The sequence below is a fragment of the Achromobacter piechaudii NBRC 102461 genome, assembly GCF_001571245.1.
GTDB lineage: Bacteria > Pseudomonadota > Gammaproteobacteria > Burkholderiales > Burkholderiaceae_B > Achromobacter > Achromobacter piechaudii.
In genome coordinates this window covers 1,416,443-1,474,113 of record NZ_BCTK01000001.1, presented here as the reverse complement: position 1 = coordinate 1,474,113, position 57,671 = coordinate 1,416,443, and the positions used below count along the sequence as shown (strand labels likewise).

The window sequence follows — 57,671 nt, the reverse complement described above, 5'->3', positions numbered from 1 at the left end:
TGGGGGCGTAAGGCGCAGGCGGCCGATAGAGGGCCGTCAGATTCGGATGCGGTTCAGCCGGCCAACAGCTTGCCGTTCAAGAGGATGCGCAAGGTCTTCAGGAACAGCACCGCAATGGACAGGGTAAGCAGCGATAGCAGCGCCAGAGCAATGGCCGTCACGGGCCATGCCTGGGCGAACGCGGCGTACTTCAACGCTGCGCTGGTCAGCGCCGCCATCGGAAAGCTGATCGCCCACCAACCGGACGCAAACGGAGTGCCGCGTCGAAAGACCTTGGGCGCCAGCGCCAGGAAGATGAACAGCCCAAAGTAGAACAGCAGCCCGGCAAAGGCGTCCATCCGCTGTGTGTAGCTGGTGTAGGCAAGAAAGCCGACGGCGAACGGCGCCATCAGGATCAGCATCGACGGAACCATGGCAGCGGGCAGCGGCTCGTGATGGATCATGCGCGACATGATCATCGTGAAGAACAGCAACGCGATCATCGTGCCCACGGCCAGCGCGAACAGGCTCAACTCGTGCGCCCAGGCCATGGGCATCGGCCCGCCCGTGACTGTGATGTCCAGCGTGGCGACACCCGGTATGAACCAGGCGGGCACGGCATGGGCAATGTCGATCTTGCCTTGAAGCAGGCGGCCGGCGATGGCAAAGCACAGCGCGATGGTCAGCGCGGCGCCCACGCTCCACATGATGGCGGCGGTAGCAAGGTCGAGCGGCGCGACGACGGCCGCCAGCAACAAGATGGCAATGGTGATGGTGCCAAAGAAATTGCCCGCCACGGGATGGCGGTATTCGGCCACCACGGCGCGGGGATGCTTGATCGCTTTGGCCAGGTACGCCGCGCCCAGCAGCACGAACACGATCAGCGCAACGATGCCGACGCCTTCGGCAATGCGCGGCGTCACGCCATATTCCGCGCTGGCCTGCCGCCAGGCGATGGACAGCCCGGCAATGCCCATGACGGACGCGAACAGATTGACCGGCAGGTTGCCAAGAGAGGCGCGTGCAGGCGTCGCCCGGGGCAGGGAGTTCAACAGCGTCGACATGGCAGGGTCTCCGAAAGCTTGACGCCCGGTGGCGACGCGTCGAACGTGTAGTCGACAGGGCAAGTCGGGACCGGAACGCGCATGTTATTGCCTTCCGGATATTTGGATAATCCAATAACATCGGGAACCATCTTTTCAAAATTCAAGAATATGAGTGACCGATTGGAAGCGATGGCGCTATTGCTGGCGGTGGTTGAAGCCGGAAGTTTTTCGCAGGCCGCGCGGCAGGCGAAGATGCCGCTGGCCACGGTCAGCCGCAAGGTCGCCGACCTTGAAGCCCACCTGGGTGTACGGCTGCTGCATCGGTCCACCCGGCAACTTTCGCTGACCGAAGCCGGGCAGGCCTACGTCGCGGCATGCCGGCAGATCCTGGACGCGGTGGGCGAAGCCGAGCGCGCCGCGACGGGCGAATACGTGGAACCCAAAGGCGAACTGGTCATGACCGCGCCCATCGTGTTCGGCCGCCTGCACCTGTTGCCCGTCATCGCCGAGTTCCTGAAAACCTATCCCGACATCGACGTGCGGATGGTGTTGACGGATCGGGTGGTGCCGCTGTTGGAAGAGCACATCGACCTTGCCGTGCGCATCGCCGACCTGCCCGATAGCTCCCTCGTGGCGATACCCGTCGGTTCCGTGCGGCGGGTCGTGTGCGCCAGTCCGGCCTATCTTGCCCGCCACGGCACGCCACTGCATCCGCGCGATCTGAGTCATCACGCCTGCGTCACGTTCGAGAAAATGGCGTCACGGCAAGTCTGGAATTTTCAGTCGGGCAAGTCGAGCATCGCCATCCCCGTGCGCTCGCGGCTTGCGGTAAGCACGGCCGAAGCCGCCGTGGATGCGGCGGTGGCGGGCATCGGACTGACGCGCGTGATTTCGTATCAGATGGCCAGCGCCTTGCAGGCCGGCGAGCTTGACATCGTGCTGGCCGACTTCGAGCCGTCGCCCTGGCCGATCAGCCTGGTCCACACGGGGCAAGGAACCTTGCCGCTGAAGGTGAGGGCGTTTCTGGATTTTGCGGCGCCCCGCCTGAAGGCTCGCACCTACGAGGCGTGGTGATGGGCTCTGCTAGTGTCGAAGTCCATTGAACCTGGCAGTTTCGGCGGAAAAATTCATTGAACTTGGGTGGCGCCTTTTTCCCCACTGCCTCGGGATCCACAGGGTCGCCTTACCTCCGCACGGTATCGGGCCGACAGGCGAATGGCCATCGACCGTTCTCGGCCAGGAGCAGTCGCCCGGCACCTAGTCGCTAATGACAGGTCCAGGCTGATCTGAGTCATTCGGAGATGGTGGTGTCGAATCGTTTCCAAGGTCATCAGCGATCATTCGGCCAGTGACCGCATCACCCTCAGCACCGGACGCACGCCGCTGGACGGAGAAAAGCCCTGAGTGAAGGACCGGTTTCCGCATGGGCGGAGTGACACTGCCGACCCTTCTAAGCCTTTCGATGCCTAGATGTGAAGTGCCGCTTCTGGCCGACAGTGAAATTTGAGCCGGCGTCCAAACAACACTCAGACCTCAGATTCCTAGCTCGGCGTTGACTGCTGCCCCGACCATCGCGAGAAATGGTGCGCTGTCGACCAGATATTTCTCCTTAATCGTTTTTAGCTCAGTGCTGATGATCTTCTTCGCGAATTCGTTGTCCGGGTCGAATTTGAGAGCAGCGCGTGCCTCTTTGATGTTGGCAATCGAGTTCTGAAGCAATACCAAGACGCGATGGCGCTTTCTGACGAGAGGGTCGCGCTGCAGACCGAGTACTTTGATGGTCGCAACGCCTCTCTCGGTGTGGCCGAAGACGTTGGCCTCATCGTCGAAATGAAGGTGCAGAGAAGGATCGTCGTTACATGGGTTGAGCAGCAACGGCTGTTCTTTGCGAAGAGCCACGTGCTGCGTGTGCTTCCGTGCTCGAGTCGAACCAATAGCCAAGGGGAAGTAGTTTCCTTTGCCGGTGACTTCCTTGCCGACCTTGCGGTACTCATGGGTGCGGCGTCGGTTGCAGTCGATGCAGGATGGCAGCAAGTTTTCCCAATGTGCAGCCAACCAGTAGTACCCCGGCTTGAGTGCCGGCACCTTTTTTGACTTCTTGTACGGCTTGTAGGTAACCGGATCGAGTTCGATGATCGCCGCCTTGGGGCGGTAGTGCTCGATATCTAGTGGCGCGCCACCGTAGTCCATCTCGCAATAAGCGCACTTGTAATCAAAGAGAACGTTGAGGTGCTCTTTGACATCTTCTTCGTTGTAGGCGACATACCCCTCAAAGCTCTTCCCTTGGTTGGTCGACAGTGCGTAGAAGGCGATAACCTCCTTCGTCTCCGTCTTGCCCATGCTCGTTCGACCGGATAGCGTTGTGGGAATTTCTACTCGCGAACGGTCAATGTAGATCACCGTTTTCCTCCTGCTCGCGACGGGCTAAGCTTTGTGGCCAGCTCTAGCACTTCGGCGAGTTCGTCTCTCAATTCTTTTGGAAGGTCACTTGGGTCGAGTGGCTTGCCGATGCTGTTTGCGCGAGCGACCCGTTCGTCGATTGTCCGCAGAAGAATCTGCTCGCTTGGCGTGTTTCCAATCAAGCGAATTCGATTGAGCTCGTCTTGAAGTGACTCCAGCCGCCCCACTTCCTTTGGACTGAGCTGCCCTTTGGCCAGTAGCCCGTAGTAGGTCTCGAACTTCTCTGCAGTCTCTGGATCGATCGTGCTACCGAGTCCGAAGTGCGGCGACGAAAGAATCTGATCGACCAAGAGTCCTCGAACGGGTGGCAGCTCGTCGATGAGCATTGACCGCTGAGACGTATTTCGCCGAAGTACAGCGATCTCGCCGTCTTCGAGCCCACGTAGGCATAGGGGCTCATGGGTGGTCGCGATGAACTGCACACGTGGAAAGGCTGCCTTCAGACCGCGTACGATCCGCATTCGCCAAGTCGGATGAAGGTGGTTGCCAATCTCATCGATGAGAACGATGCCTTCAGCAGTTTCGACCGGCTGATCCGATTCGACCAGCGTGGACATGATGGAGCACGCGACTCCGATGATTGTCTGGTAGCCATCGGAGAGAGTCTGTAGGTCACTGCGATGCGCTCCCTGCCGAAGTGCGACCTGCTTTCCAGCCCGCTCAAATTTTGCCGAATTTGGAACCCCTAGAAGTGCTTTTAGGGCGCCGCCTGCGCGTCCGAACTCAGAGTCAGATATGCGCGCAAGCCAGCTCACCGAATCTTCTAGAGGGCAGAACGGATCGAACAGGTTCATGACCTTCGCGTAAGAAGGCTGTCTGGGCGGCCGCCGCTTGGAAGTGGGTGGCAGACGTGTCGCCCCAAGCGCTAGAAGCCTGAATCGAGGCTCGACAAATTTTGTCTTTACGCGTCCAGTGGAGGAATCGATCGTCGCACGGATGACTTCACCATCTGTATAGTGAATCACAATCGATCCGATCTTGCCGTCTCGCGGCAGCACGCTGAGCGAGTGCTCGACGAGCTTCTCCCGTTGCTGGGGCACAGCCAACGCGAGGACGATTGCCTTCAAAAGAGTGGTTTTGCCAACTCCGTTCTCGCCGAGAAGCATCATCCAGGGTGCGCTGGAAGTATCGGTGCGCGCTGTTCGCAGATCGAGACTTCCGTGTATGCCGACGTTTTTTAGTACTACGCGCTCGATGTATCGAGTGCGTGATCGCTCAACAGCCCTGTCGTGCGCGGTTGCATCAGGACCAACGGTGTATTGAGTGCTCTCAAGATCTCGTCGGTGCTGCTCTTGCAGGCCCAGCCGATCTCCTCTGATGATCGCGTCGCCTTGGCCGACCAGGCTGACGAGATTGCGTCGCATCGCCGCAAACGGCATCGTATCGCTCGTAATTCGACTGATCCGGCCTTCGCTGACGCCGCCTTCGTTGAGTTCCTGAATGATCTTTTTTGCGTCCAACTTTCGGAGTTGAACTAGCTGAGGACGATTCAGGGCTAGCGTTTCGATAGTCAGATGACCGCGCTCAGATTTCGCGATGACCCTTCCGGTGTTATCGAATTGAAGGTGGTCTTCTGGTTGATCGGCGCAAGGGTCGAGAAGCATTGGCATCTCATCCACAAGGTCGTCGCCTCGACGGCCTATGCGAGACCGCTTTCCAGAAACCGGAAACCGATTTGCCTTGGCGCGGCTGCAACCATTGCAGGCGAAATACAGATTGCTCCAGTCATACGCCAGCCACCAGTAGTGATTGGGATCAGTCTTTCCGTCGATGCCGAGACTGTTGGATGACGGACGGAAACGATCGAGTCCGGTTTCGATCGCCTGCTCACAATATGCGCATTTCCCGTGGAAAAGCTCACTAAGGGCCAGCCCCAACTCTTTGCTGCGAACCCGAGGCTGAAATCGAAGCGCTTCTGGTCGCGCATACGTTCCGCACTGCTGAAGAAGCGCTTGGCGGCAGCCATCCGAATCTCTGCCTGTCGCCCAGACAGGACCTCTGGCGGCGGCACACGCAGTCGATCGATGAAAATCAAAAATACCTCCCTATGGACGAAAGGCGCCCCGACATGTCGAGTTGCGATCGGCCCTTACCCTTACGATGATCTGCTGTAATTGAATAAGTCGGCCCGAAAGGCGGCTTTAGGTCAGCAGCGCCAGTTCAATCCGAATTACAGTAGGCTGTCGTGTGGAATTTACCAGCACCGAACATCCAGTGTCTGGTTTTCACCCCACAACGATCGTATGACAGACACAGCACCAGGGTTGCGAAATACTGCTTTGAGCATTTTTCATGTCAGTCCGGCTTTGATTTGAACGACCGCATGCGCCGCAAAGCAGTCATTGACGAGGCCCTGCGAACGTCAGCAACGGGTCGAGGCTGTGTGGAAACGCTTTTCGTCCTGCCAGCTACAGCGCAATAGCCTGGTCCGCATCACCTTGGGCGGTCTTCACTTCGATTTGTCGAAGCGGGGCTCACTCAAGGCCGTTTGGGCGGCCCGGATAGGGCCTGAGGTGCGTTATGGGTCACATGAAGGGCTCAGCCGCCCATCGCCAGCACCGCTTTCATGGTCTGCTGGTAGCCCAGGATTTGCATAACCCGCTTGAGGTTATAGGCCAGTACATTCAAGCTCATTTCCGTGCTCACATTGCCCAAGCGACGAGTTAGGAAGTGCGTATAGCCCATCCAATGCTTGAACGTGCCGAACACATGTTCCACCGTGCGCCGCCGCACCTTCATCGCATCTGGCATTCGGTCTAGACGGCGCTGCGCCGCCTCAAGCACGGCCTCATGCTCCCATCGACTGATGCGCCGATACGCGCTAGGTGTGCATCGCTCCTTCATCGCGCATTGTGGGCAGGCACTACTCCAGTAGCGCCGCAATTGAAGACCATTCTCCTCCCGGGTAAACCGGTGGATGGCGCGCTGGCCCGCAGGGCACTGGTACTCATCGTCCTTCGCGATGTAAATGAAGTCCGAACGGTCGAAGCGGCCTTCGGCCTTGGCATTGGAAGTCGTGGGTTTGGGCAAGATCGCATCAATACCTGTCTCTGCACATGCCTTGATCTTAGGCGCGCCGTAGTAGCCGCGATCGGCAATCGCACGCAGCCGCTTCTTGCCCATCGCCTCCCGCGCGGCTTGTGTCATCGATGCCAATGAGTCCCTGTCGTGTCCTCGGTTCGTCACTTCGTGCGCGACGATCAGATGGTGCTTGGCTTCGACAACCATCTGCACGTTGTAGCCGACCATCCCCGAGCCCCGGCCGCTGGTGGCCATCGAGCGTGCATCCGGGTCGGTCACCGACAGTTGACCGTCTGGACTGTCTTTGAGCCTCTTCTTGACGTCATCCAGCGTGCGCATTTGTTTGCGCAGACGTTCGATCTTGTCATTGAGCCGATTGGTCCTGGCCTCGATCTCGACAGGTTGCGTTCGGTCCGCTGTGTCGAGCGCCGCCAGATAGAGGTGGATGCTCTCCTCAATCTGCTGCTGACGTTTGTCTATCTTGGCAGCCGTGAAGTTCTTGTCGCGCGTGTTGACTGCCTTGAACTTGCTTCCATCAACGGCAACCAGGGCTTGGCTGAATAGCTTGAGATCTCGGCATACGGCAACAAACCGCCGGCAAACGTTGCGAATGCCCGAGCCATTGTCACGGCGAAAATCTGCGATGGTCTTGAAGTCTGGCGCCAGAGGGCCGACGAACCACATCAGTTCGACGTTGCGTTGGCACTCTCGCTCGAGTCGACGTCTGAACTGGACCCGATTTAAGTAGCCGTAGATGTAGATCTTCAGCAGTACGGCCGGGTGATACGACGGGCGGCCGGCCGCTGCTGGCGCCGCCTTCTCAAATCCGAGCAATGCCAGGTTGAGCTCGTCGACGAATGCGTCGATTATGCGCAGCAGGTTGTCGTCGCCGATGAAGTCATCCAGGCATTCCGGGATCAACGCTACCTGCTGCCGGTCCTGACCTTCGATGAATCGGGGCATATCGACTCCCGGGATCGAGATACCAAACTCTATCTAGATCACCGTAGCGGCGTCAAAGGGTTTTCACACAACCTCGGTCGGAAGCGGCCCGTCATCCAATAGCAGATCGGGTAGAGGGCGACCGTGGTTTGGCAGCTGGCGTACGCGGCCAAAGCAGGATCTGGCTGGCGTCGTGTGACACGTCGCACGGCCAGCTTTCGCGACCTGCTCAGCATGTTGACGCACGCGGGCGGCATATCCCGACTTCTATGGTCACCGCCAGGATTGCCGAAGCTGACCCGGCCTTTCAAGCTACGCACGCGGCGCCCCGTGGCCACTGCCGTGGCCAGAAGCCGCTCTAAAGCGCTGCCAGGCGTGTTGGGCACCACAACCCGGTGGCGCTGCGGGGATTCCGCGCCGGCGGCGTGCGGTACGGGCGACGGCAATATGGCAGGCCCTCGCAGAATGCCCGCCAGGGCCGACAGACGGGCGTTGCGAACTAGTCAGCTGCCTCGGGTTGCCAGCCACACGGATGCTTCATTCCGGGGATGACAGGCGGCATCATCAAGAATGGCATACGCGAATCGGACCTCCAAGGGCTAAATCTGGCTGAAGGCCGCACCAGTGCTTGTATATCGAAAAATTTCGATTCCCAAACTGGATGACGTAAATCCCAAGTTAGATGAATTTCGACATCTACCATCGCGAATTGGCCTGCTGCTGCGCACCCGGCAGGGCGCCCGAGCCTCGAATCCGCCGTTTTAATGTGTTTTTTTTTGGGGGCGGTCGCGCAGTGCATTGAAACTTGCCATACTGCATTGATATGTCTGCGTTGATATGTCTGCGTTGAAGGATCATTGCGTGGGCGTCTGAGCCATCAACTTTCGCGACGCTATGGCACGTACACTACGCACCGCGCATAGGCGAAGTTCCGAAATCGAACGCAGCGAGGAGGTCACGAGCTTGAGTGAAGATAAAGCGTCCACAACACCCGATGAATCTACTGTCAGGGTGTCGCCGATCAAGCGATGGCTTCATCGCGTGGGCTACCAGATCAGGTGGCACGCACACTGGCTTTTCCCTAATACGATTCGCGGGCCGGGCAGGCGTCCACGACTCTTCGGTTCCTTTGATGACCGAGACAACGAAAACACCCGCGTCCCTGAAGACGAGGAGCTTCGCCTTCGCGCCATTTGGGCCGTGGAGCTTTTCGGGCCAGCAGAAATAGAGTCCCTTCTAATTAGCCTCACGCGCCTGGGTTGGCGAGCCGGCTTCGGGCGAGAGAGAGGCGAAGCGGTCGAATGGGTGCGTAGACAACGGAGCTATGGTGTAGGCGGCTGGTACAACATAGGTCTGGTAACGCGGCGAGCGGAGCAGTCACGGTTCGTACTGGCCGGCAATCATGCCGCGCTGCCAGACGAGGTGGATTATCTGATGGTGCAAATGTTCCACCCAACGCCATCGTTGACCTGCGTCGTGATCGGCTTTGCATTTCGAGAGGATTTTCAAAGGATTTACGAGAGGCAACTCAATCAAGCCCGAAAGACGGTGTACGAACGCTTGACAGAACCTCGACGCATCGCGATCGTGGATCCGTGGGCACTCAAAGAGCGCGCGATAGCCGAGGCCAGAGTGGCGGCCCAGTTACTGGCCAAGAGTTGGATTGCAAAAAACTTGCCCGGTTTTTATTCCGGGATTTCGCCCTCGCCGATGCCCACCGCCGAACTCGTTACGACGGTAAAAGACCATCTTTTCCTGCCGCGCACGAGGACCAGCAGTGCCCAAAGCGACGAAGCAGAAAAATGGCGGCGCATTGTATTAAATTCGTCACCAGTCGACGCGTGGAAGGCAGGGGATTGCGAGGGTTTTCGCTTCCAGATTCAACGGGATCTAGTTGACGACGGAGGATCACACCTCGTTGTCCAACTATGCACGTCTCAAGTTGCCGAGACGGCTCTCAGTACTTTGGGCGGCCATACGAACTGTGCTTACATTCAATATTGCAATGACCGAATTGGCGGATTATTGACCAACTGGTCTACCGTAGCGTTTCTAATGGAGATCTCCAAAGGCATAAAAAGCTATCGTTCTGCACTTGCGATTGAGAGCATTAGCCGACGCGAAGCTGTGCGCACAATCGAACAGATTCAGTCGTTCTTTGACCGATCCTTGGGTACACCAGCGGTGGTCGGAGAACTTCGGGACCGCGCAGCTTGCGTTGCCGACTTTCGACACTGGAGTGGGGACTACTTTTCAATGAGTGATTTCGATGCCGGGAAGCAGGCATCTTTCGCCAATGTGATTTGCACAGAGTCGCAATCCCGCGCCACGCGCGTTGTCGCTCAGGAACAGGCCCTGAGGGAGCATTTCGTGCAACTCTCATCCATTCTCAGTATCCGAGAAAGCGTTCAAGCTCAAAAACGGATGGAGCGCCTAACAGTCATCACGCTCGCCGTAGCCCTCTTGTCTCTATTCGTGGCTGTATCACCCACGAAGGAGTGGCGTTTGCCTGTCGTCTTCGAGAAGTGGCAGACTCACTTTCAGGGTGCCGACGCTTCTAAATGAAGGCTTGACAGCGGCAGCCCAGTCAGCAACGACGTGCCCATCACACGGATACTTCGTCCGGTGTTGGCTGCTAGTCATCTTCGACAAGCATTGTCAGCACGCTGCGGCAGAATAGACTTCCAATCAGCCCTTCCACCGTCCATCGTCGAGTTCCAGCCTCGAAATAATTCTGAACGACGCCCTGGCGGCGAAACAGTTCGAGATTCAACGGGTGCTTTGCAAAGGGATTGTGATAAATCTGCAGCCCATCTTCGATTCTTTCGCCAATTTCATCCGGACGGCCTCGCCTGATTTCAGGGCGTCCATCTGGCTTCGATCCCCATACTGAGCTAACGAGGGTTTGCCGGTCTTCTGTTTGTTGAGACATCGCGTCCACCTTTCCCCACGTAGCCGTACACGAAAACAGCACTGCGGAAATGTGGCTCAATCGATCATCAGTAAATAACCCGAGCTCAATATCAGCGCCGTTTTCTTTAGTGACAAAGCCCAGCTGGCGGATAGGAGGGCCTTTGGGATAAGCCTCGCGGTCCTTTTGATATGCAGCTTCGTCCACGTAGTGGTCATAGAGCACCGCCTTAATGGGCCGATCGTACTGGAGGTTGAAAGCCGGTTGTTCGAAGGGCGCGACAGCGATGACGAACGGCTTGCCGGACACGTGAGGCTTATTAGAATAAGACGCCAGGTACTTTCTGTGCTTTCCATTGATCGCGTTGGCTAGCCTGACCATGGCTTCTCGGTTCAGAGCATCCAAGTCTGTGGGCACATAACTTTCCAGGTCTAGCGGTCGCTCCCACTCTTTAGGCTTCCCAACCGCAGCGTTCGCAGTAACAGCCTCAACGCAAAAGCCCTGTCCTTTGTGCTCGAGAGAAAAATCTGGGGCTGCATGCGTCCAATCGAAGCTAAAGCCGTACTCACAAAAGACGGCATACAGATAAATCTCCCAGAAAGACGAATTAAAGGTAGTTTGAAACTCCTTAACGAATTTTCCGTCCCGGTCGGGGAATCCTTTGGCCCAAGCGGAAACGACGTTCCGGCTTGGCGCATGCGCGGGTAACATGGCCGTCCTGATATGGGGGTGTTGGTCAGTTGCCGCCACAATTGCGCTGAAGAGGTCCATTTTTTTGATGTGAGCCGAGCGTTATCTCATAGTACGTCACATGTCCCTCGGTACGGTACCCACATTAGTCATCACAGGCATCTAGCTTCAAGTCATTTCGCGCGCCTGGGCTGCGACGTTTGCATGGCGCCGCGCCCCTTGATTTACCGCTTTGCGAACGCATCGCTGATGTTGCGGTCATCCCCGAGCTCCAACAGGTCGGCGGCATCAGCGGCCAATCGGCTGACCGTCTACAGTACGATACGATCTGAAAAGGAAGGCGAGGTTCGGCACGCCCAAGGGGCCGCCAGCGGAAGCGATGAAGCGAGCCAGTGCGCTGCCGCGGTTGCCGCGATGCATCCTCAGGCCCGGTGGCAACTCAGTCTTAAGCTGGTGATCCTCTTGCCACTGTCAGCACTACTGCGATCAACAACGTGTTTGGCGCCATGATGTGAAACCCAACCAGATCACTGCGTGGCTAGATAATTGAGACGCCGTGCCATCGTCGAATTATTCAGGATACTGTAATGGTGTTTAGAAAATAGGCGCTAATCCCTAACTTGCGTGCAACGCCGATCAGTCTGTGGCTGATCGGCGTTGTTTTTTCTAGGTGATGCTGCACGCTCCCTGCTTGGCGAGGGGGCCATCTGCAAGCTTGCTAAATGGCTGCTAACGTCCATTCCTGATCGCGCATCAATAAACTCCTGGATGCGGCCCACCAGCGCAATAAAGTCAGCCTTTTCCAGAATTGTCTCGGCACGCACTGGCAGTTCGGCCAGGATGATTGGCTCCGTCGGCTGCTCCAGTTCAAGTGCCAGATGTGCTTTGGGCTGACACCTCGCGATGCAACTGAAAAAGCAACCTTCACGCGGTAGACGAGGTCACGGGATGCGGTTCTTGATCCCATTCGGTGCCGGCAAGCTCGCGCGACAGCACCATGCCCAATTTGTGCCATTGCTGTCCCCACTGCGCCATTCAGACGATCGCTTCGCTCGGAAAAGCGCCGTCGGAAAAGCGGCATGCTCGCGCGACTGCAGTCGCGCAGGAACAGCTTTAGTAGCTTCGTCGAACACGTAACTTTACGGACTCCAAGTAGGGGCCGGCGGCGAACTCAATGTGGATACCACGCGTCCGGGCAGGCCTGCGCTTGGTCGGCGGCGTCCGAAGCATCGGTGCCCTTCGCAGGCCGGCGAGATCGGACCCTAGCGCTCTCAGCTTTCCCCGGCCCGGCATTTCTCGACACCGTTTGTGAGAAAGCTTCGCCACCTAGCTTTGCACATCATCCCGCCGTACCGAAATCTTCTCGTCAAGGATCCGCGCCAGTGGCGTGCCCGTTTGGATCAGCGTATCCACGATGGACGTCAGTTCCGCGCTATCCAGAACCTCCCGAGGTACCGGAGCGCTTAGGATGGCCTTCTCGACCCAGTCGCACACCCGACGCGCAATGCCGTAGCCGTTCCAGAATTCCGTGCTGGCGCCCTGTGCCCCCCACCAGGCGATGACCACTTGCGCCACGAACGTTAGTCGATGCACTTGCGGCTGCACCTCAAGCAGGCCAAGTATGGCGAGGGCGACGAAGGTGGACGGCGCGGCTTCCACGGCCATTCGCGTGAGCATCGGCAGCAGGACGTCCGCTCGGTCGGCTCCAGGGGGCATGACATAGCAGCGCGGTCCCTTCCCGATCCCGTATTCGCCCATGAACAGCGCGGCAAGTGCGCCCGTGAGATGCACTTCCGCACTAGTGGAGCGTTTAGAGGTGAGTCGCTTCCACGCCCAGAATTCCCTAATGCGCAACGCCAGTGCCTGCCTTGCCATTAACACTGTGGAATCCAGCACGATCTCATCGTTCAGCCAACGTCTGTCGAGCTCATGCAAGACTGCGGTGGTAGCGTCGAGGAAGCGATCTTGCGGCAACTGGGCGACGCGCTGGAGGAGTTCGCTCACGAGGGAACCGTCAAGCGTGGCAGCCGCAGCGGTCGCTGCGGCGAAATACGCGTCGTTCCATCCATGCGCTCGCTCGCCAGGCTCTTCATCCTTTTGGCATCCGACACCGTTCGCTCTTGCCGTCCAAGCCCAGCAGTGATTCACTAGGCCGCGCAACCGCTCGGGCGCCTCCCGATACCAAAGGTCTTTCGCGAGCGACACCCAATGTGCCGCCGCGCTCGAGTCTAGTGCGTACTCGCGTGGCGGGTGTGGTTTTGCTCGCCGTTGTCGCGGCACGCCTAACGAGATCCCGGCGCGTACTTTCGGGGACAGCGGCTCCGGAAGATTCGGCCAGACAGTCTCATCCCCCTTGCCTGTCAGCCATCGCAGTTCCGCCAAGACCGCAGCTTGCAGCCGGTCACGTTCTGCATCCTGTCGGGCATGTTCCTGCGTCTCGCGAAGGGCACGATAGTCCTCGACGCTCTCCCAATCCACTTCATCATGGTTTGGCAAGGCGTAGATCGTCGAGTTCAGGCCCAAGCGCATCAGCGACCGTAGCAATGCCGGCGCCAAGGATCGCTGCGCCGCCACCTCGGCGCTTAGTACCGCACACATGCCCGTATCGTGCTCGGCAGCCACGTGAAGCAGGCGCTCCAGAGTCGTCGGCTGAGGATCGGCACGGTAGGCTGCCAACAGCCCGACAGCCGCGATCGCTCGCCGGTTGTACTGCAACTGCTGGACCATCCCTCGGGCGTCCGTTTGACCTTGCGTCGCCTCCGCCAGCAGCGCCTGTGCCCACTCGCCGTGCCGAGTTCTCAATGCCGACGTACCATCACGCAAAACCAGGGCGGCGACGATGCGCCGCGTCTGAGCGTTCCATTTCTGATCATCGTCATCCCCAGCGACTGTATCAACCTGTTGGCGCATGGCCCATTCCACGCCCTCCCCGAGGAGTTCGGAGGAACAGGGTGGCTCAGTGAACGCGCGCATCATTCTTCCGCGCAGCGCCAGGTCGGCGTTGCCACGGTCGGCTCTCTCCTGCAAACCGGCGCGTAGCTGCGCTTCTTGCGCGGGGAGGTGATAGGTGATTCTCGTGCCGTTCTCACCTTCGGTGCGGGAATAGTTGGCGGGGTCCAGTAGATTCAGCGCACTCATGGCGGCGAATGCGGGGTCAGTCGGGTCGCTCCCGCTCTCCGGCGGACCAAGCCGTTCCGCCGCTTCACGCAGGCGCTGGCGCATGCTTTCTCGTGTCTCCGCAGGGCCGTTGACGCCAAAATCCGTCAGCATGTTGTCAAGCGCCATTTGGCGCGAGCGCCTGGCGCGCAGATCCTGCAACCTCACCGGGCCCGCCGGTTCCGGTCGTACCCACGCGTTAAGCCCCATGTCGCCCATGAGGTCGTGCGCGTACCGCTCTCTATCAAGCGCCAGCAACTCGGCCGATGCGGCGAACGGCGCCAGGCAGTCACGCGTCGTGGGCCAGTGCGACAGCATCACGTCGACCGCGACGAGAAGATTTGCTGCCGGGGAGCCTTCCGGTCCGAGTATGTCGTCAATGACGGCTTGTGGATCCTCTCCAGCTTCGATTCGCCGGTGCGCCCAAGCCTCCAGCGCCATCAGAGCCGACGCCACAATTTGGCTATCGTGCCCGCGGGACCACGCGTAAGACCGCTGCCATGGAGACGAACGTGGACCGGCGGCCAGCACGACGTCAATGCGATTGTCGGCAGGCGGACCACCGCGGGTCCGGTACTGGATGGCGTGCGCGACGAGAGCGTGGATCAGGCGGAGTCCTTCCTCCGGGCTCGTCTCCAGCAGGCCGAAAAACGGCGCTCGTGCTGGCGAGGCAGGGAAAAAATCCGCGCTCCAGCGAGAAAACGGCTCTCTCGAAAGATCGCGGTCGCGATCGTCGTCCCCTTCGGGCAAGGCTGCCAGAAAGAGGTCCGCCACGGGGCGGGGCGCCGCCTGGGGTGCGGTCCCCAGGAACGAAATCAGTTGGCGAAATATGACGTGGCGATGTGGATGGGCCTGCCATCCCTGCAGATAGGCGGTCGCGTCGTCCGGACGCAGCTTGCACCACAGCAGGAAGGCCGTTCGCAGGTCCTCCTCCTGAGCAGCAGTCAAGGACAAACCGGGCGCATCCATGGCGGCCATGCGTGCCCTGCTATTTGTGACGGCCGGATGATTCCTCGACTCGACGTCGGTGAGCCACGCATACAGTCGCCCAACTAAGTATGGAGACAGCGGATCCCGGCCAAAGGTCACGCTGCACCACCGGTTGTAGAGATCGACCAACGGCGGCACCGCACTGTGGGGAATCCTGTCCCCGAGCTTGAGCGACCACAAAAGCAGATTGAGCCAGGACGGTCCCCGTGGCGCGACGAAATCGGCCGGTAGCTTAGTCACGTCCACGCCAGTCGCCGCCCACAATCGAGCGGCTGGCAGCGAGTCCTCCGTGATCACGGCACGAATGAGATCCCCGAACAACGCCGCGTTGTCGGCCGAAAGCGCTGGTAGACAGCCCTCCAGCGCGTCGTGTGCGCGCTCCGAGCGCGCAAGTGCCAGCAGGACGGCACGCTTCCACGAGCCGTGGGCTTGGGGCTTACTAACCCGGTCGAGCAGCGCTTTCCACCCCGTCATGCCATTCGCAGTCTCCGCGTGCAGCCGTGCCGCGAGTTCTACGCCGCGCACCAGTCGCATCGGCGCCGCTCTCGCAATATCCAGTGCATTGGCGCGCTCCGGCTCCTCGTACAGCAGGCAGCCGGTCGCCCAGTCGCGCAAGACGTCGTGTGCAGGTTCTATTAGGACCGCGTTGACTGCCCGGAGGGAGTCTGTTCCGATCAAGCCCGTCACAGCCTGGGCAGACGCCGCGCTGGCGTCCATCGGGTCGGACGAGGCGATGGAATGGATGGCCAAGGCGCGCAACAGGCGTCTGCGCTCGAGGCGTTCTGCGCCGCGACTCGCCGAGTCGCCCGTCTCCCACCATTGCCAGGCCATCTGCGCCTCGCTGAAAGGCGTCGCAGCATCCGCTTGCACGGTGCGCGCGAGACGGTTGAGGCGGTATAAGTTCCTCACGATGGCCTTGGCGGGATGCCCGGGTGCCAGTAACCCGGCGAGGGCCGGGTCCGCCTGCCGCAAGTCCAACACCTCGTCGTCGGTCAATTCGGGAATCAGGTACGGCGGCGCCACGCCGAGTCTCTGAAGGGCCGCAGGCGGCAGCCAGGCGGCGGCATCCGCGTCGAAGTCGGGGCGCGCCGTGGCGACCACGCGGAATCCTCGAGCCTCTGCGGCCGCGCTGATCAGGTCCACGACAGTCTGCTGTTCGTCGGGCCTGTCGAAGCGGTCGAGCCCGTCGATAAATAGCGTCCCACCACCGTCGCCAGCGAGGTCGGTGAGCAGCTCCCGGGCGGTAGCGTCGCAGCCAAGTTGGGCCCTTAACGCCGCCCACCCGCCTCCGGGAATACGATTGGGAGCCATCACGATGACGCGCGATTCGGCTTGGACGCGCTCGACCATCTGCACCAGGACGCCGGACTTACCAACTCCGCCCGCGCCTTGGATGACGAGGTAGCGGCCATGTTCAAGCGCGGACAGGGCCGCATCCACGTGTCCCGTGCGGTCGATCGTCGTTTTGCCAACTCGCGTACTCATCGTCGCAAGCGCATTACGCGCATTTTCGGCGAGTTGCTCGCGCGCGCCGTGCAAACGGCGATCCCCAGCGAACCGGTAGTTCCGCTCGCTGGTCAAGCGATCTACCAACGTTGCACGGTCCAGATCGCCACCCTTGGCGTCCGTTTCCAACGCTATCAGCTGCAACGTGTCCCATAGTTCTGACGCGCGGCTAGCCTCCTGCGGGGCCAACAGCATCGCACAACGCTCGCGGGCCAACTGTCCACAGGCCGATTCCGTTTGCTCGCAGTCAAAAGCCAGGACCTGAAACCGGGACAAGAGCAGCCACACTTCGGCGTCCTGGTGCTGGGCGCCCGTCTTCGCCATATGTCCGCGCAATGCCAAGACGAAATCGCGCATTCCTTGGTGTGCGACCTTTGGTTGATTCAGGCGGGCAAAGAACGTCACCGGGTCCTGATACTCCCGGGCCCAGCGGAGCGTTTCCTGAACATAGTGCTCAATGGCTGTCGAGGTGCGTGCAATCGCCACGGCCACCTCGTAGCGCGTCGCCTGGAAGTCAGGCTTGCGCATGGCTCGACAGGCCAGCTCGACGACGTCCGCAAAAACCGTATCGCTCGCCGTGAAGGCGACGGTGCGTTTAGCTTGCACCTCTAGCGTCGCCGGCTCTCCGCGCCGGTCGTGGCCGGTGACAATCACGTCATCCATCGAGTAGCCCAGACTCGCTCGCTGGAAAGCGACTCCCGTGACCACGACGCCAGGCAGGCCGCGTGCCTCGCCGGCTGACAAAAGCGGCAACAGGTACTGGGCGCCAACGTGCCCCTCCAGCAAAGCGCCGGCTGGACCAGCGGCGGCGGGACTGACCTGGGGCGGCGCGCCATCGAAACGACGCGGCGACGGCGCTTGCTCGGGATTTGATAAGGTCTCAGACATTTCGCGATGCAAGGATGAACCAGCCGCCATCTTAATGGTTGTCAAATGTGCCGGAGCCTTCAGCTACGACGGTGACTTCCGGCTTGCTTGCGCTCGTGCAGCTTGTCCGCCAGGAACGCTACTGCGAACGGCCGCATTAGGGCAAATTGTGGCCGTTGCATCTACGATTTCCGAATGACTCAGAAGGATCGATTCTCGCCATTCATCTCGAACTGAGCGGGACTGTTTAGGTTCTCACCCAAAGCTTGCTCCTGACATTTGGGGCGGTCTTTCCTGACCATTTCCTCATCTTGCCCGCCGCACAAGCGCTATGCGATCTGCGTTGGGGAGAACTGTCGATACCAGTATTGCCACTGGCCTTGTTGCGATACGGCGCCTATAGAACAATCCGCGTCTACCCTCGCCTTGAAAGGATTGGTCGCATGAAAATCGCGTTTTTGCACACGATGGAAGGTAATGAAGCGGTCTTTGGACTCGCGGCGCTGAAAGCAGGTTGGTCATCAGATGAGATTCGTCATGTGACTCGCGAGGATCTCCGGCTGGCCATGGGGCAGCAGTTGGCGCCAGGCAGTGCGCACGGGCTGGTTCACGAAGCGTTGCGGGGCTTGGTTATCGACGCTGATGCGGTAGTCGTGACATGCGCCACGCTTGGCCCCGCAGTCGACACCATGGGAGCAGTCTCCGTTCCCATCATCCGGGCAGACACGGCCCTGGCTAAAGCGGCGTCAAGCGGCGGAGGAAGGCTTGCCGTTCTCTGTGCGGTCGAAGCAAGCATTGCACCGAACCGGGCGCTCTTCGAGCACTATGCGGCCGCCACCGGCGCTAGTGTGACGGTTCAATTGATTCCTGGCGCCTGGGCGCTCTACCAGGAAGGAAAACAAGCGGCATGCATGGCGGCATGTGCGCAGGCCGCAGATGAAGCGTATGCCCAAGGCTTTGATGCCGTGGCCTACGCTCATCCATGGATGGCGGGATCTGCGGAGTTAGTGGGAAACAAGCGCCGACTGATCCACGGGGTACAGGCAGCGCTGGACGCGGTCCACGCCACGCGGGAGGTGTAGAGAGGTCCCGCCGATATTGCCATGCTCATTAAGTAATCGGATCGGCGACGGCCCAGCATGTCTAGCCGCTTCCGGCCAGAAGCGGACCTTTTGCAGTGGCTGCCAATCTTTGACAACTTGCAGGTTTCCAGATGTGGGGAGCCGCCACCCACCGCCCGTGCCATGCTTTCAATCAGGGCACCAGAACCTTCTTCATTGATGGTGCAGGATGTAGGCGATAGTTCTCTCGCTCGTAGAACGGCACGGCATCCGGCCGCGCGTCAAGAAATATTGAATTCATTCCACGAGCACGCGCATCGATTTCGGCATATTCCATTAAGGCTCGGCCGGCGCCGCTTCCGCGCACATTCGCGTCAACCACGAGGTCATCGATATGCAGGTGTGGCCCACGCGCCAACGTATGGACGGGTCTCATGCCTAACACCCCGATGATCTTTCCGTCTCGGAAGGCTGCAACAAGTTCGTAGCCGGAATACGATTGCCGGCGAGTTCGCGCCAGAAATTCCGCCTCGTCCAGAGATCGGAGTTGAGAGATAACGGCGTACGCGTGCCCCCATTCAGCTGGGGATAGCCGCCTAATTTCCGATCTATTGGGGAGTTGTTCGGTCATGGTTCCCGAGATCCAAGTGCGAAAGATTGAGATTCTGCATGACTTATGTACGGAGTGTTCGACGAATCTTACATTCGCAACGCCTGTTTTTATAAAAGCGATAGGTCGCTTCGGTTCGGAAACGGTCGCCCCCTCCGGCCACTTTCCGCCCACGCTACTGCCAACTTCAGTGAACCAAATCCCAAGCCGAATGAAATTCGACAGCTAAAAGCTGACCGCCAGCCCCACCGAAAACCCCGACACGTTCGTGCCGAACACATACCGGCCCACCAGCCGCGTGCGGGTGATGATGACGTCATACGCGCTGGAGTCCAGCTCCAGCCCCGCGCCTACCGACGTCAGCCGGTCAAAGCCCAGCACGCCGCGTTGGTCGCCCAGGAATTCCGAATGCGTGAACTCCAGCACATAACGCAGCGGGCGTTGCAGCAGGATCGCTCCTGTGGGCGCCCGGTAGCGCGCCCACAGGTTGGCCGACTGCGCAATGGCGCTGCCCTGCACGGCGGCGGAGCTGTCGAAGCTCTTCAAGCGGATGTCCGAATAGCGCAGCTCCACGTCCACCTCGTAGCCCGGTCGGTAGTGTTCGTAGTCCAGCATCAGCGAGCCGCCCAGGCCGTAGGCGTTCAGCGATCCCCGGTCCAGAAAGTCGATGTCTCGCCCTGTCTTCTGGCCGACGTACCAGCTTGCCGCGCGCAGGTCGCTGGTGACGTTGCCCAGCGCAATGTTGAAGATGGGCCGCAGCTTCAATTCATCGGTCAGCTTGAAGTCCCAGCCGATGCCGCCGGTGGCCGACACGCTGTTCCACTTGGTCGGGATGGCGCGCGATTCCGCGCCCTGAGTGGCGACGAAGGTGGGATCGTAGCGGCTGCCGGCCAGCACGCCTTCCAGGTAGATCGGCACCGAATCGGAAATGGTGTCGCCGCCGCCCAGCTGCGTCATGAAGAAATCGGACGAGCCCGTGGTGCCGCCGCCGCTGCCGATCGACAGCGAGCTGGTGGTGATGTCCGGCACGATGGAAAAGGACATCAGGGCCAGCACGCCGTTGGCGCGTTTTTGCAGATTGTCCTTGGACAGGCGCAAGCCTTGGGCAGCGGCCTGCGGGGCGGCGGCGCACGCGAGCGCGGCGGCCATGCAAGCCGACACGTTTGCCGCCCACCGGCGGGCGCGTGTCACGGAAGCGCTCCGGAGGCCGCGCCGCCCATGGCTTGGCGCTGGGCCATCAGCAGGGTGTCGCTCTGGTCGATGCGGATCGCGCCGATCCGCGGAAATTCGAAGTCGATGATGATGTACAGCGCCGCCGTCATCACCAGCGCGTAGATGATCTGGTGAAACAGCGTGTCGCGCTGCGCGGTGGCCAGATTCAGGCCGATCAGGCAGGCGCAGACCAGCGCCAGGAAGCACAGGAACACATAGGTCATCACGGGCGGGTGGACCTTTTGCGCCACGGTCTGCGCGGTGGAGACGTCAAACATATCGTTGACCGCGCCGACGTAGGACGTCGCAAAGGGCGGCGGCGTGTTCCGGGCGGCAAGCATCGATCCCTTCCAGATGTCGTTCTGCAGCGCGGAGGCTTTGGCGGCGATGGCGTCGCGCTGGTCCAGGTCGGCCACATGACGGTAGTAGTTGATCCGCTCGTCCACGTAGCGCCGGAACTGGTCGCGCAGAGCCGGTTGATCGGACGCGTTGAGCATATCGATGCGCAGCCAGGCGGTGCCGATGGAATTGACCTCTTGCACGAGCAGGTTGCGGCGGTCGGCCATGCGCTGGGCCGCGCCCGAAAAAGTGAAGGCGATCAGCAAACCCAACAGCGCGAACACCGATGCTTCAATCGCCGCCGAGCCCGCGCGGCTTTTCTCGTCCATGTTGTGGCGATGGCCCAGATAGCGTCCGATGCGGATCGCGCCCAGCAGAAGCAGGAAGAACGCAGCTGCACACAATGCGAGGATCAATGAATAGCTCACGATGTCACCTTGCCTAGGGGGTTGGTCGATGGGACGTGCCCGGTGTTCCATCGGGTCACGCGGTTGCGTCCGCCTTGCTTGGATGCGTACAGGGCCTGGTCGGCGCACTTGACGACGGCTTGAGGCGAGGGCGCATCGCCCGGCCACAACGCCAGTCCGACCGACACGGTCACCTGGCCCACGCCTTGCGGCATCGGGGTCTGCGCCACGCTCGCGCGGATACGTTCGGCGGCGGCCAGGGCAACGGGCTCGGTCGCGCCGGGAACGATCACGACGAACTCCTCGCCGCCTACCCGAAAGGGCCGATCCTGTTGACGCACGCTGGCGCGCAACGTACGCGCCAGCGCGATCAGCACCTGATCTCCCACCGGATGCCCGTGCGTGTCATTGATCTGCTTGAAATGGTCCACGTCCAGCGCGATGACCGCGAAGGCGCTGCGGGCGGCTATCAGCTCGTCCAGCCGCAACCGCATGGCGCGGCGGTTCATCAGCCCGGTCATCGGGTCGGTCATGGATTCCGCGTTCAGCCGGTCGACTTCGTGGTGGTGCTGTGCGAGCCTGGCGGCCAGGGCCTGGCGCAGCGCGTCGGCCTCGGCGTACCAGGCGCGGGGTTCGTCCGGTGTTGCCTTGTCGGGGTCCGCCTCGACGGGGCTGGCCAGCGCGCGCGTCAAGCGCGTGAGCGGGCGCGCGATGGCGTAGGCCAGGGCGCTGACGACGATCAAGGTCAACAGGACGGCCGGGATGGCCAGCCGTAGCGATTCGCGCAGCAGCGCCTTCAACGGAGACAGCGCGTGGTCCAGCGGCCGCTGAACCACCACTGCCCATTTGCCCTTGCCCAGCGGCGCGTAGCCGGTGAGCATGACGTGGCCCGAGGCGTCCGCGACCTGGGCCGAACCCGGCGCGGTCATGGCGGGCGCGCCGCTGGGGGTGTCGCCGGGCAGGACGACGGCGCTTGTGTCGGCATCGTGGCTATACAGCGCCTGGCCGTCGCGGTTGACGAGATACACGCGGGTGCCGTCGGCATAGGGATGCTCGCCCACCAAGCGGTCGATCTGGCTGCCGCGTTCAAGGATCACCACGGCAGCCAGCGCGCCGCCATCGGCAAGCGGGTTCACCAATGTCAACGTGGCGGGCTCTGCGTTCGATTGGCAACAGGGCCGGACCCAGTCGCCCATCCGATACTCGGTCACGCGCAGCTCGGCCAGGTTGCGGATGGCGGCGAGCGCGTTCGGGCTCTGCGCGCTGCGGGCGGTAACGTCTCCTTGCGCGTCGGTCAGCAGCACGGCGGACGCGCCCTCGATTCTTGCGGCAAGGCGGGCCAGCGCGGCCGCGCTTTCTTCCTGTGGGGGACGCTGGCCGGAAAACGCGGCGGCGCTGGCATCCAACTGCCGGTGGGCCGCCGCCATGTAAAGCGTGATGACCTCGGAGAGCTTCTGCGCATAAGCGCGGTTCGATTCCAGCGTATTGCGCACCGCCTGCGCCTTCTGCACCTGATAGCCCGCGTACAGGGCGTTGGCGAAGCCGACCGCCACGCTGAGTACCGCCAGCGCGATCAGCACAGCCAACAAGCTCACTTTCCTATGTGTCGCCATGTCGATCGGCAGTCAGGGCCGGGGGCTGCAACGCCGCGTGGGAATGGCGCGTCAGGGTTGTGGAAGAGGGCGGGATGTGCGTGGAGCGCGCAGGGCTTTTCCGCGCATGGCCATGCGGCCAGGGGCTTGATCAGTGGAAACGGTTGATGGCGCGCGCGCAGCCGGGATGGCTGCGAAATGGGTGGGCGCGTGCAGCGCCAGGTCTGCTTTCAGTTGCTGCTTCACGTGCCCTCCGCGATTTCGGGGTCTGCCGAAATCCTGTCCTACGGCCAGGGGTTACCACGAATTGCCAGTCGCACTGAGCTTGGAACCGGCCCGCCAGATCAAAAATGAAACGGTGGGCGGCGCGAAATGATGAATTCCGCGAAAGTCAGAATACAGAAGTCTTTTTGGTTTTTCCAGACTTTCAGCTGGGCGTTGTTGTCTTTTTTGCGCCCATGCGCAGGAACGGAATCGAACACAAGGCGGCCGCTGCCAGGCCGGGCAGTGCGCCGATCTGTAGCGCTTCGGTCCATGAACGGATGCGATCCACGCCGACGATCGGCAACATGAACACATATCCGTAAAGCGCGCCCGCGCCACACACGGCGGCAGGCACGGACCAATCGAAGGGGACCCGCTTGAGTGCGCCCGCGGTCATGCCGCACATGAGCGCGGGGATGCCTCCGATCAGATAGGCGACCTGCAGACCGGTGATATTTTGCAGGCTATCGGGAATCGTCAACGTCAGGGGCACTACGGCCAGGCCAAGCGCGGGTCCGATGGCCCCGTATAGCAACCCCCCGGCCAGCACGCGCAGCGCAAGCTTGCGAATGGTATCGCCCTGACGCGGGCGCAGGCAGGCGTGAACGATGACGGCGAGCGTCACCACGATGGGAAAACCGAACAGGAACAGATTCATGGCGCGATTGTTGCACGCGCCGTATGGATGCGGTCAGTACTTCAGGCCGCGATGGCCCATGCGGCGTCGGGACCCGCGCACTCGGGCAGGACAATGTCGGAATGCCCGGGCCGCACCCAGCGCACTCGCTCGCGGGTTGCATCAATGCAGCCGCCCTCGGCGTACACGCCTTGCGGATCGCGGATGCGCGCCATGCGCGCCAGCACGGCGGCAGTGGCGGCGGGGTCCGCCAGTGTCTGCTGCACGCGCTCTTGCACCACCCCTTCGTCCATCCGGCATTTGCCGTCGGCGTCCACATGCAGGCCATGACGCCAGTGGAAAATCTCCACGCACTTGGCGGTCAGCGTATAGGGCTTGCCGCGTTCCCAGAAGTTGTTGAACAGGCCATTGCCCAGATAGAACACCCATGAGCCTTCATAGCCTTCCACATCGGAAGAGGCGGCGTCCGGGTTGCGGAACCACAGGCGGTCGCCGGGCACGTAGAAGCGTTGCGGCAGCGGCGCGTCCATCGAACCGTATTCATGCAGGAACGCCTCGTGAAAGCGTCCCGACATCACGGCCCGCGTTTCCCATTGGCGTTGCAGGCGTTGCGCCAGCTCGGGGTTGGCCTGTTGCAGTTCCTGCGCGATGCCCAGCACGGTCACGTATTCGGTTGCGCGGTAGCACGAGAATGCGTACAGCTGGCCCGAGGCCTGCGGCTGCGTCGCGCGGCGCAGCCCTTCGATCAGAGAACGCCCCGGCAGGATGGTGAAGCCGCGCGCTTCGTCGTAGGTCCAGTAGTCCTCAGGTCGTTCGGCGTGTTCGGTATCGAATGCCAGCGCTGTGCGGCGGGCGGCCTGGACGATGTAGCGACGGATCCGCACGGCCGATTGAAGTTCGGCGACGTCCGGAAAGGTGAACGCGACGGGGCTTGCCAGCATGGCCAAGAGGATCTCGCGGTCCAGGTCGGCGTCGTCGGTGTCGGTGCGCAAGGCCAGCTTGTGGGCCAGCTGCGTGGTGTCGTGATCGGGAGCGAACGCCCGCGCGAACGCGGTGTGCAACCAGGCCTGCGCGCCGGGCGAGGCGCCCGTCAGGGCGGAACAGTTCGCCGCCCTGCGCAAGCCCGACTGCGTCAGGAAATGCGTCAGCGCTTGCAGCGCCGCGCTTGCCTGGCGGGAATCGGGGGAATCAATGCGTATCCCGCCCCGATGCGGGGAAACCGAAGCCTGCTGTAAAAACCGCATGAACATCCAATCCGGAAAGCGGAATAAATTCCATGCGGAAATTGTAGGCAGATGGGCTTAATAGCACCTGTACGAAAGCTGTATTGCAGCTGTAATACAGCGGTGTTACAGGGGGTAGGTATTGGTCATACGGCCGGCATCTGGGGAGCCCGCCGTGTGGCAGCCTTACCTTTCCACGTAGGTCCGCTTGGCGGCGTCGAACGTGAAGGTGGTGGCGTCGGCCGCGCTCAACTGGCGAGTCTTGTTCGGGCCGGAGATCGTCGTGCCGCTGGGTTTGACCGCCACCGTCGGCATGTCCTGCTTGCCGTCGGAGGTGAAGACCAGCTCGCCCTTGCTGGACGTGCAGGGCATGACCTCGCCGTCGGCGCAGGCCGCGCTATTGTCTTCGCCCGTCAGCAGGCTGCCGACGTAGGTCCAGACGTTGCCATCGACTTCTTCCTTGAGCCGCGCCGGGTTGAAGACCAGCAGCGCGTAGCCGGTGCTGGTGATGCCGTTGTCAAAGCTGGTGGTGGGCACGGCCAGCAGCAGCTTGCCGGCGGGCGTGCGGTATTCGAGCGGCTTGCGCTTGGGGTCGACGTCCTCGCCCCGTTCATACGCGCCGAATTCGCCGATGGTGTGTTCCATGCCGCGAAATTTCCACGGGCGTTCGGCGGCCGGGTCGGTCAGCACGAAGGTGACCTCGGTGATATTCACTTTTGTGCCGGGGCCGACGTCGTCCTCGCCCGGCTTGCCATAGCGGTCGGCCGTGTCCCAGGCGAAGCCGGTGTAGTAATGCGTGCCTTCCGACTCGAACGCGTGCCCGAACCAATAGGTGGCGACGCTGCCGTTCGTGACTTCGTATGTCGTCTCGCCTTTGCCGTCCACCTGGTAGATGTAGTACATCACCGTGGGCGCATCGGGCGGCGTCACGGCGGCGGCGGCCTGCCGGGATATCGGAGCGGACGCATCCGTCGAGGCGACAGAGGGCGAGGCGGACAGGGCCACGCAGGCGGCGGCAAACAGGCTTGCCAGCGTACTGCGAACGGGCAGGCTGACCTTCGAATCGGGAGTCATGAGGATCGCGCTTTCCTATTGTTTTCTTTGGAATGCAAAGGCGGACGGGCTTGCGACGGGCCGGGGCGTGGCTTTACCGGGATCGGAATCGCCCACGGGGGCAGCCGGCCACGGCGCGCGCTGGCGAGTATAAGGGCGCGGGTTGGGGGCGGGGCTTCACGATATTTCAGGTATTACCGAGGGGTTACATGTCGGTCCGAGCCGGACGCGCTCGCGCCGATTTCGGCGTCACCCGGTCGGTCCTCAGTCCGCGCCGGCCCGCGCGGCGCTGGCGTCGGGCTCGGTGGTCAGCACCGGTTCCGCGGCGTCCGTGCCCGGGACCACATTGGTCAGGTCCTCGGTCATCTCGTGGTCCAGCGCGCCTTGCACCAGGTCTTCGGTGACGCGCATCTCGACCCCGGCCGGCGACATCTGCGCGGCGGCGGCAAACGGCGCCACGGGGGCGGGGGCCGGGCGCTCGCCACGACGCCACAGGAAAAATGCCAGCAAGCTCAGGTTCAAGGCGGTAAAGCACCAGAACAGGCCCGCCGCGCCATACCTTGCCATCACCTGCGAAATGGCCAGCGGACTGAGCGCCGATCCCAGCGAATTGATCAGCAGCAGGCCCTGGATCATCCGCACCAGCGCGTCGGCCGGCGCACGGTCGGCCGCGTGGCTGACGGCCACCGGATAGATGGCGAACACGCCGCCGCCCAGAAGGAACAGCAGCACGATAAGCAGCGGCGATCCGGCCGGAAGCAGCAGGATCAACAGGCTCAGGACGGTGCAGAACACCGCCAGCGCGATCAGCACCACCTGGCGGTCGCGCAGGTCGGACCAGCGGCCCACGGGGTACTGCAACACCATCGCGCCCAGGATGACCGCGCCCATCATCTTGCCGACCTCGGCCACGTCCAGCCCGATGCGTTGCAGGTACAGCGGCAGCAGCGTGTACACCGCCGCGATCGCCACGCCCGAGCCGAAGCAGCCCATCACGCCCGTGGGCGTCATGCGAATCAGATGCTGCGGCATCAGCGGCTCAACGCGTTCGACCAGCGGCGAGATGCGCGGAATGATGACCATCGGCATCACCGACAACGACGCCAGCAGGCCCGCGATCATGAAGGGCGCCATGTCTCCCAACTGCGTGATGGCCCCCAGCTGAACCTGCCCCAGCATGCCCGAGCCATACAGCGCAATCATGTAGAGCGCCAGCAGGCGCCCGCGCATTTTCGGATCGCCAGCCAGCAGCAGCCAGCTTTCCACCACCAGGAAGACGCCCACGCAGGCCCAGCCGTTGATCAGGCGCAGCACGAACCAGGCCGTGGGCCCGTAGATCAGGCCCTGCAACAGCACGGTCACGGCGATCAGGGACGCAAAACTGCTGTAGGCGCGGATGTGGCCGATGCGCACGATCAGGCGGTCGTTGAAGATCGCGCCCAACGTCAGGCCAATGAAGTACGACGACGAAATCAGGCCGATGACGGTGGCGGATTCGCCGGCGGCGTCCAGGCGCAGCGTGGTCAGGGAAGAGATGAATGCGTTGCCGATACAGACAACGAACAAACCGAGTAGCGGCCCTAGGACCAGGGCCAACAACTGCCGAAACATGAAACTCTCGAAGCGGGGAAGGGGGGCGTAGCGGCAGCGTGCGGGCCGCAAGGCGGGAGGGATGGGGCGGGGCGATTGTAGCGATATCGCCGCCCGCGTGCAGCGTCAGGGGCCGGCCAGCACGGCCTGCCGGAATTCGTCCATCAGGGGCGACCACGTGGTGCCGCGCCGCGAGATCAACGCGATGCTGCGGCGCAGCGGCGCGCCCAGCGCCACGGGCAGCGTCACCACGTCGGCGCTGCCCGCCAGCGCGCTTTGCGGCAGCACGGCCAACATGTCGGCGTCAGCCAATAGCTTGAGCGAGCCGTCAGAAAAGTGTTCGACTTCCAGGGCCGCCGCAGGCAGCGCGAGGCCCGCTTCCGCGAAGCGCGCGTCCAGCAGTTGCCGCGCGACCGAGGTGGGGCGCGGCAGGATCCAGCGCAGTCCGGCCAGTTCGCGCAGCGCCACGCGCGCTTTGCCGGCCAGCGGGTGGCGACGCCCGGCCGCCACGCACAAGGGGTCCTCGAACATGATCTCGTGGCGCAAGGTGGGCGGGCCGTCGGCATAGATGGGCGTTACCGCCAGGTCGAGCTTGCCGCCTTCCACCTGCGCGTTCAGATCGTCCGACAGCCCTTGGGTCAGCTGCACCCGCAAGGCCGGGCGGCGCGGCAGGAGGCGCTGGAGCACGGGCATGACGACGCTGTCCATCGTGGCGCCCGTCGCGCCGATGCGCAGCAAGCCTGCCTCGCCCACGCGCAGCTCCATGGCGTGGCGCACCGCGTCGCGGTATTCGGCCCAGAGCCGCTTGGCGTGTTGCAAGAACACCGTGCCTTCGGAACTGAGCGCCAGCCCCCGGCCGTGCCGCTGCATCAGGACAAGGCCGGTATCGGCTTCCAGCCGCCGCAGCGATTTGGACAGGGCGGGCTGGCTGACGCCGCAGGCCGCCGCCGCGCGTTCCAGATGCCCGTGTTCGACCGCAGCCAGGAAATATTCGATGTCGCGCAGGGAAAGATTCATGAACAGCAGGAATTCCAGAACATACTTTCTGGAATATTACGCGCCGCGCCCGACCCTAGAATCCGGACATACCCCAGACCGAATCCATAGAGAGCCGCGCGCATGCCGAACCGCCCGAATATCGTTTTGATCGTTGCCGACAACCTGGGTTGGGGCGAGCTGGGCTGTTATGGCGGCGGCGCGTTGCGCGGCGCGCCCACGCCCAACATCGACCGCCTGGCCACCCAGGGCCTGTTGCTGCATAACTTCAACGTTGAAAGCGACTGCGTGCCGACCCGTTCGGCGCTCATGAGCGGCCGGCACCCGATACGCACGGGCTGCCTGCAATCGGTGCCGCCGGGATTGCCGCAAGGGCTGACGCGCGACGAGATCACGCTGGCGCAACAACTGTCCAGCCAGGGCTACGCCACCGCACACTACGGCAAATGGCACCTGGGCGACATCCCCGGCCGCTACCCGTCGGATCGCGGCTTCGATCACTGGTACGGCATACCGCGCACCACCGACGAAAGCCAGTTCACCTCGTCGATCGGCTTTGACCCCAGCGTGGCCGAATTGCCCTACATCATGGAAGGCCGCGCCGGGCGGCCGTCCAGCAATGTAAAGCTGTACGACCTGGACAGCCGCCGAGGCATCGACGCCGATCTGGTGCAGCACGCCCAGACCTTCATGCGCGAGCATGCGCGGGAAGGCCGGCCGTTCTTCCTGTACCTGCCGCTGGTGCACCTGCACTTTCCCACGCTGCCGCATCCTGACTTCGCGGGGCGCACGGGCGCGGGCGACTTCGCCGATTCCATGGTGGAAATGGACCATCGCGTCGGCCAGATCATGGCCGAAGTGGACGAGCTGGGCCTGTCCGAGAACACCGTCTTCATTTTTTGCAGCGACAACGGCCCGGAATATCGCCGGCCCTATCGCGGCACCGCCGGCCCCTGGAGCGGCACGTATCACACCGCGATGGAAGGCAGCCTGCGCGTGCCGTTCATCATCCGCTGGCCGGGCAAGGTCCAAGCCGGCAAGGTGTCCAACGAAATCGTGCACGTGACCGACCTGTACACGACGCTGTCGCGGATCGGCGGCGCCACCGTGCCCGACGACCGGCCGATCGACGGCATCGACCAGACCGACTTCTTTACGGGCGCGCGTTCGGATTCGGCGCGCCAGGGTTTCCTGTTCTACATCAAGAACGAATTGCGCGCGGTGAAATGGCGCGACTGGAAGCTGCATTTCTACTGGGAGCCCGAAGTCAACGAAGGCAAGGGCAAGCTGGAATCGCCGTACCTCTTCAACCTGAAGCAGGACCCGAAGGAAGAAAGCGATATCTTGATTTTCAACACCTGGGTGCTCGGACCGATGCTCAAGATGGTGCAAGCCTTCAACGCGTCGTGCGCCGAACATCCCAACACCACCCCCGGTCGCGCCGACGGGGATTGAACGGCCCGCGATAGACGGCGCCAAGCACAAGGGGAAGTCATGAAGTCCGTTATTCGTAGCGCCATTGCATGGGCCGGCCTGGGCTGCGCCCTGACGCTGCCCATGGCCGCGTCGGCCGAGGCCACACTGTCCTGGCCCGGCAAACAGATCAATTGGATCGTGGGGTTCGTGCCAGGAGGCACCGCCGACGTGCTGACGCGCGTGGCGGCGCAAGACCTGGCGCGGCGCACGGGGCTGAACGTGGTGGTCGAGAACAAGCCCGGCGCATCGGGCGCGATTGCGCTACAGATGGTGGCGCGCAGCAAGGCCGGTGACGGCTATCTGATCACCGTGCCCGGTCCGCTGATCTACCCTAGTCCGCAGCCGGCCATCGGCAAAGAACTTGCGCCCGTCATGTTGATGGCGCAAGGGCCGATGGTGGTCGTGGGCCCCGCGCAGCGCGCCTTGCCCCGGCTGGCCGATGTGCTGGCGGATGCGCGCAAGCATCCCGAGAACTGGAGCTACGGCAGTTCCGGCAATGGCACGTCGCAACACCTGGCGGGCGAATTGCTCAACCAGTACGCCGGCACGCACATCGTGCACGTGCCGTATAAGGGCGGCGGCCAGGCGGTGTCGGATGTAGCGGGTGGGCAGATTCCGCTGGCCATCCTGGGGTCTTCGCCCGTGCTGCCGCAGATCAAGGCCGGCGCGCTCAAGGCCTACGCCGTGACCACGAAGGTGCGGCTCGATGCCTTGCCCGATGTGCCCACCGTGGCCGAATCCGGTTTTCCGGGTTATGAGGCCAGCCAGTGGTTTTCCGTCGCTGCCTCGCCCGGCATCGACGCGGCTGTGCTGGAGCAACTGAACGCAGCGCTGCGGCAAACCGTGAAGTCACCCGCGTTTGAAACGGCGGTGGCCAACGCGGGCATGATCGCTGGGGGCGGTTCGCGCGCGGACTTGCAGCAGTTTATCGCCGACGACACCGCCAAATGGCAAAAGCTGCTGGATAGTGGGGCGATCAAGCTGGCCGAGTAATGGCCGTGTTCTTGCCGCGCCCGCGCGCGTTGCCGACGTTGCGCGGGCCTGCTTGGCAGCGGTCTTGGCGTGAACCCGCTCGTGCGGGCTCACGTGCCTGACGGCGGCCGCGCGGCTTACTTCACCACATAGTTGTTGGCGTCGGCTTCTCCCGCCCACTTGCGCAAGGCGGCAATGAATTCGGGGCAGACGTTGCCGTCGACGCTGGTGCTGGTGATGATGCTGTCCTGCATCCGCATCAGCACGGTGCATTCATACACGCGCGTGCGATTCTGGTAATGGCCCGTGCTGTTGGTCTGAAAGACCGGCGTCGCGGCGCTCGTATTGGTGGCGGGGATCATGCCGACGACCTGCTGGCTCGTGCCCGTGGTGACCCATTCCGTATACGGCGCCGCCTGGTAATCGGACCATTCCAGTTCCATCGTGTTGCCCACCGCGCGCTTTTTCGAGGGCTCGCCCAGCGCGGCGATGGCGTCGTTGATGGACCGGCCTTCCATGTTCTTGGCCACGTTCACGCTAGGCGAAAACGACAAGCCCGACTTGAACACATTGCCCAGCGAGGGCAGCGCCGAGCTGCCGCCCGTAGGCATCGGCGCACAACCTGATAAGCCCAACGCGGCGGCAATCAGGGTGGCCGGCAACAGGAGCGGTTTGCGGCGGGACGAACAAGGCAGGGGCGACGTCATGGTGGGCGGTCGATGTTCCGTGGCAAAAAGATCCTGCCGGCATCAACAGCCGGCGGGCAGGTCGGGATCAGGCAGCTCGATTGTTTCTCTTCGTGACAGGCGATGGCTTCGAACGCATCCTTTGTTAATGCGATAACAGCCTGCCGACCGAGGAAACAAGCACATAAGCGCTTGATAAAAGTCCGACATTTTTACCGGAAAACGGGGCCAGCAATCTTCTCTCGGTATGTGAAATTTGTTACGCAATATGCCTGGCATGCCCCAAATCAGGGGGACGGAGCGGCGGTCCTGTTTGCTAAGATCGGTCCGCTTGACTCTCGCGCTTCACTGCCGCGCTTCACTTCCCCGCTGCACTTTCGCATTCATTCCTCCAAGACCCACGACGATGATGCCTGCCCGCTTTCACCCCCTGATCCGCGCCGCCTTCGCCGCTATCGCTCTGGTGGCCGGTTTGGCCGCAAATCCCGCGTATGCCGACAAGCAGTTTGGTGGCGTTGCCACCGACGGCAATCACGACAAGACATATTGGGCGATGCCGGAACTGTCGCAGAAGGACGCCGAGGCCGCCTCGCTGGCCGAGTGCCGCCGCCAGGGCGGCAAGGAATGCAAGAAGCTCAACTGGTTTTCCGACAGCTGCCTGGCCTATGCGCGCAACTCGCGCCACGACCTGTTTCCGGGCAATAGCGTGTCGCCCGAATTGGCCGCCAAGAAGGCCATGCGCCGCTGCACCGCAGGCAGCCCCGATGGCAAGTGCCGCCTGATGACGCTGCCGTACTGCGTGGGCCCGGGCTACAGCGCCGCCGATCTGCAAGCCGCAAAGCGCGCCAAGCCCGCCGACGTAGAGGCCCTGTCGGCCAAGGTCAACGATCGGCAATACTGGGGTGCGGTCGCTGAAGGCGCCGATGGCGGGCTGGTCTATTCGGATGGTTATCCGAAGGAAGACGACGCGATGTCGACGCTGCTGAAGTGGGAAGAATGCAAGGACTGCCGCAAGGTACTGACCTACAAGGACACCTGCGTCGGCATGGCATGGGTGAAGGGCAGCGAAGGCCGGGGCACGCGCTTCACGGCGCTGAACCCCGACCCCGTCGCCGCGCGCGAAGAGGCGCGCGCCACGTGCACCACGAAGACCGGCGCGCCGGCCTGCGTGGCGATGCTGCGTTGCTCGGGCCGGGCCTACATCGACGGTTATCCGGGCGAAGACGTCAAGCCCAAGTAAGACGTCACTTGTCCAGCCAGGGCGCTTCCTTCCAGAGCGTCTGGAACTCCGCCTCGCCGCTCGCCAATTCCCGTGCGTAGTCGGCGGGCGGCAGGTAGCGCAAGGGCGCGAACATCTCGTTCGCCTTGGCCTGGAACGCCGGATCATCCACCGTGCGTTTGACGGCGTCGGTCAGCTTGGCGCGCACATCGGCGGGCAAGCCCTTCGGCGCGGCCAGGCCGCGCAGGGAGGCCAGTTCAAAGTCGTAGCCCTGTTCCTTGAACGTGGGCATGTCGGGCAACGCAGCCGAGCGCGTCTTGCCCATCTGCCCCAGGAAGCGCAGCGGCGTGCCGCCTTTCTGGTATTGCAGCGCTTCGCCCACATTGATCGCGCCGATCGTGATTTCGCCGCTGGCCAGCGCGCCGCGTACTTCGCCCGCGCCCTTATACGGAATGTGACTCAGCTTCGTGCCCGACGCGCGCTCGAAGCGCAGCATGGCCAGGTGGTCGTCGGACCCGGTTCCCGTCGTGCCCACCGTCACCTTGCCCGGGTTCTTCTTGGCATAGGCGGACAGATCGGCCAACGTCTTCAGTTCGTTGTCATTGCGCACCGTGAAGGCGCCCGGATCGTCGATCAGGTTGCCCAGCAGGTCGTAGCTTTGCCAGGTGAAGCTGGACTTGCGCTCGATGGGAATCGTCAGCAGGTTGGGCGTGTTGATGAAGCCGATGGTGTAGCCATCGGGCTGCGCGCGGGCCAGTTCGGTAAAGCCGATGGCGCCGCCCGCGCCGGGGCGGTTCAGCACCACGATGCGCGCATCGTTGCCCAGGTACTTTTGCAGGAAGGGCGCCATCATGCGCGCCACCAGATCCGTGCCGCCGCCGGGGCCGTACGACACGATCAGGTTGATGGGGTGTTCCGGGTAGCCGGCCGCTTGCGCGCCAGTGGCGTACAGGGTCGCGCAGGACATCAGGGCGATGGACGCCGCCAGCGCGCGCAGGGTGCGGCGCTTCTTGCAGGGGTATTGCATGGTGTCTCCTCTTGGGATGGATCGGCGGCTTGATGCCGCACTGGTTTTCTCAGCGGTACTGAATCAGGGGTACTGAATTTCTGAGCGGTACGGATTCGTCCGCGTTACTGAACGGCCGGGCCGCGCGCGAGCAGTGCGGCGATACGCGCCGACGCCACGGGCCAGACTTCGGGGTTGACCAATTGCGGCGGACGCTCGCCGCGCAGCATCGCCATCAACTGCTGCGCCGAGGACTGCGCAACATTGCGACGGGCTTCGTGCGTGACGCCCGCCGTGTGAAAGGTGGCGACAACGTTGGGCAGCGCCAGCAGCGGGGTGTCGGCCGGGGGCGGCTCCTGCTGCCAGACGTCCAGGCCAGCGCCGCGCAGATGGCCCGCGCGCAACGCGTCGTAAAGCGCCGCCTCGTCGTGGATGCCGCCGCGTGCGGTAGAGACGAAGACCGCCTGCGGCTTCATCGCGGCAAAGGCGCGCGCGTCGATCATGCCGCGCGTGGAGGCGTCCAGCGGGCAATGCAGCGACACCACGTCCGCCTGGCCCAGCAGGTCGGGCAAGGACACGGGTTCCGCACCGCGTGCGCGGATGGTGTCGGCGTCCAGCAGCGGGTCATGCGCAATCACGCGCATGCCGAAGCCTTGCGCAATGCGCGCCACGCGCGAGCCAATCTGGCCGATGCCCACCAGCCCGATTACGGTGCCGTGGATTTCGTGGCCCATCAGGTCCTCGCGCGTAAAACCGGTGTCGTGCCGCAGCCGCTGGTGCGACTCGACCACGCGGCGCTGCACGGCCAGCAGCAGCGCGTAGGTGTGTTCAGCCACCGACGCGGCGTTGCCGCCCGCCTGGTTCACGACCGCGATGCCGGCCGCCGTGCAGGCAGGCACGTCCACCGTGTCATACCCCGCGCCGCCGGATGAGACGCACACCAGATCGGGACACTCTGCAATCAGCTCGGCATTCACGAACCACTGACGCGGCAGTTCGTCCTTGGCGGCCGACACGTGATAGGCGTGGGCAGACCGCAAGCCCGCCAGCGTGCGGGCGTCATCGCCCCGGGCGGGCAGCACCGACAAGGCGATGTCCGGCTGCGCGCCGATCATTTCGTCGAACACGGGGTTCAGCCACAGGTCCAGCCGGCAAAGGCGTTTGGGAAAGTCTTGCGAGGGGGAACCGAAATCCGGCATTGCACCTTGTCTCCGTAGGGGCGTTCATTGTTCGAGGCGACTCTACGCGGGGTGAAACCGGAGATAAAGCGAATAATTTTCTGATTATTGAGCGACTTTTTCGAAACAGTGCGGCACGCACGTTCAAGCGCCGCGTTCAGGTGCCCGCCCGGGGCGCTACAGCATGCCGGCCGGCACGCCGAAGTCCTGCGCGGACTGAGCCAGCACGCGCAAGTCCGCCAGCATCGGGCGCGTATCGTCGCGCCGCCATTGGAAGGTATAGGGCAGGGGGCGCAGGGGCGGCAGGCCGGGCAGCGCTTGCAGGTCGCCGCGCTGAATCAGCGCGCGCGCCCAGGACGTGGGCAAAAATCCCAGGCCCAGCCCGTGCCGCAGCATGCCCGCGATGGCGCCCCAGCTGTTGCAGCATTGCGTGCGGCCGGGCGAGACGCCTTGTTCGGTCAGCCAGTCGTCCAGCATGCGGATGACGCCGGAACTTGGCGGCTGCGTGATCAGGGTCAGGCCCGGCAGGTCGGCGGGCGTCAGCGCGGCAGGGTCGGGCACGGCGCGCGGGGCCGCCACCCATTCGAAGGCCGCGCTGCCGATCAGGTGCGAGGCGATGGACGCGCGTGAGGACGGCCCCGCGATGACGGCAAAATCCAGCTCTCCTTCCTCGAGTCCGCGCTCGACCAGCTCGCCCACACCCACGAAGGGTTCCACCAGCAGGTTGGGATAGGCGCGCTGGATGTCGTCGATCAATCGGGGCATCCACGTCATCGACGTGAGCTCTCCCGCGCCGAAACGGCAACGGCCGGAATAGGTGAGGTTGTTGCTGGCCTGCTGCATGAATTGATCGGCGTTGCGCAGCAGGTCCTTGGCGTGCGGCACCAGCTGTTCTCCCAGCGCCGTCAGGGTGGCGCTGCGGGCGCTGCGGCTGAACAGGTCGGCGCCGATGGACGCTTCCAATTCTCCGATGCGCTTGGACAAGGACGACACCGAGATATTGAGACGGTTCGCGGCAATGGCGAAATTCTTGCAGGTGGCGGCCCAGTAAAAGGCTTCGAGTTGCTTGAGCGTCATGGCAGGAATGCGGTGGTCAGGGCGAAGAAAAGTGTAATGAACGCTGTCGATAAAGTCACTTTATTCAAACAGGTCTCACGCCTATAGTCGTGCGCCATCGCCTGAATCGACAGCGCGGCGGGTCCGACAGCCGGGCCCCCTGCGCCGCAAGGAGCCTGCATGTCCGACCCGTTGCGCCATCTGCTTGGCCTGCAAGATTTCGAAGCCGCCGCCCGGCGCCGCCTGCCCAAACCCATCTATGCCTATGTGTCGGGCGCGGTCGAGGATGGGCAGTCCGAACGTGGTAACCGGCAGGCATACGCCCAATACGCGTTCCGGCCCCGGGTGTTGGTCGACGTGTCCCAGCGCAGTACGCGCACGACCGTGCTGGGCCGCGACTACGCCGCGCCCGTCGGCGTGGCGCCCATGGGCATTGCGGCGCTGTCCAGTTATCGCGGCGACATCGTGCTGGCGCGCGCGGCGGCCGATGCGGACGTGCCTTGCATCATGAGCGGCTCGTCGCTGATCCGGCTGGAAGAGGTGATGCAGGCCGCGCCGGGCACGTGGTTTCAGGCGTATCTGCCGGGCGACGAGTCGCAGATCGCGGCCTTGATCGATCGCGTGGCGGGCGCCGGCGTGACCACTTTGGTGCTGACCGTGGACACGCCTGTCGCCGCCAACCGCGAGAACAACGTGCGGGCCGGCTTCTCTACGCCGCTGCGGCCCAGCCTTGGGCTGGCATGGCAGGGCCTGACGCATCCGCGCTGGCTGTTCGGTACGTTCCTGCGCACGCTCTGGCGCCACGGCATGCCCCATTTCGAAAACAACTACGCCACGCGCGGCGCGCCGATTCTGTCGGCCAACGTGCTGCGCGACTTCTCGGATCGCGGCCATTTGAACTGGCGTCACGTGGCCGCCATCCGCCGCCGCTGGAAGGGGCAGATGGTCATCAAGGGCATCCTGCATCCCGACGATGCGCGCACGGCGCGCGCGCAGGGCATGGACGGCGTGATCGTGTCGAACCACGGCGGCCGGCAACTGGACGGCAGCGTGTCGCCGCTGCTCGCTCTGCCCGACGTGGTGCAGGCGGCGGGCGGCATGGACGTCATGCTCGACAGCGGCGTGCGACGCGGCTCCGACGTACTGAAGGCGCTGGCGCTGGGCGCGCGCTGCGTGTTCGTGGGGCGGCCCTTCAACTACGCGGCGACGGTGGCCGGACAGCGCGGCGTGGCGCGCGCCCTGAGCCTGATCGTGGAAGAGGTCCGGCGCAACATGGGCATGCTGGGCGTGGTGATGCTGTCGCAGATGACGGAAGACCTGCTCTGGCGGTTGCCGTCGCAGTTGGACGTCGCTGACGGGGCGGACAACGCGGGCGGATAGCCCGGCTTGCCGTCCTGCCGCGCACCTCGCGCGCGGCAGGCGGCGCATATTGATATCTGAAAGTCTTCTTTGTCTTGCCGACCCGGTGCCCGCAGCATGGGCACACGTTCAACTTACGACAAGACATCGACATGGCATTCTTTCAACCCTCGGGCCTGGCCCGTGGCGCAGTCTCTCTGGCCTTGGCGCTGACCGCCAGCGCGGTTCATGCCGACGCCACGCTGGACAAGATCAAGCAGCGCGGCACCGTGACCATCGGCGTGCTGGCCAACGGCGGCGTGTTCGGCTCGCTGGACCCGGCCACGCAACAACTGGTCGGCTGGAATCCCGAACTGGCGCGCGCGCTGGCAGAAGGGCTGGGCGTGAAGGCGGAGCTGGTGCAGGTGCAGACCGCGACGCGCACGCAATTCCTGATTTCCGGCAAGGTCGATCTGCTGATCGCTTCCATGGAATTGAACCCGGAACGCGCCGAGATCCTGGGCTACGCGCCCACGCCGTTCTTTCGCGTGGGCGGCGCGGCCGCGACGTTGAAGACCAGCGGTATCCACACGTGGGAAGACCTGCGCGGCAAGCCCGTGTGCGTGTCGCAGGGCAGCAGCTTCGCCAGGCCGCTGTCCACCGACTACGGCGCGGTGGTCAAGGGCTACAAGGGCGCATCCGATTCGCTGCTGGCGCTGCGCGGCGGCCAGTGCGTGGCCGCCGTGCATGATTCCACGCTGATCCAACCCCTGCTGCGCAACAACCCGGAATGGGCCGGTTATCACGCGCCCATCGGCACCGAGATCCTGCCCGCGAACTCCGTCGTGTGGACGCGCAAAGGCGAAGCCGACACCATCGCCGCCGTCGATAAGGTGGTTCAGGACTGGCACCGCAGCGGTTGGCTGATCGCGACCGAGAAGCGGCTGGGCATCGAGCCCGCCCAACCGCTGTTGCAGGAACTGCACGCCAAAGCCCGGCAGGGCGGCTGAACGCGGCCGATACGGGATCGATGGACGATGACAGATTTCGCTAAGACGTACCCGGGCAGCATGCGGGAGGCCGGCGCATGATCGAGACGGTATTGCATGCCTGGGTCGATGCCTTCAAACCTCTGGGCCTGAACTACAGCTTCGTGCAGGACCCGGGCGAATTGTCCGCGTTTGGGCACGGCATGCTGGTCACCTTGCAGCTGTGCGCGTGGACCATTCCGGTCAGCCTGTTGTTCGGCGTGCTGATCGCGGCGGCGCTGACCAGCGGCCGACCCTGGCTAGCGCGGCCCTTGCAGGCCTTTGTGGAAGTCACGCGCAATACGCCCACGCTGGTGCAGCTGTATTGCGCGTTCCTGGTGCTGAACATGCTTATCACGCAGAAGCTGGGCGGCGGCAATCCCATCACGCCGTTCGCGTGGGTGGTGATCGTAGTGGCGCTGCACAAGGGCGTGTTCCATGCGGAAGCGTTGCGCGCCGGCATCGAGGCCGTGCCGGCCGTCACGCTGGAGGCGGCGCGTTCGCTGGCGTTGTCGCGGCGCCAGACGTTGATGCAGGTGCAGCTGCCGCTGGCCGTGCGCTTTGCCTTGCCCGCGCTGATCAACAACCTGGTGGATCTGGTGAAGATGACCGCCATCGCGTCGGCCATCGCCGTGGGCGACGTGACGTACGAGTCGATCATGATCTGGTCGTATCGGGACAACGTGTTGGAACTGCTGCTGTTGATCCTGCTGTACTTCGGCCTGCTGACCTGGTTGGTCGGCGTGGCGGGTCGCTGGTTGGAAAACCGCTTGAGGATGCCCGGTTATGGCCAATGATCTGGCGTTGAAGGCGGGACGCGCCCGGCGAGTCGCGCACGGTCTGCCTGGCTTGGTTTCGGGCTTTGGTTCTGGCTTGTTGCGCGACCCGTGGGTGCGAGTGTTGCTCGCCTTGGCCACGCTGAACGCGATATGGGCCGTTACCGGCACCACGCCCGCCGCCGTGCAGGCGCTATGGCAGTGGTCGCCCGCCTTGCTGCGCGGGCTGGGCATGAACATCCAGATCAGCGTGCTGGCGATGGCGCTGGGCACGCTCCTGGGTCTGGTGGTGGGGGCGTTGTCGCTGTCGCCATCGCGATTGGTGCGCCGCCTGATGCGCGCCTATGTGCTGCTGTTTCGTAACGCGCCGATCCTGGTGCTGGTGTATTTCACGACCTATGTGTTCCCCTTCGACATCAATCTGGCGGGCTGGCGCCTGCCGTTTCCGGATTGGATCAAGGTGGTGATCGGTCTGGGGCTGCCCGCCAGCGCCAACGTGGCCGAGATCTTCCGTGGCGCGATCCAGTCGATTCCCAGCGCGCAATGGGAAGCGGCGCAATCGCTGGCCTTTCGCCGCACGCAGATATTTCGCATGGTGGTGCTGCCGCAGTGCGTGCGGCGCATGCTGCCGTCGTGGATGAACCTGTTGGCCAGCATCACGATGAGCACGTCGCTGGCGTCCTTGGTGGGCGTGCACGACCTGGTCGATACCGCCACGGTTGCCAGCAACACCGTCGCCCGCAGCGACTTCACCATCCTGGTTTATTTCACGCTATTGGCGCTGTTCTTCGCCTATTGCTATCCCATCGCGCGTTGGACGCGGTATCTGGAACGACGCCATGCACATCATTGAACCGAATCCGCTGGTCAGTCTGCACGACGTGCATCTTGCGTTTGGCGACACCGAGGTGCTGCGCGGCATCGACGTCCAGGTCAAGCAGGGACAGGCGGTGTCGATCATCGGCCCGTCGGGGTCCGGCAAGTCGACCATCCTGCGCTGCATCACCGGCCTGCTGCGCCCGCAGCGCGGCGCCATCACGGTCGGCGGCGTAGCCGTGGACCGCCTCAAGACCGAAACCGACTTCATCGCGCTGCGCAAGCGCGTGGGCTTCGTGTTCCAGCAGTACAACCTGTTCCCGCACCTGAGCGTGCTGGAAAACCTGGTGCTCTCGCCGGTCAAGGTGGGCAGGCTGCCGCGTGCGCAGGCCGAAGCCCAGGCCCTGGAATTGCTGGCCAAGGTGCGCATGGACCACAAGGCGCGCGCCTATCCCGGCGAGCTGTCGGGCGGTCAGCAGCAGCGGGTGGCGATCGCCCGCGCGCTGGCCATGCAACCCGAATTGATCCTGTTCGACGAGGTGACCTCGGCGCTGGACCCCGAGATGGTCGGCGAGGTGCTGACCGTGATCCGCGACCTGGTGCACGACGGCCTGACCTGCGTGCTGGTCACGCACGAGATGCGCTTTGCCGAGGAAGTGAGCGACACCGTGTATTTCACCGAGGCTGGCCGCATTGTCGAGTCCGGCCCGCCATCGCGCATCTTCGGATCGCCCGGCAGCGAGCGCACCCGCGCGTTCTTGCAGCGGTCGCAGGGGGAGGGAGCCCGGCGTATCTCCACCCGCGATCCCATCACACACGCTTTGTCATTCGACCCGCTGCGCCTGGCGGTGTAGTGCAACTGGAGAACCCACATCATGACGATTGAATCTGCAAGTTCCGCCGACCGGCGCCACCACGTAGAAGCCGCGTTGGCGGATATTGTTGAGTTGTTGAAAGCCGGGCAGACCTTGAGCGCCGCGGCGAGCCCGGCAACGGTCCCGTCGTTGAGTACGAACGCAGCGGCAGCGGCAGCGGCAACGGCGTCAACTTCCAACGCGGCCGCCGCCATCACCCGCGAGCAGCTTGCCGCCATCACGGCGCGGCTGGAACAACTGGCAGAGCGGCCCGATCTTTTTCCGGCGGCGGACTTTCCCGCGCCGCCCGCCGACCAAGGCACGGGCGCTTCCACCCGCTACCGGCTCAATCCTGACGCACCGGCCGGAACCCCCGCGCTCTACCTGAATTCGATCAACCCCGGCAAGACCACCTTGCCGCACAACCACACGACCTGGGCGGCGATCGTAGCGCTGTCGGGACAGGAGCTGAACCGCGTCTATCGTCGTAGCGACGACGGCTCGCAGCCGGGCCGCGCCACGCTGGAGCTGGTGCGCGAAGTGGTGGTGCAGCCCGGGCAATCCGTCTCGTTCCTGCCCGACGACATCCACAGCATCCATGTCACGGGCGATACGCCGACGTTGCACTTTCATCTTTATGGACAGCCGCTGGAAACGCTGTCGGGCCGTATCGGCATCGACCTGGCCAGCGGCCAGATCCTGAACTACAACGCGACGCAGATGAAGCCGGGCCAAGAGGTGCGCGCATGAGCCTGGATCACGCCCACGTGCAGACCCGGCTGGTGCACGCCGGTACGCCGGAATTGAAGCAGGGCGCCGGGCCCGTCAATGTGCCCGTCGTGCGCACCAGCACCGTGCGCTTTGCCGACACGGCTGCGCAAGCCCGCATGAACGCCCAGCGCGCGGCGGGCGAGCGCGTTGCCACTTATGGCCGCCATGGCCTGGATACGCATCAGGCGCTGGAGCAGGCCGTCGCGTCGCTGGAAGGGGCGTATCGGACCTTGCTCGCGCCGTCGGGCCTCGCGGCGATCACGATGGTGTTGCTGGCCACGCTTGCGCCGGGCGATCACGCGCTGGTCGCCGACAGCGTGTATTCGCCGGTGCGCAAGGTCGATAAGTCCTTGCTGCGGCGCTACGGCATCGAGCTGGAATATTTTTCGCCGGGCCAGGATGCGCTTGAACCCTTGATCCGGCCGAACACGCGTCTGTTGTATGTGGAGTCGCCCAGCTCATTGCTGTTTGAAGTGCTGGACTTGCCGGCGTTGGCGGCAACCGCGCGGCGGCACGGCCTGCTGGTCGCTACCGACAACACTTGGAGCGGGGGCCTGTACTACCAGCCGCTTGCGTTGGGCGCGCACATTTCGATCCAGGCCGCCACCAAATACCTGGCGGGCCATTCGGACGTGATGATGGGCGTGGTCAGCGTCGACAGCGCGGAGCTGGCGCGGCGGATCGGCGCAACGCACGACGCATTGGGCCTGTCGGTCGGCGCCGACGACGCCTACCTGACGCTGCGCGGCCTGCGCACGCTGGACGTGCGTCTGGCGCGCCACCAGGCCAACGCACTGACCGTGGCGCAGTATCTGGCGTCGCACGAAGACGTGGCGCGCGTCTTTCATCCCGCCTTGCCGCAAGACCCGGGCCATGCGCTCTGGCGCCGCGATTTCAGCGGCGCGAGCGGGCTGGTGTCCTTTGCCTTCGACAACCCGGATCCGACGGCCGCCGCGCGCTTCATCGACAGTTTGAGGTACTTCTCCATCGGGGCCTCGTGGGGCGGATACGAAAGCCTGGCGCTGGAGGCGGCGCCGGAACGTTTGTCGGAACATAGCTTGTGGAAGCAGCTCCCTGACAAGCAATCGGTGGTGCGTCTGCATATCGGCCTGGAGCACACGCAGGATCTGATCGGCGATCTGGATCGTGCGTTCGCGACGACGCGCGGGGCGCTGCGCCGCAGCGCGTGATGAGGACGGCGCGGAGGCGTTAACCGACGCGCCAACTGCCTCACCGAACCACCGCCCCGCGCATTTGCTAATAAGGCTCGCGCTTTAGGGTTTCTGGCTATGTAGAAGCAATTACAACCTCTTTGTCTGGTGATACTCCCGCGCAATAGAATTTGCCCTGTTCCACGGAAGGCGGCAGGGCATGACTTCTATACTTTCGATCGATTCGATACAGCTTCCGTTTCTGGCGCGCCGGCTGCACGCCATGCGCGACTTCTACCACCGCGTGATCGGCCTGGACGAAGTGGCCGCCGGCGATGACCAGCGCCTGTTCTTCGCATTAGGCGCGGCGACCTTGTCGCTGTCCCCGGTGGACGAGGTCAGCCAGGGCGTAAAACCGGACTACCTGGCCATCCGGACTCGCGCGTATGACGAGATCCTGGCGCGTCTGCGCCAGGCAGGCCATTTTCCGGTGTGTTCGTTGCCGGACGCGTCCCCGCGCGTGATGTACGTCAAGGATCCCTCGGGCAATCAACTGGCTTTCCTGGGCTGAGGGCGCGCGATGAATTTTCAGCAACTGCGCTCCGTGCGCGAGGCCGTGCGGCAGGACTTCAACCTGACCGACGTATCGGAAAGCCTGCATACATCGCAACCCGGCGTCAGCCGGCAGATCCGCGAGCTGGAAGAGGAGGTCGGCGTCGACATCTTCGTGCGTTCGGGTAAAAGACTGATCGGCCTGACCCCACCCGGTAAGCTGATCCTGCCGCTGGTCGAGCAGATCCTGCAATGCGCCGACAACATCCGGCACGCGGGCGCGGAGTACGCCGACAGCCGCCAGGGCGTGCTGTCGATCGCGGCCACGCATTCCCAGGCGCGATACGCGTTGCCGCCCGTCATCAAGGAGTTTCGTCAGCGCTACCCCGACGTGGTCCTGCACATGCACCAGGGTTCGCCCAGGCAGGTGTCGGAAATGCTGCTGGAAGGCGAGGCCGATATCGGCGTGGCGACCGAGGCCGTCGCCGACTACCCGGGCTTGTTGAATCTGCCGTGCTATCGCTGGAGCCACAGCATCATCGTGCCGCGCGGCCACCCCCTGCAAAGCCAGCATGACGGCATCAGCCTGTCGCAATTGTCGCGGTATCCGATCATCACCTATGGCCAGGGCTACACCGGCCGCGCGCACATCGATGAGGCCTTCGCGCGCGCCGGCATCACTCCCAACATCGTCATGACCGCAATGGACGCCGATGTCATCAAGACCTATGTGGAGTTGGAGCTCGGCGTGGGCATCGTCGCCGCCGTCGCGTGGGATGCCGAGCGCGATACACGGCTAGGCGCCATCGACGCGCGCCATCTTTTCGAGATCAACCTGACCCGGCTGGCAATACGCCGTGGCGCGTGGTTGCGCGGGTACGCTTATGACTTCATCGAAATGTTCGTACCCACGTTGACCCGCGCGGTGGTCGAGCGGGAGTTGAAGGGGGAGGGAGTGTAGTGCGGGCTTTGGTTTTTCATGGGGGGAGTCGCGGCTTCAGTGTGTATTGGGGAATCATTTTCTACGGGCTGAGTTCGACGACCAGGGACAAGTGGGCAAGGTCGATCACCGCTGCCCGCATGTTGATGGCAACCAATCAACGCACCAGCATTGACGCCGCTGCCGCCACCATGATTGTCGCGGCTCCCCGGAACAACTTCTTCTGAGCGCGTTGACCCGAGAGCAGGTGCCGGATACGCACGGCGGCGAAGATAAACAACGCGCCGACGGCGAGCAGCACCAGAATGGCCACGGGTACCAGCACCACTGCCCAGGTCTGGAGCGAGATCGCGTCCAGATTTATCGCCAGCGGTAGGAGCGCCAGATAAAACGCGATGGTCTTTGGATTGCCCAGGGTGATAGTCAGCCCGGATATCGCCGCTGACACTAGTTCCTTCCTTTTTGCGGGCTTGCCAACTTCTATCGCCTGGTGGTCAGCGAACCAGAACTGCCAAGCCAGATAGCAGAGATACAGCGCTGCCCCCCAACGCACCAGTTGAAACAGCGCGTTGAAATGCTCGGCAATCATTGCCAGACCAAAGACAGCAAATGACAGATAGGTCAAGTCTCCAAGGATCAATCCAAACAGCAGGAAAAAACCCGATAACGTGCCGCCGCTTACGCTGCGCGCGACCAGGGCCGCCATACCGGGGCCGGGAATTATTGCGGCAATAGCTAGCGCCACTGAATAGGTCAGAATTTGTGTTGGGTCGAGCATGTCAAGCCTTGAAGATATTGATTGGTGTTATGAGGCAAGGTATCCAACAGAGCCGCCGGCAACGTCCGCGCGGTTCAGTTGCCGGCGCTAACGCGCGCCAACGCCTGGACGCGAAAATAGACCAGAGCATTCGGATAGGCCGGGGGTTCGAGATGAAATGTAATCCATGAACATGGGCCACTTCGGTAGTCAACGCTACATCAACTTCGCCCCGGGCGGCTACCGCTGCGCTGGCAGAGCCGATAAATCTCGGAAAGCGCCTTGTCCAGTGTGAAATCAATAATGTCGAACGCCGCGCCGCTGGCGGGCGTGAAAGTGAACCGATGGATATTCGTGTGCGATGGCGCTGGCCCCTCCCGAAGATCGGATCGGATCAACCGGCCATAGTGCGCAAGGAACGTAGTGCGCGTCTATAGAACTTCTCTGATATTTCCTTTCAGGGCACGCCGAAAGCGCTGCGCATGCCCGCTTGCGACGCGGCCCGCATATCGATAGACGCATTTGTACGTTGCCGGGTAAACACCGTGCCCGTAGCCTGATCCGTCCTTTCATCCGATAGCGCAGGTCATTCCATGAGCACGTCCAAACTCTCCCATCACACCGAGCGAGCCCAGGCGGTCCGTGAATTCATCGCCGCCGCGCGCAAGCACATCCCCGACGCCGCGAGCGCCACGCCTGCGCAGTTGGCCTTTGTTGCGGCGTTGCTCGAAGCACTGGGCCGTCGGCGCGACCTGTTCCCCGCCGACGCGTTCACGCTATTGCCGGACCGGCCGGCCTCGATCTACCGCTTGTCGGAAGACGTGGATGGCGGCTACGCGCTGTACCTGTCGTTGGGCGAGCCGGGCAAGGCCCAGCCGCCGCACGATCACACGACGTGGGCCATCATCGCGGGCGTGCAGGGCAATGAGCGCAACGAAGTCTATGCGCGCGCCCAGACGACAGACCCTGCACGTGACGCGCTGACGCCCGTGCGCCGCGTGGATGTCGGGCCGGGCGCATCCATCGTGCTGGAGCCGCACGAGGTGCATACCATCGAACTGGTGGGCGATGAGGCGGGCGCGCATCTGCATTTCTATGGGCTGGCGCTGGACCGGTTGCATGCGCGCGTGGTGTTTGAGAGCACGGCGGGCGGCACGTACCGCACGTTCTCGCCGCCTGCCGCGATCTATCATGCGCGCCTGTCGCCCCAAGCGTTGCAAGAGGCGTTGCAAAGCGACGCTGAAATCGCCGTGCTGGACGTGCGCGAGGCGGGCCGGTATGCGCGGCGCCATCTGCTGCACGCGGTGCCCGCGCCGTTGTGGCGGCTTGAATTACTGGCCGACCGCCTCGTGCCGCGCCGCGATACGCCGGTGGTGCTGGTGGACGACGACGAATCGCTGGCCCATCAGGCCGCCGCCAAGCTGACGCGGCTGGGTTGGACGAACGTGTCCGTGCTGGCGGGTGGTACGTCAGGTTGGGCGGACGCCGGGTATGAGCTGTTCTCAGGCACCAACGTGCCCAGCAAGGCCTTTGGCGAAGTCATCGAGCACGAAAAACATACGCCGTGGATCGACGTGGACGAGCTGCACGAACGTGTCGCGCGCGGTGACGACATCGTGGTGGTGGACAGCCGCACGCCGGAAGAATTCCATCACTTCACGTTGCCGTTCTCGCATAGCCTGCCGGGCGCTGAACTCGTTTATCGCATTCGCGAACTGGCGCCGGATCCGAACACCTTCGTGGTGGTCAATTGCGCCGGTCGTACGCGTAGCATCGTGGGCGCGCAGACATTGATCGACGCGGGCATTCCGAATCGCGTCGCGTCGTTGCGCAATGGCACGATGCAATGGCTGCTGTCGGGTCGGGAACTTGCCTATGGGCGTCAGGCCGATCTGCCCGAGCCCGGCCAGGCGTCGCGGGATGCGGCGCGGCAGCAAGCCAGCGAGGTCGCCCGGCTTGCTGGCATCAGCTATGTCGATACGGCAGGCTTGCAGGCATTCGAGTCGGAGCAGGGCGCGCGCACGCTGTACAAGTTCGACGTGCGCACGCGTGAGGAATATGAAGCCGGCCATCTGGAAGGTTGGCGTTGGGCGCCGGGCGGCCAGCTGGTGCAGGCCACCGACGAGTACTTGGCCACGCGCCGTGCGCGCGTGGTGCTGGTCGACTGGGACGGCGTGCGTGCGCTGACCACGGGTGCGTGGCTCGCGCAGCTGGGGGCTGTCGAGGTGTACCTGTATCGGCCGCCCGAGCTGGCTGCGTTGCAAACGGGTCCCGAGCCGCGCCGCGTGCTGCGTCACCGGCCCGAGGCGGTCAGCGTGCGGCCGCAGGCGCTGCGCGCCGCGCTGGATGCGGATGCGGCGATCGTCTTCGACGTGGAATCGCGGGTGGCGTACGAGCGCGGCCACGTGCCCGGCTCACGGTTTGCCGCGCCGGACGGGCTGGCGCGATTCCTGTCTCCGGACGAACGCCGCACAGTGGTGCTGACCTCGTCGGACGGCGTGCTGGCTAGCGTGGTGGCGGCCGAGCTGGCGTGGCAGGGCAAGCACACGGTGCAGGCGCTGCTGGGCGGAACGCGGGCGTGGAAGGCGCAGGGGCTGGCGCTGGCGACGGGCGCCGAGGGCGTGCTGACGGGCGACGACGATCAGGCCATCAGCCCGTATCTCTTCGATGATCTGACGGCGCGCGACGCAGGGTTTCGGGACTATCTGGACTGGGAACTGGGGTTGGTGGCGCAGCTTGAACGCGATGGCAGCGACGATATCCAGCTGATTCCTGCGAGCGAACAAGCGCTGGCGGACGGCCGATAAGGCGCAGCATGGCGCATCGGCTTGCCTGATTATCCAGGGCGGCGGAAAGGTATAAGCTTTTCGTTTCGACAGGAGATCCGGCATGCCGACCATTCAGCACGAAGACACCTACGCACTCGGTTCACGCCGGGTCAAGCGCCTGGGCTATGGCGCGATGCAACTGGCGGGGCCGGGCGTGTTCGGCCCGCCTCGTGACCACGACGCTGCGTTGGCCGTGCTGCGCGCGGCGGTGGCCAGCGGCGTGAACCATATCGACACCAGCGACTTCTACGGCCCCCACGTCACCAACCGGATCATCCGCGAAGCCTTGTCGCCGTATCCCGACGATCTGGTGCTGGTCACCAAAATCGGCGCCCGGCGCGGCGAGGACGCCTCGTGGATACGCGCGGACAGCGACGCCGAGTTGGAGCAGGCGGTGCAAGACAACCTGCGCAATCTGGGGCTGGACGCGCTGGAGGTCGTCAACCTGCGCATCATGTTCGGCGTGCACGGCCCGGAAGAGGGCTCGATTGCGCAGCCGCTGGCGGCGTTGGCGCGGATGCAGCAGCGCGGGCTGGTGCGGCACATCGGCCTGAGCAATGTCACGGCCGCGCAGGTGCGGGAAGGGCGTGGCTTGTGCGACATCGTGTGCGTGCAGAACCAATACAACCTGGCGCATCGGCATGACGACGAACTGATCGACACGCTGGCCGCCGATGGCATCGCCTACGTGCCGTATTTTCCGCTGGGCGGGTTCAGCCCCTTGCAGTCGGCGACATTGACGGACGTGGCCCAGCGCCTGGGTGCGACGCCGATGCAGGTGGCGATCGCGTGGTTGTTGCAACGCTCGCCCAATATCCTCGTCATACCGGGCACGTCGTCGGTTGCGCATCTGCGCGAAAACCTGGCGGCGGCCGCGCTGCAATTGCCGCCCGACGCGGTGCGCGCGCTGGACGGTATCGCCGGCAAGGCGGCGTAGGCGCCCGAGCCAAGCGGGCGGTGTCGGGCGGCTAGGCCACTTCCAACCGGTTGCCGCCCAGCGATTTGGCGCGATACAGCGCGCGGTCCGCTGCCGCCAGGCTGTCAGCCAGCGGCGGCGCGTTGTCATCGAAACGCGCGAGGCCGATGCTGACCGTGGCGCGAATCTCGCTGCGATCGGCGCGCTCGGAGGCGGTGCCGGCAAATCGCCGCGCCACCGACTCGCCCAGCGATTGCGCCTGGCGCGCGGCGTCGCCCATCAGCAGCGCGGCGAATTCTTCGCCACCGATGCGCGCCAGCAGCACGTTCGGCCCGGCCACTTCCTGCGCGATGTCGGCAAACACCTTCAGCACTTGGTCGCCGGCCTGATGCCCATGCCGGTCGTTGATGGATTTGAAGTGATCCAGGTCGAAGGCCAGCACGGCCACCGGGCCTTGCGCGCCATGAGCCCGCAACAGCCGGGCTCCCTCTTCGAAGAACCAGCGGCGGTTGCCCAGCCGGGTCAGGTAGTCGGTTTGCGATTCGCGCACCAGTTGGCCGTGCGCTTCTTCACGCACCAGCTTGAGCAGCGCCATGGGCAGCAGGACGGAATACAGCACGCCTTCGTACATGGTGATGTTGCTTGCCGCCAGTTGCGCGGACGCACCATACAGGCTGACCAGCCCCGGCAGCAGCAGCGCCCTGAACGCGTAGAACAGCGCATGAATGCCGGTGATGGCGACGACGAAGCGGCGCGGGGCCAGCGCTTTCAGCGGCGCGCAGCGCCACATTTCCCAAGCGGTCAGCGCGGCCACGGCGGCGATGGGCGCCGCGCTGACGTAGCTCCAGACCACGCCTTGCCAGCGCGTGCCGGCGACGATCCAGATCAGGGCCATGACGATCAGCAGCGCGATTGGCCCGGCGCGGTAGCGGCGGTCGTTGAAGGCCGCGACGCCTTGCAGCACAAGCAGGTAACCGCCAAGGATGAGCAGATTGCTTAAGCCGGGGCCCACCGCGGCCGGCAGGTAGCCGCGCAGCAGCGTCACGGTACAGCCGGCGGCGATGGTGGCGAAGCCCGCTGCCAGCAGGCCCAAAGACCGGCCGCGTTTGGCGTTGGTCCGGTATTCCCAATAGGTCATGCCGGCGCTGGCGAGCAGCGTCCCGATGACTAGGAGATATAGGGTGTAGAGATCGACGTGCATCCCAAGGTATCAGCATGATGCCGACACGGCGCTGCCGACTGCGGGATTTTACGTGGAAAAAAACGCGCGTTCCCTGTTACATCATGGGCTGTTGCGCGGCTGCCAACAGGTCGTCGGCATGCACCATCAGCGCGCGCACCTGGTGCAACTGCGGATATTGATTCAGCACGCCGGCCCATTGCGGCGACGTCAATAATTGCTGCCAAACGGCCGTCAGCAGCTGCGTGTCCGCGGGCCGTCCGCACGCAAGCTGGCTGGCGAACGCCACGCTTGCCGGCGCGGACAGCAGCTGCATCCGGCTGGCGGCGTTGAGCAGGCGTGGCGTGTTGTCGGCGGGCGCGTCGCTGCAATAAAGCACAGCATGGACCAATTCAGGCCCGTCCGTGGGCAAGGCGCAAAGCGACTCGCCACGCAGCGGTACAAGGCCCTGATGCGTCTGGAACGGGTAGACGGCGTCCGGCTCGGCCTGCGCCAGCCGCGCCAGCCCGCGCAACAGGCGCGCGAAGTCGGTGCTGGCGGCATCCACCGAGGCCTTGGCTTCGACCAGCAGGCAGACGTCCCAGGTCGGATGCGCTTGGGGTGGGCCGGCGCGGCGCAACAGGGCGGCGTCCCATTCGCTCTTGGCGCGGTCGGCTTCGCCCGGCAGCGCGGGCGGTACGTGCATCGAGGTCACCACGCGATAGGCGTCAGCGCCTTCCGGCCCCTCGTTGAGCCGGTCTGCCAAGGCTTGCAGGGCATGCGCCGCGCGCGCCTCGACGGCTGCACCGCGCTGCTGGGCGGCCACGCCTAGCGCGACGGCGTCCGGGCTGCCAGAGCGAGGGCCGTTGCGGTTCCATAGCGATTGGTAGCGCCGCACCTGCGGGTCCAGCGCCAAGTCATCCAGCCGCTTCAGGCGGTCCAGCGCCGCACCCTCGCGCAGGCGGGTCAGGCTGCGTGACAGGCTGGTCGACCGGGCGGCGTCGTTGTCCGCATCGGGCATGGCCGCCAGGCGCGCGGCGGCCTGGGACAGCGCCTGCCAGGACGCGGCGGTCGCGGCTGCCTGAAGCTGGGTCAGCGCCACGCGCAGCGGGCCGGGTTGCATGCGTTCCAGTTTCGCGGGATGGGCGATGGCATTGACGGCCGCCACGACGTCGCGGCGGTCGGCTTCGGCGTCGGCCGACAGCGAGGCGTATTCGCGTACCTGGGGGGCTTGATGGCGCAGCACCATCGCCTGGATGGCGGGGTCGCCGTGATCCGGCCGCATGGCTTCATGGATCAGCTGGGCGAGGGCGTCGATGAAGTCCTGCTGGATCGAGTCCGAGGGGGTGACGCCAAGCGCCAGCGCCTGGCGGGCGCGGTCGATGGCGATGGCCAGGCGCGTGGCGCAATGGCGCGAGGCCGGTCCGCTATCCCCGTTGGGGGTGGCGGGCACTTGATAACGGCGGGTGACGATGCGTAGCGTTTCGTCCAGCAAGGCGGGGCGCGGCGGCAGGGGCATAAGGTCTGGGGCGGTCAGCGGCGCTTTTTGGGTAGGGGCGCCGTAAGCCTAGCCTGTTGGCGCCGCGCGCGCCAATCGCGGAAGCGGGCGGGCCTGGATGGCCCGGCCCGCCGCTGCTTACTTGAACATGGCCGCGTTCTCTTCCAGGACGGCGTCGGCGCATTGGGCGTCCAGGTTGCCGCCCGGCGCGCCAGCCACGCCGATGGCGCCGATCACATTGCCGCCGGCCTTGACCGGCACGCCGCCACCCAGCAGCAGAAAGCCCGGGATATCGGTCAGGTTGGCCGCGCCGGGATTCTTCTGCGCGTTTTCCATCATGGTCAGCGTGGGCGTCTTGGCCGACACGGCGGTGAACGCCTTGGCGCGGCTGGCCTCGATGGTGTGCGGGCCGGCATTGTCGGCGCGGGCAAAGGCCTTGAGCAGGCCGGCGCGGTCCACGACCGAGGCGCTGACGTTGTAGCCCTTGGCCTGGCAGGCGGCGACGGTGGCGGTGGCGAGCTTCTGAGCGTCGGCCATCGACAGGTTGCTTTCCGTCAGCACGGCGGCGTGGGCGGCGCCGGCGAACGCCAGCGTGGACAACAAGGTGGCGAGCGTGATCCGGTTCATGGTCTGCATCCTTAATTCATAGCGTTTGGAAGGAGCAGTCAGTGTGGCCAAAACGCCGCTTGCGCGGTATACGCCCGACTACTCGCGCGCCTCCGTAGCGTTACGGAGGGCGCGGGCGGCGCTAGTCGAGCAGGGTCGCGTACTGGCGGATCAACTGCGCCAGCGAGTCCGCTTCGAGCTTGGCAAAGACGTTGGCGCGGTACGTTTCGACGGTGCGGGGAGACAGATCGAATTCGCGCGCGATTTCCTTGTTGCTCATGCCGCGCACGATGCGTTCCAGCACGTCGTGTTCGCGGCCGGACAGGCGCGCCAGCCGATCGGCGGCGGCCTGCGTTACGGCCAGCCGTTCGCGGCTGGCGATATGCGTGCGCACGGCGGCCTGCACGGCATCCAGGAACACGTCGTCGTCCACCGGCTTTTGCAGGAATTCCATGGCGCCGCCCTTGAAGGCGCGACGGCACAGGTCCACGTTGGCGTGCCCGGTCAGCATGACGACCGGCAGGTCGGATTGTTCTGCCAGCCGACTGAGCACGTCCAGGCCGCTGATGCCGGGCATGCGGATGTCCAGCACGACGCAGCCGATCGCGCTGGCGGGCAGTTGCGACAGGAACGCCTGCGGATCGCCAAAGCCGCTGCTGGCCAGGCCGACGCTGCGCAGCAGCAGCGCCAGCGCGTCGCGCACGGCGTCGTCGTCGTCCACCAGATACACCAGCGGAGAATGCTGGACTGTGCGCGCGGGGGAAGGATTCATGCGGAGCCCTTGCTGCAAGGCAGGCTGACGGTGAAGCAGGCGCCCGTGGGTTTGAGATTGCGCGCGGCGATGCGGCCGTCCATCGACCCGGCCAGCGTTTCGCACAAGGCCAGCCCCAGCCCCATGCCTTCGGCGCGGGTGGTGTAGAACGGCGTGAACAGGCGCGGCAGCGCGTCGGTGGCGATGCCGGGGCCGCTGTCGCTGACGCTGAATCGGTATTGGTCGCCGTCCAGCCGGCCTTCCAGCTGGATCAGGCGCGGGCCGTCGGTGGCGGCCACGGCGTCGGCGGCGTTTTGCACCAGGTTGTGCAGGATCTGTTCCAGCGCCACGCGGTCGCCCAGCGGGCGCGCGCCGGGGCTGGCGTTACGCCAGGCCAGACGGATGCCTTGCCGGGCCAGTTCGGCTTCGCGCAGAAAGCGCAGCGAAGCGACCAGCGCGTCCGGATCCAGCGCTTCGCGCCGGGCGGGCGAACGCGGCTGCACCAGCGCTCGCATGCGGCTGATGATGTCGGCCGCGCGCTTGGCCTGCTCGGCGCTGGCCAAGAGCGCGTGGCGCACGGCGGGGCGTTCGTCTTCGTCGTCCAGCATGCGCTCGGCGGCGCGCGTCTGCGCCAGGATGGCGGTCAGGGGCTGGTTCAATTCGTGCGCGATGCCGGCCGCCATTTCGCCCAGCGTGCTAAGACGCGCCATGGCGGCCAGACGTGCCTCTGCCTGCTGCCGGCGCGCTTCGGCGCGTGAACGTTGCCAAGCGGCGGCGGCGGCCACCAGCAGGGCGCTGGCGAGCGCCCAGGCCAGCCACGCCTTCCACGGCCACCAGGACGGGGTCAGGGTGCGGCTGCTGTGCATCGTGAAAGGCTGGCTGGCCGCGCCCAGCGGCTTTTGCAGCACCATGGGCAGACCGGGCGCGTCCTGCGGCTGCTTGTCCAGCAGCGTCAGCGGGCGTTTGTCCACCAGCAGGCTCAGGTTGCTCAAGCCGGGCGGGAAGTCGGCAGCGGGCACCAACTGGCGGGCATCGATCAGCAGGCTCCAGCTGGACGGCGCGATCAGCCAGTAACGGGCGTCGTCCACGGGCAGCGTCACCGGTCTGCCCAACTGCCCGGCGCGCGTCACGGCGGCGGACAGATCCGAAGGCGGCGGCAGGCTGCCGGCCCAGGCGCCATCGGCCAGATAGCCCAGGCCCAGCAGTTGCGGCATCGCCGGGTGCAGGCTGGGGTACAGGCGTTCGGGGGTGGGCGGGTGCGACAAGGCCGTCAGCGTGGCCAGCACGGCCTCGTGCTGCACGGTCTTCTGACTCAGCATGCGCTGGGCGATGCTGGTGCTTTGAAAGAAGCGGTCGTGCTGGTCCAGGTATTCCTGGCGGGCAATCCAGGCCGCGCCCAGACAGAACAGGACCAGCCAGCAGAGGAGGGCGCGCGGACGCGATAGGGGATTCACGCGTGAAATTATGCCTTGCGGCAAGCGCGCGCCGGAATCCGTAGGGCTACGGAGGCGTCAGGCGGCGCGCTGGGGCGCATTGCCGGCGGCGTCGGCCTGCGAGCTGGCCGACACGGCCATCTGATACAGCGCCGCGATCAGGTCCGACTGCGTCACCAGGCCCAAGAGCGTGCGCGATGCGTCCAGTACCGGCACGCAATGCACGCTGTCCGACATGGGACGGGCCAGCTCGATCACCGGCAGACCGGGCGTGGCGAAGGGCACCTCGCTGCGCAGGCAATCGGCCACCAGCAACGTCTGCGGGACGGTGCCGTCCGGCAGCGCGGCCAGCGGACGCGCGTTGCGCGCCAGCACGTCGGCCTGCGACACCATGCCCGCGTAGCGGCCCGCCGCGTCCAGCACAGGCAAGGCTTGCAGCCGATGGCGGTCCAGCAAGCGGATGGCGTGGTCCAGCGGCGCATTTTGGTCCACGGTGACGACGTCGCGGGACATGATGTCGGCGCAGCTCACGTCACCAAAACGGCGCACGCTGGCGCGCAGCTCGGCGGCCAGCACGATGTCTTCCAGGTCTTCCTTGCTGATGTCCAGCAATTCGCCGCGCTGGGCCAGCGCGTCGTCCAGATCCGCCCGGCTGAAGCCCAGGCGCGTGCTGGGCGCGGCGTCGCGCGTGTGGTGGTTCTGCGCGGGGTCGGCGTGGCGGCGCGGGTAGTTGCGCTTGAACGCGCCGTTGAACGCCACGGCGATGCACAGCAGGATCAGGGAATTGAGGCCCACGGGCCAGAGCGCGAAGCCATAGCCCTGGTTGGCGACGGCAGGGCCGCCAAGCACGGCCGTCAGGGCCACGGCGCCGCTGGGAGGATGCAGGCAGCGCAGGCTGAACATGGCGCCGATGGACAAGGCGACCGCGACGGCGGCGGCCACGCCGGGTAGCGGAATGATCTGCGCGCAGAACACGCCGATCAGGGCCGACACCAGATTGCCCGCCATGATGGACCAGGGTTGCGCCAGCGGACTGGCGGGCGCGGCGAACAGCAGCACGGCCGATGCGCCCATGGGCGCGATAAACCACGGGTTGGCCGCGCCCAGCGCATGTCGCCCCACCCATTCCGTGCAAAACAAGCCGATCAGCGCGCCCAGCACGCCGATCAATTTCTCGCGTCCGTTGACGCCCACCGGCGCTGGCGCGAACGAGCCCAGCCAGCGCTTTAATGCCACACCCAAAACGATCTCCTCGCGCGCTTGAAAATATGTCGCGGGGCGACAATTTATCATGCGGCGGCGAGCGGCCCTGTCATGAGCTTATGCGGCGCCCCTCAGACCGGATCGTCGCCGATGCGGGTCAACAGCCGGGCAAGCAAGGGCCGCATGGCGCGCAATTCTTCCAGGTGCGAGGCGGACAGGCTTTCCAGCACGCGTTCGGCTTTTGGGGTCAGAACGACTTCGACGCGGCGGCCATCTTCGGGATCCGCCTCGCGGCTGACCAGGTCCAGCCGCGCCAGCCGGCCTACCAATTCCGCCGCCGTATGCGGACGGATCAGCAGGCGGTCGGCGATTTCGCCCACATACAAACCGCGCCGGTCGGGCGCGCTCTTGCGCGTGCCTTTGATGGCCAGCAAGGTCTGATGTTGCTGCGGCGTCAGAGCCTGCTCTGCGGCGGCGCTTTCGCTAAATGCGGCGAATGTGCGCAGCGCATAGCGAAAGTCGGCCAACAGTTCGTAGTCGGCGGGAGACAAGGGAGTGGGGGACGGAGACGTTTTCACAGCGCAATTCTAATATATATCGTTACACGATACGATTGATCGAAATCAAATCCGCCTTCCTTGCTTACGTGGCGCGCATCCTGGCGCCAGCCGGATCGGGCTGCGCGCGTCCTGGCACAAACTTGTCTACGCGGCGAGCGTGCGGACGCCAGCTCGTTCACGCAGCGCGCGTGGCCCGCAGTTGCCACAGCACGTCCAGCACGTGCTGCGTTGAGCGCTCGACTTTTTCCGCGCGATGCGCGATGCCCAACGGCCGCCAGAGCGCCGGGCGCAACGCGCGCATGATGATGCGTGCGTCCGCCTGCGGCGCGGTGGCTTCGTGCGGCAGCAGCGTGGCGCCGTAGCCGGCCGCGACCAAGCTCTTGATGGCGTCGTTGTAATTGAGCTGGATGCGCGCGCGCGGATTCAAGCCGGCGGCGGCAAACCATTCGGCCGTCTGGCGCGACAGCCGCGTCGTGGTGTCGTTCAGGATCAAGGGCCGGGTGGCCAGCCACGCCGGCGTCACGCGCGCGGGCGCCTCCCAGCTGGCGGGCATGAAGGCCATCACCGGATCGCGCCGCCACGGTTTGATCAGCAACCCATCGATAGGCGGTTGGGGCAGCGCCACCAGCCCCACGTCCAGCGTGCCTTCATTGAGCCGTTGCAGGGTCTCCTGCGAAGTCAGCACCGCCACCTGCACGTCGATGCCCGGATGATGGCGGCCCAGGGTTTCCAGCGCTTGCGGCAACAGATGCGCGATGGCGCCGGTCGACGCGCCCAGCCGTACTCGGCCGGACAGGCCCTGCACCTGGCGCTGCACGTCATCCAGCGCCTGATCGGCTTCGGCCAGCAGGCGGCGCGCGCGTTCCAGCAAGGTCTCGCCGATGGTGGTGGGCCGCACCTGTCCGCGCTTGCGCGTGAGCAACGGCGCGCCGATGCGGGCTTCCAGATCCGCCACGTGCAGGCTGACGGTGGGGGGCGCCAGATGCAAGGCTCGGGCGGCATCGGCGAACGAGCCCAGGTCGGCGATGGCGACCAGGGTGCGCAAGCGGTCAAGGCTGATTTCACGCATGGGAAGATCGTTCAGGAAAGATGAATTTGACGATCATGATATTCGACTTTTCTTATGCTCGGATGCGGTCGATGATGTGGGCGACATCCTGATCCCACCTCCTTTACTGACGGAGCAGCCATGACCCACCCCCTCGTCTTCATCGACGGCGACCAAGGCACGACCGGTCTGCAAATCCATGAACGCCTCAATGGCCGTACCGACCTGCGGCTGCTGACGTTGCCCGCCGCCGAGCGCAAAGACCCGGTGCGCCGAGCCGAGGCCATCAATGCCTGCGACGTCGCCATTCTTTGCCTGCCGGACGAACCCGCCCGCCAGGCCGCGGCCTCGGTGGTCAATCCTGCGGTGCGCGTCATCGACGCCAGCTCGGCGCATCGCACGACGCCGGGTTGGGTCTATGGCTTTCCGGAAATGCGCGCGGGGCAGGCCGAAGCCATCGCGCAGGCCAAGCGTGTCAGCAACCCCGGCTGCTATCCCACGGGCGCCATCGCCTTGCTGCGTCCGTTGATCCAGGCGGGGC

47 protein-coding genes (2 of these 47 running past the window's edge) are annotated in these 57,671 nt (G+C 64.1%); 19 read left to right on the top strand and 28 right to left on the bottom strand.

Features of this window, described 5'->3' with window-relative positions:
- On the top strand, positions 1-11 hold the 3' end of the coding sequence (locus tag API01S_RS06525; protein WP_061303747.1) for a LysR family transcriptional regulator. The gene continues 889 nt to the left of window position 1, outside the view; 11 of the gene's 900 nt are visible here — the last part of the coding sequence; its start codon lies beyond the left edge, outside the window; its stop codon occupies positions 9-11.
- Positions 12-53: 42 nt separating this feature from the next.
- Here the strand turns inward: API01S_RS06525 and API01S_RS06520 are convergent, their stop codons facing one another.
- Positions 54-1,043, bottom strand: a complete 990-nt coding sequence (locus tag API01S_RS06520) for an SLAC1 anion channel family protein (protein ID WP_061303745.1) — start codon at positions 1,041-1,043, stop codon at positions 54-56.
- Between the two features lie 150 nt (positions 1,044-1,193).
- On the opposite strand from API01S_RS06520, the gene API01S_RS06515 reads away from it, so the two are divergent.
- Positions 1,194-2,099, top strand: a complete 906-nt coding sequence (locus API01S_RS06515) for a LysR family transcriptional regulator (protein ID WP_061303743.1) — start codon at positions 1,194-1,196, stop codon at positions 2,097-2,099.
- 459 nt (positions 2,100-2,558) lie between these two features.
- Here the strand turns inward: API01S_RS06515 and API01S_RS06510 are convergent, their stop codons facing one another.
- From API01S_RS06510 to API01S_RS06500, 3 genes are all read right to left on the bottom strand, one after another.
- Entirely contained in the window at positions 2,559-3,425 is an 867-nt protein-coding gene (locus API01S_RS06510; RefSeq protein ID WP_156487068.1) for an HNH endonuclease family protein, read from the bottom strand.
- Positions 3,422-5,362: an AAA family ATPase gene (locus API01S_RS06505; RefSeq protein WP_156487067.1), complete on the bottom strand. Its 1,941-nt coding sequence runs from the start codon at positions 5,360-5,362 to the stop codon at positions 3,422-3,424. Before API01S_RS06505 ends, API01S_RS06510 begins: the two co-directional genes overlap by 4 nt.
- A gap of 661 nt (positions 5,363-6,023) precedes the next feature.
- Positions 6,024-7,469, bottom strand: a complete 1,446-nt coding sequence (locus API01S_RS06500; protein WP_061303737.1) for an IS1182 family transposase — start codon at positions 7,467-7,469, stop codon at positions 6,024-6,026.
- Positions 7,470-8,411: 942 nt separating this feature from the next.
- Between API01S_RS06500 and API01S_RS06495 the strand changes: the two genes are divergently transcribed.
- Positions 8,412-10,013, top strand: a complete 1,602-nt coding sequence (locus API01S_RS06495) for a hypothetical protein (protein WP_156487066.1) — start codon at positions 8,412-8,414, stop codon at positions 10,011-10,013.
- Positions 10,014-10,083: 70 nt separating this feature from the next.
- On the opposite strand, the gene API01S_RS06490 is transcribed toward API01S_RS06495, so the two are convergent.
- Both API01S_RS06490 and API01S_RS06485 read right to left on the bottom strand, forming a co-directional pair.
- Positions 10,084-11,130 carry a hypothetical protein gene (locus API01S_RS06490; RefSeq protein WP_061303733.1) on the bottom strand — a complete coding sequence of 349 codons (1,047 nt, stop codon included), beginning with the start codon at positions 11,128-11,130 and terminating at the stop codon, positions 10,084-10,086.
- 1,245 nt (positions 11,131-12,375) lie between these two features.
- Positions 12,376-17,634 (bottom strand): hypothetical protein, encoded by a 5,259-nt coding sequence (locus API01S_RS06485; protein ID WP_217481373.1) that lies wholly within the window; start codon positions 17,632-17,634, stop codon positions 12,376-12,378.
- 377 nt (positions 17,635-18,011) lie between these two features.
- Here API01S_RS06485 and API01S_RS06480 point away from each other — a divergent pair, with 377 nt between their 5' ends.
- The gene (locus API01S_RS06480) at positions 18,012-18,650 is read left to right on the top strand and encodes an aspartate/glutamate racemase family protein (RefSeq protein ID WP_061303732.1); all 639 of its coding nucleotides are present in this window, start codon (positions 18,012-18,014) and stop codon (positions 18,648-18,650) included.
- 172 nt (positions 18,651-18,822) lie between these two features.
- Here API01S_RS06480 and API01S_RS28740 read toward each other — a convergent pair whose 3' ends face one another.
- From API01S_RS28740 to API01S_RS06440, 9 genes are all read right to left on the bottom strand, one after another.
- Complete coding sequence (locus API01S_RS28740; RefSeq protein WP_084802368.1) at positions 18,823-19,260, bottom strand: GNAT family N-acetyltransferase; 438 nt, start codon at positions 19,258-19,260, stop codon at positions 18,823-18,825.
- Positions 19,261-19,464: 204 nt separating this feature from the next.
- A complete protein-coding gene (locus tag API01S_RS06475) occupies positions 19,465-20,388 on the bottom strand; it encodes a hypothetical protein (RefSeq protein WP_050728880.1) in 924 nt (307 codons plus the stop codon).
- A 38-nt stretch (positions 20,389-20,426) separates the two neighbouring features.
- Positions 20,427-21,218 carry a bestrophin-like domain gene (locus API01S_RS06470; RefSeq protein WP_061303729.1) on the bottom strand — a complete coding sequence of 264 codons (792 nt, stop codon included), beginning with the start codon at positions 21,216-21,218 and terminating at the stop codon, positions 20,427-20,429.
- Entirely contained in the window at positions 21,215-22,792 is a 1,578-nt protein-coding gene (locus tag API01S_RS06465; RefSeq protein ID WP_254598480.1) for a GGDEF domain-containing protein, read from the bottom strand. Before API01S_RS06465 ends, API01S_RS06470 begins: the two co-directional genes overlap by 4 nt.
- Before the next feature lie 424 nt (positions 22,793-23,216).
- Complete coding sequence (locus API01S_RS06460; RefSeq protein WP_061303726.1) at positions 23,217-23,711, bottom strand: hypothetical protein; 495 nt, start codon at positions 23,709-23,711, stop codon at positions 23,217-23,219.
- 41 nt (positions 23,712-23,752) lie between these two features.
- Positions 23,753-24,940 carry a hypothetical protein gene (locus tag API01S_RS06455; protein ID WP_084802367.1) on the bottom strand — a complete coding sequence of 396 codons (1,188 nt, stop codon included), beginning with the start codon at positions 24,938-24,940 and terminating at the stop codon, positions 23,753-23,755.
- Positions 24,941-25,099: 159 nt separating this feature from the next.
- Positions 25,100-25,987: a hypothetical protein gene (locus tag API01S_RS06450; protein ID WP_084802366.1), complete on the bottom strand. Its 888-nt coding sequence runs from the start codon at positions 25,985-25,987 to the stop codon at positions 25,100-25,102.
- A 243-nt stretch (positions 25,988-26,230) separates the two neighbouring features.
- Entirely contained in the window at positions 26,231-27,577 is a 1,347-nt protein-coding gene (locus API01S_RS06445; RefSeq protein ID WP_006219335.1) for an MFS transporter, read from the bottom strand.
- Positions 27,578-27,682: 105 nt separating this feature from the next.
- Positions 27,683-28,573 carry a LysR family transcriptional regulator gene (locus tag API01S_RS06440; protein WP_050728876.1) on the bottom strand — a complete coding sequence of 297 codons (891 nt, stop codon included), beginning with the start codon at positions 28,571-28,573 and terminating at the stop codon, positions 27,683-27,685.
- 102 nt (positions 28,574-28,675) lie between these two features.
- Here API01S_RS06440 and API01S_RS06435 point away from each other — a divergent pair, with 102 nt between their 5' ends.
- Together API01S_RS06435 and API01S_RS06430 are read left to right on the top strand one after the other, a co-directional pair.
- On the top strand, positions 28,676-30,007 hold the full coding sequence (locus API01S_RS06435; protein ID WP_061303724.1) for an arylsulfatase: 1,332 nt from the start codon (positions 28,676-28,678) through the stop codon (positions 30,005-30,007).
- 39 nt (positions 30,008-30,046) lie between these two features.
- Positions 30,047-31,021 (top strand): Bug family tripartite tricarboxylate transporter substrate binding protein, encoded by a 975-nt coding sequence (locus tag API01S_RS06430; RefSeq protein ID WP_061303722.1) that lies wholly within the window; start codon positions 30,047-30,049, stop codon positions 31,019-31,021.
- A 116-nt stretch (positions 31,022-31,137) separates the two neighbouring features.
- Here API01S_RS06430 and API01S_RS06425 read toward each other — a convergent pair whose 3' ends face one another.
- Positions 31,138-31,707 (bottom strand): hypothetical protein, encoded by a 570-nt coding sequence (locus tag API01S_RS06425; protein WP_039883201.1) that lies wholly within the window; start codon positions 31,705-31,707, stop codon positions 31,138-31,140.
- A gap of 385 nt (positions 31,708-32,092) precedes the next feature.
- Here API01S_RS06425 and API01S_RS06420 point away from each other — a divergent pair, with 385 nt between their 5' ends.
- A complete protein-coding gene (locus API01S_RS06420; protein WP_061303720.1) occupies positions 32,093-32,926 on the top strand; it encodes a DUF4189 domain-containing protein in 834 nt (277 codons plus the stop codon).
- A gap of 4 nt (positions 32,927-32,930) precedes the next feature.
- On the opposite strand, the gene API01S_RS06415 is transcribed toward API01S_RS06420, so the two are convergent.
- From API01S_RS06415 to API01S_RS06405, 3 genes are all read right to left on the bottom strand, one after another.
- A complete protein-coding gene (locus API01S_RS06415) occupies positions 32,931-33,932 on the bottom strand; it encodes a Bug family tripartite tricarboxylate transporter substrate binding protein (RefSeq protein WP_061303717.1) in 1,002 nt (333 codons plus the stop codon).
- A 104-nt stretch (positions 33,933-34,036) separates the two neighbouring features.
- The gene (locus tag API01S_RS06410) at positions 34,037-35,110 is read right to left on the bottom strand and encodes a hydroxyacid dehydrogenase (protein ID WP_061303715.1); all 1,074 of its coding nucleotides are present in this window, start codon (positions 35,108-35,110) and stop codon (positions 34,037-34,039) included.
- Positions 35,111-35,266: 156 nt separating this feature from the next.
- Positions 35,267-36,166: a LysR family transcriptional regulator gene (locus tag API01S_RS06405; RefSeq protein WP_050728871.1), complete on the bottom strand. Its 900-nt coding sequence runs from the start codon at positions 36,164-36,166 to the stop codon at positions 35,267-35,269.
- Positions 36,167-36,325: 159 nt separating this feature from the next.
- Between API01S_RS06405 and API01S_RS06400 the strand changes: the two genes are divergently transcribed.
- From API01S_RS06400 to API01S_RS06360, 9 genes are all read left to right on the top strand, one after another.
- Positions 36,326-37,525 (top strand): alpha-hydroxy acid oxidase, encoded by a 1,200-nt coding sequence (locus API01S_RS06400; RefSeq protein ID WP_061303714.1) that lies wholly within the window; start codon positions 36,326-36,328, stop codon positions 37,523-37,525.
- 131 nt (positions 37,526-37,656) lie between these two features.
- The gene (locus tag API01S_RS06395; protein WP_061303711.1) at positions 37,657-38,493 is read left to right on the top strand and encodes a transporter substrate-binding domain-containing protein; all 837 of its coding nucleotides are present in this window, start codon (positions 37,657-37,659) and stop codon (positions 38,491-38,493) included.
- A 77-nt stretch (positions 38,494-38,570) separates the two neighbouring features.
- Positions 38,571-39,308, top strand: a complete 738-nt coding sequence (locus tag API01S_RS06390) for an amino acid ABC transporter permease (RefSeq protein WP_006219346.1) — start codon at positions 38,571-38,573, stop codon at positions 39,306-39,308.
- Positions 39,298-40,140, top strand: a complete 843-nt coding sequence (locus tag API01S_RS06385) for an amino acid ABC transporter permease (protein WP_061303709.1) — start codon at positions 39,298-39,300, stop codon at positions 40,138-40,140. Before API01S_RS06390 ends, API01S_RS06385 begins: the two co-directional genes overlap by 11 nt.
- Entirely contained in the window at positions 40,127-40,957 is an 831-nt protein-coding gene (locus tag API01S_RS06380) for an amino acid ABC transporter ATP-binding protein (RefSeq protein ID WP_061303708.1), read from the top strand. The genes API01S_RS06385 and API01S_RS06380 overlap by 14 nt, the downstream gene beginning before the upstream one ends.
- Positions 40,958-40,978: 21 nt before the next feature.
- Positions 40,979-41,707, top strand: a complete 729-nt coding sequence (locus API01S_RS06375) for a cysteine dioxygenase family protein (protein ID WP_061303705.1) — start codon at positions 40,979-40,981, stop codon at positions 41,705-41,707.
- Positions 41,704-42,918 (top strand): cystathionine beta-lyase, encoded by a 1,215-nt coding sequence (metC, locus tag API01S_RS06370; RefSeq protein ID WP_061303703.1) that lies wholly within the window; start codon positions 41,704-41,706, stop codon positions 42,916-42,918. Before API01S_RS06375 ends, metC begins: the two co-directional genes overlap by 4 nt.
- Before the next feature lie 181 nt (positions 42,919-43,099).
- Entirely contained in the window at positions 43,100-43,450 is a 351-nt protein-coding gene (locus API01S_RS06365; protein WP_061303701.1) for a VOC family protein, read from the top strand.
- Between the two features lie 9 nt (positions 43,451-43,459).
- Complete coding sequence (locus tag API01S_RS06360; protein WP_006219352.1) at positions 43,460-44,392, top strand: CysB family HTH-type transcriptional regulator; 933 nt, start codon at positions 43,460-43,462, stop codon at positions 44,390-44,392.
- Between the two features lie 136 nt (positions 44,393-44,528).
- Here the strand turns inward: API01S_RS06360 and API01S_RS06355 are convergent, their stop codons facing one another.
- Positions 44,529-45,149: a LysE family translocator gene (locus API01S_RS06355; RefSeq protein WP_061303699.1), complete on the bottom strand. Its 621-nt coding sequence runs from the start codon at positions 45,147-45,149 to the stop codon at positions 44,529-44,531.
- A 572-nt stretch (positions 45,150-45,721) separates the two neighbouring features.
- Between API01S_RS06355 and API01S_RS06350 the strand changes: the two genes are divergently transcribed.
- Positions 45,722-47,935: a rhodanese-like domain-containing protein gene (locus API01S_RS06350; RefSeq protein WP_061303697.1), complete on the top strand. Its 2,214-nt coding sequence runs from the start codon at positions 45,722-45,724 to the stop codon at positions 47,933-47,935.
- Between the two features lie 82 nt (positions 47,936-48,017).
- The gene (locus API01S_RS06345) at positions 48,018-48,893 is read left to right on the top strand and encodes an aldo/keto reductase family oxidoreductase (protein ID WP_061303696.1); all 876 of its coding nucleotides are present in this window, start codon (positions 48,018-48,020) and stop codon (positions 48,891-48,893) included.
- Between the two features lie 31 nt (positions 48,894-48,924).
- Here API01S_RS06345 and API01S_RS06340 read toward each other — a convergent pair whose 3' ends face one another.
- The 8 genes from API01S_RS06340 to API01S_RS06305 all read right to left on the bottom strand — a co-directional run bounded on the left by API01S_RS06340 (position 48,925) and on the right by API01S_RS06305 (position 57,151).
- The gene (locus API01S_RS06340) at positions 48,925-50,073 is read right to left on the bottom strand and encodes a GGDEF domain-containing protein (protein ID WP_061303694.1); all 1,149 of its coding nucleotides are present in this window, start codon (positions 50,071-50,073) and stop codon (positions 48,925-48,927) included.
- A 76-nt stretch (positions 50,074-50,149) separates the two neighbouring features.
- Positions 50,150-51,550 (bottom strand): hypothetical protein, encoded by a 1,401-nt coding sequence (locus API01S_RS06335; RefSeq protein ID WP_061303692.1) that lies wholly within the window; start codon positions 51,548-51,550, stop codon positions 50,150-50,152.
- A gap of 117 nt (positions 51,551-51,667) precedes the next feature.
- On the bottom strand, positions 51,668-52,156 hold the full coding sequence (locus tag API01S_RS06330) for a GlcG/HbpS family heme-binding protein (protein WP_039884131.1): 489 nt from the start codon (positions 52,154-52,156) through the stop codon (positions 51,668-51,670).
- Between the two features lie 121 nt (positions 52,157-52,277).
- A complete protein-coding gene (locus API01S_RS06325) occupies positions 52,278-52,907 on the bottom strand; it encodes a response regulator transcription factor (protein WP_061303690.1) in 630 nt (209 codons plus the stop codon).
- Complete coding sequence (locus API01S_RS06320; RefSeq protein WP_061303688.1) at positions 52,904-54,340, bottom strand: sensor histidine kinase; 1,437 nt, start codon at positions 54,338-54,340, stop codon at positions 52,904-52,906. The genes API01S_RS06325 and API01S_RS06320 overlap by 4 nt, the downstream gene beginning before the upstream one ends.
- Positions 54,341-54,397: 57 nt before the next feature.
- Complete coding sequence (locus API01S_RS06315; protein WP_174544663.1) at positions 54,398-55,612, bottom strand: HPP family protein; 1,215 nt, start codon at positions 55,610-55,612, stop codon at positions 54,398-54,400.
- Positions 55,613-55,653: 41 nt separating this feature from the next.
- Positions 55,654-56,100, bottom strand: coding sequence for a MarR family winged helix-turn-helix transcriptional regulator (locus tag API01S_RS06310; RefSeq protein WP_039883204.1), 447 nt, complete (start codon positions 56,098-56,100; stop codon positions 55,654-55,656).
- 157 nt (positions 56,101-56,257) lie between these two features.
- Positions 56,258-57,151, bottom strand: coding sequence for a LysR family transcriptional regulator (locus API01S_RS06305; RefSeq protein ID WP_061303684.1), 894 nt, complete (start codon positions 57,149-57,151; stop codon positions 56,258-56,260).
- Between the two features lie 120 nt (positions 57,152-57,271).
- On the opposite strand from API01S_RS06305, the gene argC reads away from it, so the two are divergent.
- On the top strand, positions 57,272-57,671 hold the 5' end (the start) of the coding sequence (gene argC, locus API01S_RS06300) for an N-acetyl-gamma-glutamyl-phosphate reductase (protein ID WP_061303681.1). It continues 533 nt past the right edge of the window; 400 of the gene's 933 nt are visible here — the first part of the coding sequence; the start codon lies at positions 57,272-57,274; the stop codon falls past the right edge of the window.

Coding starts and splice junctions, on each gene's coding strand:
- API01S_RS06520 (WP_061303745.1), bottom strand. CDS start 1,043: ATGTCGACGCTGTTGAACTCCCTGCCCCGGGCGACGCCTGCACGCGCC.
- API01S_RS06515 (WP_061303743.1), top strand. CDS start 1,194: ATGAGTGACCGATTGGAAGCGATGGCGCTATTGCTGGCGGTGGTTGAA.
- API01S_RS06500 (WP_061303737.1), bottom strand. CDS start 7,469: ATGCCCCGATTCATCGAAGGTCAGGACCGGCAGCAGGTAGCGTTGATC.
- API01S_RS06490 (WP_061303733.1), bottom strand. CDS start 11,130: ATGGACCTCTTCAGCGCAATTGTGGCGGCAACTGACCAACACCCCCAT.
- API01S_RS06480 (WP_061303732.1), top strand. CDS start 18,012: ATGAAAATCGCGTTTTTGCACACGATGGAAGGTAATGAAGCGGTCTTT.
- API01S_RS28740 (WP_084802368.1), bottom strand. CDS start 19,260: ATGACCGAACAACTCCCCAATAGATCGGAAATTAGGCGGCTATCCCCA.
- API01S_RS06475 (WP_050728880.1), bottom strand. CDS start 20,388: ATGGCCGCCGCGCTCGCGTGCGCCGCCGCCCCGCAGGCCGCTGCCCAA.
- API01S_RS06460 (WP_061303726.1), bottom strand. CDS start 23,711: ATGAATCTGTTCCTGTTCGGTTTTCCCATCGTGGTGACGCTCGCCGTC.
- API01S_RS06455 (WP_084802367.1), bottom strand. CDS start 24,940: ATGTTCATGCGGTTTTTACAGCAGGCTTCGGTTTCCCCGCATCGGGGC.
- API01S_RS06450 (WP_084802366.1), bottom strand. CDS start 25,987: ATGACTCCCGATTCGAAGGTCAGCCTGCCCGTTCGCAGTACGCTGGCA.
- API01S_RS06445 (WP_006219335.1), bottom strand. CDS start 27,577: ATGTTTCGGCAGTTGTTGGCCCTGGTCCTAGGGCCGCTACTCGGTTTG.
- API01S_RS06440 (WP_050728876.1), bottom strand. CDS start 28,573: ATGAATCTTTCCCTGCGCGACATCGAATATTTCCTGGCTGCGGTCGAA.
- API01S_RS06435 (WP_061303724.1), top strand. CDS start 28,676: ATGCCGAACCGCCCGAATATCGTTTTGATCGTTGCCGACAACCTGGGT.
- API01S_RS06430 (WP_061303722.1), top strand. CDS start 30,047: ATGAAGTCCGTTATTCGTAGCGCCATTGCATGGGCCGGCCTGGGCTGC.
- API01S_RS06425 (WP_039883201.1), bottom strand. CDS start 31,707: ATGACGTCGCCCCTGCCTTGTTCGTCCCGCCGCAAACCGCTCCTGTTG.
- API01S_RS06420 (WP_061303720.1), top strand. CDS start 32,093: ATGATGCCTGCCCGCTTTCACCCCCTGATCCGCGCCGCCTTCGCCGCT.
- API01S_RS06415 (WP_061303717.1), bottom strand. CDS start 33,932: ATGCAATACCCCTGCAAGAAGCGCCGCACCCTGCGCGCGCTGGCGGCG.
- API01S_RS06410 (WP_061303715.1), bottom strand. CDS start 35,110: ATGCCGGATTTCGGTTCCCCCTCGCAAGACTTTCCCAAACGCCTTTGC.
- API01S_RS06405 (WP_050728871.1), bottom strand. CDS start 36,166: ATGACGCTCAAGCAACTCGAAGCCTTTTACTGGGCCGCCACCTGCAAG.
- API01S_RS06400 (WP_061303714.1), top strand. CDS start 36,326: ATGTCCGACCCGTTGCGCCATCTGCTTGGCCTGCAAGATTTCGAAGCC.
- API01S_RS06395 (WP_061303711.1), top strand. CDS start 37,657: ATGGCATTCTTTCAACCCTCGGGCCTGGCCCGTGGCGCAGTCTCTCTG.
- API01S_RS06390 (WP_006219346.1), top strand. CDS start 38,571: ATGATCGAGACGGTATTGCATGCCTGGGTCGATGCCTTCAAACCTCTG.
- API01S_RS06385 (WP_061303709.1), top strand. CDS start 39,298: ATGGCCAATGATCTGGCGTTGAAGGCGGGACGCGCCCGGCGAGTCGCG.
- API01S_RS06380 (WP_061303708.1), top strand. CDS start 40,127: ATGCACATCATTGAACCGAATCCGCTGGTCAGTCTGCACGACGTGCAT.
- API01S_RS06375 (WP_061303705.1), top strand. CDS start 40,979: ATGACGATTGAATCTGCAAGTTCCGCCGACCGGCGCCACCACGTAGAA.
- metC (WP_061303703.1), top strand. CDS start 41,704: ATGAGCCTGGATCACGCCCACGTGCAGACCCGGCTGGTGCACGCCGGT.
- API01S_RS06365 (WP_061303701.1), top strand. CDS start 43,100: ATGACTTCTATACTTTCGATCGATTCGATACAGCTTCCGTTTCTGGCG.
- API01S_RS06360 (WP_006219352.1), top strand. CDS start 43,460: ATGAATTTTCAGCAACTGCGCTCCGTGCGCGAGGCCGTGCGGCAGGAC.
- API01S_RS06355 (WP_061303699.1), bottom strand. CDS start 45,149: ATGCTCGACCCAACACAAATTCTGACCTATTCAGTGGCGCTAGCTATT.
- API01S_RS06350 (WP_061303697.1), top strand. CDS start 45,722: ATGAGCACGTCCAAACTCTCCCATCACACCGAGCGAGCCCAGGCGGTC.
- API01S_RS06345 (WP_061303696.1), top strand. CDS start 48,018: ATGCCGACCATTCAGCACGAAGACACCTACGCACTCGGTTCACGCCGG.
- API01S_RS06340 (WP_061303694.1), bottom strand. CDS start 50,073: ATGCACGTCGATCTCTACACCCTATATCTCCTAGTCATCGGGACGCTG.
- API01S_RS06335 (WP_061303692.1), bottom strand. CDS start 51,550: ATGCCCCTGCCGCCGCGCCCCGCCTTGCTGGACGAAACGCTACGCATC.
- API01S_RS06330 (WP_039884131.1), bottom strand. CDS start 52,156: ATGAACCGGATCACGCTCGCCACCTTGTTGTCCACGCTGGCGTTCGCC.
- API01S_RS06325 (WP_061303690.1), bottom strand. CDS start 52,907: ATGAATCCTTCCCCCGCGCGCACAGTCCAGCATTCTCCGCTGGTGTAT.
- API01S_RS06315 (WP_174544663.1), bottom strand. CDS start 55,612: ATGATAAATTGTCGCCCCGCGACATATTTTCAAGCGCGCGAGGAGATC.
- API01S_RS06305 (WP_061303684.1), bottom strand. CDS start 57,151: ATGCGTGAAATCAGCCTTGACCGCTTGCGCACCCTGGTCGCCATCGCC.